This is a genomic window from Gemmatimonadota bacterium (genome assembly GCA_041390105.1).
GTDB lineage: Bacteria > Gemmatimonadota > Gemmatimonadetes > Longimicrobiales > Gaopeijiaceae > JAGQIF01.
The window spans coordinates 1,020,863-1,078,533 of record JAWKQO010000001.1 but is presented as its reverse complement, the minus strand read 5'-3'; the positions used below and the strand labels follow the sequence as shown (position 1 = coordinate 1,078,533).

The window sequence follows — 57,671 nt, the reverse complement described above, 5'->3', positions numbered from 1 at the left end:
ACCGACACCGCCCCAGGCGGCGTCGGCTGGCACGTCCAATCCTCCGGTCTGACGCCGGAGCTCACCGAACACGCAAGGAGAAGCACCCGTGATGCAACGGCCGGAGATCCGCCCCGCTCAGGGCAAGGTCGGCGTATTGCTCCCCGGGCTGGGAGCGGTGGCCACCACCGTCGTCGCCGGAGTGGAAGCCGCCAAGCGAGGACTGGCACGTCCGATCGGCAGTCTCAGCCAGATGAACACGATCCGGCTGGGCAAGCGCACGGAGAACCGCGCTCCGCTCATTCGCGAGTTCATCGGCCTGGCCGAGCTGGACCAGCTCGTCTTCGGCGCTTGGGACCCGATCCCGGACGACGCGTTCGACAGCGCCATCAACGCGGGCGTCCTCGAGCGCAGGCACCTGGATCCGATCGAAGAGCCGCTCCGGACGGTCAAGCCCATGCCGGCCGCGTTCGACCGCAGCTACGTCAAGCGACTCGACGGGACCAACGTCAAGAAAGCGTCCAGCAAGCGTGAGCTGGCCGAGCAGCTGCGCGAGGATATCCGCGCCTTCAAGCGGGACAACGGATGCGATCGCCTGGTGATGGTCTGGTGCGGTTCCACCGAGATCTTCCTCAAGCCCACCGAGGTCCACCAGAGCATCGAAGCCTTCGAGAAGGGGATGGAGGACAACGATCCCGGGATCGCGCCCTCCATGCTCTACGCGTATGCCGCCATCATGGAGGGCGTGCCTTACGCCAACGGCGCTCCCAACCTGTCCGCCGACTTCCCGGCGCTGGTGCGGCTGGCCGTCGATCGCAACGTGCCCATCGGGGGGAAGGACTTCAAGACCGGCCAAACGCTCATGAAGACCATCCTGGCGCCCGGCCTCAAGGCGCGCATGCTCGGTCTGAGCGGCTGGTTCAGCACGAACATCCTCGGGAACCGTGACGGCGCCGTCCTCGACGATCCCGAGTCGTTCAAGACCAAGGAGGAATCGAAGCTGGGGGTGCTCGAGCACATCCTGCAGCCCTCCATGTACCCCGAGCTGTACGGGGACATCTACCACAAGGTCCGGATCAACTACTATCCGCCGCGCGGCGACAACAAAGAAGGCTGGGACAACCTCGACATCTTCGGATGGATGGGCTATCCCATGCAGATCAAGGTGGACTTTCTCTGCCGCGATTCCATCCTGGCGGCGCCGATCGTCCTGGACCTCGCCATCTTCCTGGATCTCGCCTCGCGTGCGGGGATGCGAGGGGTCCAGGAGTGGCTCTCCTTCTACTTCAAGAGCCCCCAGGTACCGGCCACGGGCCTGAGCCCCGAACACGATCTGTTCATCCAGCACTGGAAGCTGAAGAACACGCTGCGTTGGCTCGGGGGCGAGGAGCAGATCACCCACCTCGGGATCGAGTACTACGAGTGATCCTGGCGACCTGCCGGCGGACGGCAGAACGATGACGGACGCCGTCCGCCGGCGGGGTGTGTTCGTAGTGCTCGAAGGCCCCGAAGGGGCGGGCAAGACCACCCAGGCCGCCCGTTTGGCCGAGTGGGCGCGTGCGGGCGGCCTCGAGGTCCGCACCGTGCGGGAGCCGGGGGGCACGGCCATCGGAGAGGCGATCCGCTCCCACCTCTGGGTGCGGACGGACCTCGAGATCGGACCGGTGCCCGAGTTGCTGCTGGTGTCGGCCGCCCGCGCAGCCCTGGTCACCGAAGTGATCGTCCCCGCGTTGGAGCGCGGGGAAGTGGTGCTGGCGGACCGCTTCGCGTTGTCCACGCTGGCCTACCAAGGGTACGGCCGGGGGCTCGACCTTCAGCACATCCGGCAGGTCACGGAGCTCGCCACGGGAGGAGTGGGGCCGGATGTGACGCTGCTGCTGGATCTCCCCGACGAGGCCGGGACCGCACGCCAGCGGGCCGCCGGGAAGCACCACGACCGGATGGAACGCCAGGGAGCGGAGTTCCTGGTCCGGGTACAGCGCGGCTACCGTGAACTGGCTGCCACGGAACCGGGTATGGTCAGGATCGACGGCACTGGCTCGGTCGAGGCGGTGGAGGCGAGGTTACGAGAGGCCCTGGTGGCTGAGCTTCCCGAGTTCTTCGGCAGCTTGCCGACCGGCTCCTGACGCACTGGAGGCAGATCGCAATGAGGCTGAACCGATCACTCCTGGGGCCCGCGCTGGTCCTCGGGATCGCCGTTCTGACGGGAGGCTGGTTCTTCCAGCAGGGCACCGAGCGGGGAGCACCCGGCTTTCTCCGCGGCCGCCTGTTCGATCAGGTGGCGGATCTGGTCAGCCAGAACTACGTGGAAGACGTCGACCAGGAGGAGCTCTACAACGCCGCCATCGAGGGCATGTTGGAGCGACTCGGGGACCCCAATACGGCGTTCCTGCAGCACGACGACTATCGCAACTTCGCCATTCGCACCGAGGGCAACTACGGTGGGGTGGGCCTGGAGGTGGTCGAGCGCGAGGGGTACGTGACCGTCGTGACAGCCATGCCCGGGACGCCCGCGCAGCGGGCCGGCATCCGGGCCGGCGACCTGATCGTGGCCGTGGATTCGGAGCGGGTGGTCGGGGAGGGGAGTTCCGACAAGGCCGTCGATCGCCTTCGCGGCCGGCCCGGCACCGAGGTGCAGATCGGCGTGCAGCGTCCCGGCGTCGAGAGCGAGCTCGAGTTCCTGGTCACGCGCGAGCGCATCGAAGTGAAATCGGTGCCGTTCCACGCGATGCTCGGGGAGGACATCGGCTACGTACCGCTGCAGATCTTCTCTGAGACGTCGACCGACGAGGTCGGCGCCGCGATCGACTCGTTGCGGGCGGAAGGCGCACGCGGAGTGGTGCTGGATCTGCGCGGGAACCCGGGTGGCGTCCTGGACGCGGGAATCGGGATCTCGGAGTTGTTTCTCGACGCGGGGGCGGACATCGTCGAGACGCGCGGACGCGCGGAGATGCAGTCGGAGACGTATCGTGCCACGCGTGCGCAGCGCTATCCCGGTTTCCCCCTGGTGGTGTTGGTGGACGAGCGGTCGGCGAGCGCTTCCGAGATCGTCGCGGGTGCGCTGCAGGACCATGACCGCGCCCTGCTGATCGGCCACCGCACCTTCGGCAAGGGATCGGTGCAGACGCTCTATCCGCTCGCGGGTGGAGACGTCCTCAAGCTTACGACGGCCCGCTGGTACACGCCGGTGGGACGGTCTATCCAGAAGGACCGGTCGGAACAGGTGGCCGAGCTCTCGTCCGGTGCGCTCTCCCCCTTCGGACAGCTGGTGCCGAGAGACGGAGAGGTCGATCTGCCGACCGTCCGTTCCGTGGGTGGGCGCACGCTGGTGGGTGGCGGCGGCATCACCCCCGACCTGACCGTGCTCCCTGACACCTTGCCGACCGAGGCGCAGCAGGCAGTCTTCGAACTCTACAAGAGCGGGGGTGCGCTGAACCGGTCCATCTTCGACTTCGTGATCAGCACACTCGCCGATCGGGGTGAGTCGGCCGGACCGCCCGTCCAGGTGACGGACGCCCTGATGGCGGACCTGCGGCGCGTCTTGGAGGCGGCTGGTGTCGAGGCGGACGACGCGGTGTGGCGGGCTGCAACCCCGTTCCTGCGCAACACGCTGCGCACCGAGCTGGCGCTGCAGGCCTCCGGCGAGAAGGCGCAGTTCCTGGTACAGGCCGAGGCGGATCGCGCGTTGATGCGCGCGGTGGAGGCCCTGCGCTCGGCGGGCACGGATGCGGGCGCCCTCGTCCGGGTCGCCCAGGGGGGCGAGGGGGCTCTGTGAGTGTCTCATCCTGGGCTAGCGACGCCCCCGCGCGGCTGCGAAGATCCCGGGCCTGGGAGGGGCTGCGTCCCGGTTCCACGTGAGTAACCGCGTCGCGGTTCTGCGTGGCTCGGTCGAGGAGTCGAGCCACGCAGTACATGTGGCGGTCGCCGATGCGGAGGGGCGTCATCTGTGGGGGGCGGGGGACCCCTCCCGCGTCACGTTCTTCCGGTCTTCCGCCAAACCGATCCAGGCGCTCCCACTCGTGGAGGACGGCGTTTGCGCCAGGTTCGGATTGGAGTCTTCCGACCTGGCGATCTGTTGCGCTTCCCATGGAGGGGAGCCGGTGCATGTCCGGCGCGTGGCTGGCCTCCTGGACCGGATCGACCTCACGGAGGACGCCTTGGAGTGCGGTCCACAGGTGCCGATGCACGCCGCGTCGGCCGAACGACTGATCGCGCAAGGAGCGACACCCGGACGCATTCACAACAACTGCTCCGGAAAGCATGCTGGGATGTTGGCGCTGGCGCGCTACCACGGATGGCCTACGGCCGGCTACAGCGAGGCCGCCCACCCGGTCCAGCAGCGGATGTGGGCCGAGGTCGCCCGCTGGACGGGCCGATCCCGTGAAGACATCGAGGTGGCGGTGGACGGATGCGGCGTGTCTTGCTTCGCTCTGCCCGTACTCGACATGGCGCGGGCCTACGCGCGGTTCGCGGATGCGGCGCGCCGGGGAGAGCCGGCCGCCTCCGTCGTGGAAGCCATGACTGCGCATCCGTACGAGGTGGCGGGGAGCGGTCGGCTGTGTACCGCGCTCATGGAGCGCACGGGGGCACGTCTGTTCGCGAAGGTGGGCGCAGAGGGGGTGTACGGAGCGGGGTTGCCGGAGTCGGGAGTGGGGATCGCCGTCAAGGTGGAGGACGGCGGCTGGCGCGCTGCCGGCGTAGCCCTGCTCGCGGTCCTGGAGACCCTGGGGGCGTTGTCGGAGGACGACCGTGCTGCGCTCGCGGAGCATGCGCGTCCTCTGGTGCGCAACACACGAGATTGGGTGGTGGGACGGATCGAGTCGAAGGTCGACCTGCGGCGCCTCCATGACTGAAGCCGAGACCACCGAGACCGCGGCACTGGTCGAGTTGTCGGCGGCGCTCGGAAGTTCCGAGGGGCGGGGCCTCGAGGAGGCGGTGGCGCAGGCGGCGCGCGTCGCCGGAGCCCGCGCCGTGGAGGAGACGCTCTTGCAGGCGATCCTCTTCGCGGGCTATCCGCGGGTGCTGGCTGCGTTCGGACTGTGGAGGGAGCATGTGCCGCACGCCGAGCCGCCGCTCGAAGAGGACGAGCGCTCTTGGGCATCTCGGGGGCCCGTCGTCTGCGCCCGGGTCTACGGTGAGCAGTTGGAGCGTCTGCGCGAGAACGTAAGGTCCCTGCATCCCGATCTGGAGCGTTGGATGGTGAATGACGGATATGGGAAGGTCCTGGGCAGGCCCGGCCTCGATCTGGAGCGCCGCGAGTTGTGCGTGGCGGCGCTGCTGGCGGCTCAGGGAGCCTATCCGCAGCTCCACTCACATCTTCGGGGTGCGCTGCGTGCCGGAGCACCCACCGCGGCAGTAGAGGCGGCACTCGATGCGGCGGCCCGGGTCTCGCCGGGAACGACCGCTGAGGCGCGCAGGGTGTGGGCGCGCGTGCGTACCCGGACGGAGCGTGCCTGACCGATGTTCGTCGATCGTGCGGTCATCACTGTCACGGCGGGTACCGGGGGAAGCGGGTCGGACGCCTTTCGGCGCGAGAGCGGCGTGCCTCGCGGTGGCCCCGCGGGAGGGGACGGCGGGCGTGGAGGAGATATCGTGCTGATCGCCGATCCCCAGCTGGGTACGCTCCTGGACCAGCGCTACCGCCAGCACTACCGGGCCGAGCGGGGAGGACACGGTGAAGGCAGCAACCGAACCGGCGCGTCGGGGAAGACGCTCGAGATTCTGGTCCCTCCCGGGACCATTGCGCGCGATGCCGATACCGGGGAGCTGCTGGGCGAGCTGCTCGAGCCCGGGGACCAGCTCGTCGTAGCGCGCGGTGGCCGCGGAGGTCGTGGCAATGCACGCTTCGCCACATCGACCAATCAGGCCCCGCGACGCTGGGAGCCCGGCGAGGAAGGAGAGGAGCGGCGGTTGGAGCTGGAGCTGAAGCTCATCGCCGACGTCGGGTTGGTGGGGCAGCCCAACGCCGGGAAGTCCACGTTGCTGGCGGCCATCTCGGCGGCGCGGCCCCGCGTCGCCGACTATCCGTTCACCACGCTCACACCGGCGCTCGGAGTCGTGTCCCTGCCCGGCTTCCGATCGTTCGTGGTCGCGGACATCCCGGGCATCATCGAGGGTGCGGCCGAGGGAAAAGGGCTGGGCCATCAGTTCCTCCGACACATCGAGCGCACCCATACGCTCGCGTTGTTGGTGCCCGTCGATGCCGAGGATCCCCAGGCCGAGTACGAGGGCCTGCGAGACGAGCTCAGGTCCTATTCACCGGAGCTGGCCGCACGACCCCATTGCCTCGTGCTGACCAAGTCCGACCTGTTGTCGTCGGAGCAGACCGTCCCGCCGATCCGCGCGCCCGAGGCGTGGGGACGCTTTCAGATCTCGGCCGTGACCGGCGCCGGTGTGCGGGAATTGCTGGAAGGGCTCTGGGAGCGGGGCGTGCAGCGCGCAGATCCGGAGCCTGACGAAGAGAGTGAATGGATGCCCTGAAGGACGAGCAATCTGCCGCGGTCACGCTGGCGCTGGCCTACCCCACGCGGGGCCGGACCCTGGGTGACAGTCTGCGGGCGAGCGGCTCGGCGGTCGCCGCACTGACGGAGGCTGCCCGGGGTGGGACCCGCCTGCCGGCCCTGCCGCCGGAGGAGTGGCGGGCGCTGCGCGCACGGGCCGCCGCGGTGGTCGCTGGATCCGATCGTGACGGCACGCACGTCGTTCCCTGGGGGTCGGCCGCCTACCCGGACCGACTGCGGGCACTGGCCGATCCACCGGCCGTGCTCTTCCTGCACGGCGAACCCAGGCTGCTCGCCCGCCCGGGCGTCGCCGTCGTGGGCGCGCGCAACGCATCGCCCTATGGCCTGCGTCATGCCGAGGGCCTGGCGCGGCAGCTCTCGCAGGCCGGTGCGGTGGTGTTCTCCGGCCTCGCCCTGGGAATCGACGCCGCGGCCCACCGAGGCGCCCTGGATGGGCCGGGCGGTACCGTAGGTGTCCTGGGGGCAGGGCTCGACGTTCCCTATCCGCACCGGCACCGTGATCTGCGACGGCGCATCGTGGAGCGGGGCCTGTTGGTGACCGAATTCGCTCCAGGTACACCGCCGCTTCCCCACCACTTCCCGCAGCGTAACCGGATCGTCGCAGCGCTGGCGGCGGCCGTCGTGGTGGTAGAGGCGGGAGAGAAGAGCGGTGCCCTGATCACGGTCGATCACGCGCTCGATCTGGGCAGGGCGGTCTTTGCGGTGCCGGGCCGCATCGACAGCGCCCGCTCACGGGGCTGCAACCAATTGCTCCGGGAGGGCGCGGGCGTGGTGGTGAGCGCCGCCTCCCTGTTGGATGATCTGGTCGGCGTGCTCCCCTGCGCGCTACAGGTGCAGCCGTCCAGCTGGACCCCCGACGATCCGAGCGCCGCCCACGTGTGGCGTCGTCTCGATGAGCCGTTGGGTCTGGACGATCTGCGACTGCGCACCGACCTGCCGCTCGCCGACCTCTTCGCCGCGCTGACCGCGCTCGAGCTGGAAGGCCGCGTCGTAAGGATCGAAGGAGATCTCTACGCGCGGGCGGACGTGTGAGCGCGCCCGTCCGATCCGTGTACGTGCACGCGCCGTTCTGCGCGCGGCGCTGCGCCTATTGCGACTTCGCGGTGCACGTGGACGCGCGTCCGGACGCGGCCGCCTGGGTGGACGCCATCGCGCGCGAATGGGCGTTGCTTCGGGATCTGGACGAGGCCCCTATGGGCCTGCTGCGCACCCTGTATGTGGGTGGGGGCACGCCCTCGCTGCTTGGCGTGGACGCCATGGAGGGACTGCGCGCGATCTTCAGCGCGGTGCTTCCCAGCAGCGGACTGGAGTGGACCGTCGAAGCCAATCCGGAGAGCTTCGACGCCCCGTTGGGGGACGCCTGGAGGCGGACAGGGGTCAACCGGCTCAGCTTCGGCGTGCAGAGCTTCGACCCTGCGGCCCTGCGTTGGATGGGCCGCCTGCACGGTCCCGACGGAGCCGAGCGGGCCGTGGGACTGGCACGCGCTGCCGGATTCGACAATCTGAGCCTGGACCTGATCTTCGCTCTGCCGCTCCGCTTGGAACGCAACTGGCGGGAGGATCTCGAGCGGGCCCTGGCCCTGGAACCGGAGCACATCAGCCTCTACGGGCTCGGTGTGGAGGCGCGTACGCCGCTCGGCCGGGCCGTCGCCGAAGGGCGGGAGGCCCCGGTCGATGAGGGACAGTACCGGGAGGAATTCCTGACCGCCGTCGAGGTGTTGGGCGCGGCCGGGTACCAGCACTACGAAGTATCGAACTTCGCGCTGCCCGGTCGGCAATCCGCGCACAATCAGGTGTACTGGAGTGGTGAGCCCTACCTGGGGCTGGGGAACGGTGCCCATAGCTACCGGCCTCCCCGCCGACGCTGGAACCTCCGGGATTGGGCGGAATACAGGGAGCGCGTCCACTCAGGCCACCTCCCCCGGGAGGAGGAGGAGGTCGTCGAGGGGGCGTCCCGGCGCCTCGAGCGGATCTGGCTCGGTCTTCGCATCGAAGCGGGGCTGGAGATGAGGGGATGGACGCCCCTGGCGATGGCGCTCGTCGAGCGATGGGTGGACAGCGGCTGGGCAGAGCGGACGTCGGGGCGGGTGCGGTTGACCTCGGAGGGCTGGCTGCTGCTGGACGAACTGGCCGTCGCGCTCGACGGCACGCTCGCCACTGCCGACCCGCTCTTCGCCGCAGACGGTTGACGAGCTTCACAGGGTACCGAAGAATCGGCTCGATGTCCGACGAACGACGTTCTACAGCGCAGACGCCCGACCCGCTCAACGAGCGCGAGAGAGGCGTGCTCGAAGCCGTGGTGCGCAGCTACGTCAGCACGGCCGAACCGGCGGGGAGCCGCACGCTGGCGCGCGGCTTCGAGCTGGGTGTCTCTCCGGCTACCATCCGCAACACGATGTCGGATCTGGAGGAGAAGGGGTACCTGTATCACCCCCATACCTCGGCGGGGCGCATCCCGACGGACCGCGCCTACCGGTACTTCGTCGATCAGATCATGCGTCCGGCCACGATCACGAGCGCCGAGCGGGAGCGCCTGCACACGGAGCTCGGCACCGGGTCCACCGGGATCGAGTCGCTGGTCCGGTTGGCCACGCGTGCCCTCAGCTTGATCACGCGCGAGCTGGGCGTCGCGATTGCTCCGGACATCGACGAAGCGGTCCTCGAGAAGCTCGACCTTGCGCAAGTCTCCTCCAGCAAGGTGCTGCTGGTCGCCACCATCCGGGGCGGGCTGGTCCGCACGGTCTACGTGGACCTGCGCATCGAAGTCCCCTCCGACACGCTGCTCACCCTGACGGTCATTCTCAACGAGAGACTGGCCGGGCTGACCTTGCGCCAGATCCGGGAGACGCTGCTCGATCGCCTGCGGGGGAGCTTGGACGACGATCCGGCCGCCGAGGAGTTCCTCAACGTCTTCATCCAGTCGAGCGCCGAGCTGTTCTCCCTGCCGACCTCTGCGGAAAGCAGCGTGCACATCGGTCACACCAGTGTCTTGGCCGAGCAGCCGGAGTTCACGAGTAGCGAGAGCCTGAAGAGCTTGATCGAGCTGACCGAGAAGCGGGACCTTTTGGCGGATGTGCTCACGGAGCGTGCGCTGGGGTCGGGGCTGACGGTCACCATCGGCCGGGAGCACGCTACCCTCGAGCTCAACGACCTGACCCTGGTCACGGCCGAATACCGGGCGGGCAACCTGAAGGGTGTGCTGGGCGTGATCGGACCGACACGCATGCCCTACGAGAAGGTGGTCGCGATCGTCGACTATACCTCGTCCCTGATCTCGCGCGTGCTCACCGTTTGATCGCGCCCGGCCTCATCCCATGTCGACGGATTCGATGACCGACTACTACGAGTTGCTCGGCGTGGCGCGCGACGCGTCCGCGGACGAGATCAAGAAAGCGTACCGGCGCCGTGCGCTCGAGTACCACCCGGATCGCAACGCCGGGTCGAAGGAGGCCGAGGAGCGCTTCAAGGAGGTGACGGAGGCCTACGAGGTCCTGCGTGATCCCGACAAGCGCGCGCGCTACGACCGCTATGGGAAGGAAGGGCTCAAGGGACGCCCGGGATTCTCGGGTGGCGGCTTCGACTTTGCGGATGCGGTCGAAGTGTTCATGCGCGATTTCGGCGGGTTCGGAGGCTTCGAGGATCTCTTCGGGCGGAGTGCGCGCCGGGGTCCGCGCAGCAGCACCGGCCAAACGCTGCGCATCAAGCTGCCGCTGACGCTGAGTGAAGTGGCGCACGGCGTGAAGAAGCGCCTACGCGTGTCGCTGCTCGACCCCTGCGGGCTGTGCAACGGAACGGGGTCGGCGGATGGCAAGGGCACGGTGCGATGCCCGACCTGTGGCGGCACCGGAGAAGAACGGATCGTGCAGCGCTCGGTATTCGGCCAGTTCGTAAGCGTGACGGTCTGCCGCTCCTGTCAGGGGGAGGGCACCATCGTCGAACAGCAGTGTTCGCGGTGCCATGGCGACGGTCGGGAGCGTGCCGAACGAGAGATCGAAGTCGAGGTTCCGGCGGGGGTGAGCTCGGAGCACTTCATCACGCTACGGGGTCAGGGCAACGCCGGCCCTCGCGGCGGGCCGCGCGGCGACATCGCCGTCATGCTGGACGTCGAGGACGATCCCCGCTTCGCGCGCGAAGGAGCCGACCTGCTTTACGAGCTGACCGTGACCTTCGCGCAAGCAGCGCTGGGCGCCGACGTGGACGTCCCCACGGTCGAGGAGCCGGTCAGCGTCAAGGTTCCCGCCGGGGTGCAGACCGGACAGGTGCTGCGGCTCCGCGGCATGGGCTTGCCGCACCTGCAGGCCCGCGGCCGAGGCGACCAACTCGTGCGCGTCACCGTCTGGACTCCCGAGCGCCTCACCGGCGAACAGGAGAGCCTGTTCCAGAAGCTGCGCGCCATCGAGTCGCCCCCTCCCTCGCGGACCGAGACCAAGGGCTTCTGGTCACGCGTGAAGGAGGCCTTTGGCTCGAGCTGAGGGGGACGGCATCCCGGACCGCTGGCTGCGGGTCGCCGTGTCCGACGTGGGTGAGGAGCAGTCGGGTCTGGTCGCCGACGCGTTGGTGGCTGCGGGCGGGCGGGCCGTGGTGGAGGAGGCGGGCGCGTGGGTGACGTATGTGGCTCCCCCGGACGACCCCGAGGCCTGGGTGGGCCGTCTCGTCGAGGCGCTGGCCGAAGCGACAGGGAGCACCCACTCGGTCCAGTGGGGCTGGCAGGCCCACGAGGATTGGGAGCGGCTGTGGCGTCAGGGGCTGGGACCTCGTCGTGTGGGGGAGCGCCTGGTGGTGGCGCCGTCCTGGAGTGAGGTGACGCTGGAACCCCAGGACGTGCACCTGTCCATCGATCCGGGCATGGCCTTCGGCACCGCGGAGCACGCCACCACGCGCGTGGCGCTCGCGTTGGTGGAACGCGCCGTTCGGGCTGGCGATCGCGTGCTGGACGTGGGGACTGGATCGGGGATACTGGCCATTGCGGCCGTCCGCTTGGGAGCCGCCCAGGCGCTGGGGATCGAGTTGGATTCCTACGCGTGTGCCGAGGCCGAAGAGAACGTGCTTCGCAACGGTTGCGAGGGGCGAGTGCAGATCGCCTGTCGCGCCTTCGAGCCGGACGACGACTGGGGCCGCTTCGAGGGAGTGGTGTCCAACATGGTGAGCCGCCGGCTACAAACCGCCTGGCCCGGATTGCTGCGAGCGGTGCGCCCGCGGGGCTGGTTGGTGTTGAGCGGGTGCGAGCTCCATGAGCGCGAGGGCATGGAGTCGCTCGCGCGGCGCCACGGCCTCGACCTGGTGCAAAGCCAGATGGACGAGGGATGGTGGGGCGGGCTCTTCCGGGCGCCCTGAGGCTTGCCGTCCCTCGGTGCTAGGCTCCCTCCGGATGGCCGGCCGCCACCAGCCAGCGCTCGGCCTCGCAGGCCAGACGGACCAGCCGCGTGAGCGCGCCGGTGGACGTGTCATCGACTGCAGCGCCCAAACCCAGCAGAGTCGCGTGCAGGCAGCGCAGAGCCGGCCGCTGGCTCGGGCACCGGGAGTCACGAACCACCACCCAGGGTTCGAGACGAAGGCCACCTGCGTTCTGTGCGGCCGGTGGAGCGTGGCGGCCTCTGGCCTGGCGCCAGGGCCCCTTCCAGGGGTCGAGCATCCGAAACGCCTCCGGAGGCGTGGGGTCGAAGCCGTTCGCAGTCCCCGAGGGACGCGCCCGCCGCTGGCGGACCGACAGAACGCGCGACAGCGGTGCGACCGGGGTGGCGGAAACGGCAGCGTCGAGGTCGTTGGGCATGACGGTCTCCTCGGGTGGGCGCGGATGGAGGGATGCGACGATAGACCCCGGCGGCGGGCACGACCATGGCGCGGCGAGCCGGGGCTGCCGCCCGGTCCTTGATTGACCCTCCTGGGGTGCCGCGCCAGCTTTGGAACCCACGCGTCCCAGAAAACAGGGCACAGAACCGGTGACCACGGAAACCCTCAAAGACCGCTTGCAGCGCGATCTGATCACGGCGCGCAAGGCCCGCGACGCAGAACGTACGTCGCTCCTGTCGATGACCCTCAGCGAAGTGAAGAACGCCGAGATCGACAAGGGGTCGGCGCTGGGGGACGATGAGCTGCTCCAGGTGGTCTCCCGCGCCATCAAGCGGCGCAAGGAGGCGGCGGACCAGATGCGGGCCGCGCGACCGGAGCTCGCCGCCAAAGAGGAGCGCGAAGCCGAGTGGCTGCAGGCCTACATGCCCGCACCCCTCGACGAGGCCGCCGTCCGTGCCCTGGTCCGGGAGGCCGTCGCCGGTGGGGCTGCCGATCTGGGGGCGGTGATGGGCAGGGTCATGCCTCTCCTGCGAGGGCGCTTCGACGGCAAGGAGGCCAACCGGATCGTGCGGGAGGAGTTGGGTTCGTGACCCCTTCGGCGGGCATGGGATCCTCCGCGGGCGTCGGCCGACCGGGCCGACGCCCGCGCTCGCGTGGAGACCCGCCCTGGGGTGCGCGTACGCTGCGTGCCTTGGAATGGGACGACACGTTGGCTCTGGTGGCGGCGCACGCTGCCAGCGAGCCGGCCCGCGAACTGCTGCGCGGCCTCACGCCCTCGGCGGACCGCGACTGGATCGAGGCGGAGCTCGATCGTGTGGTCGCCATGGGGCAGATCCTGGAGAAGGTACCCTCGTTCGCGATGCCTGCGTTGGCCGACACGCGTGCCATCACCGCGCGGCTCGCTCGCGACGGTGCCGTGCTGGACGGACCCGAGCTGATCTCGATCAGGGCCCTGCTGGGAGGGTCCCGGGCCCTCCGCGACCTGCTGTCCGGTGCCGAGCCACCCCTGCAGGCACTGCGAGCCCGTTTGCTGTCCGACGAGGGTCTCGAGCGCCTGATCGACCAGACGGTCGATGGGGACGGCGAGGTCCTTGACCGCGCCAGTCCCGAGCTTGCTCGCGTGCGTCGGGAGCTCCGGGGCGCGCGCGCACGCCTCGTCAAACAGCTCGAGGAGACGATGTCTCGTTTGCCGGACCGCGTGCGCGTCGCCGACGCGTCCGTCACGGTCCGCCAGGGACGGTTCGTCATCCCGGTGCGGCGCGAGGGGAGGGGAACGCTGCCTGGCATCGTGCACGACGAGTCGTCCTCGGGGCAGACGCTCTTCGTCGAACCGACGGCCGCGGTGGAGGGCATGAACCGCTTCCGGGAAGCGGAATTGGAGGAGGCGCGCGAGATCCACCGCATCCTCGCGGACCGCAGCGCGCGCTTGCGTCCCCACGCAGCGGATCTGCTCGATTCCTTTCGCGCGGGTGTAGAGCTCGACGCGCTGCATGCCCGGGCCCGCTACGCGGCTGTGACCGAGTCGGTGCGACCCGAGTTGGGCGCATCGGACGGTCCGCTGCGCATCCAGCGTGGCAGGCATCCGCTGCTGCTCGCGCGTGGTACGGTCGTTCCCTTCGACCTCGAGCTGGCAGCGGACGAGCGAGGCGTCGTGGTCTCCGGCCCCAACGCCGGAGGCAAGACGGTCCTGCTCAAGTCGGTGGGACTGGCCGTTGCGCTCCTGCACTCCGGCGTGCTGCCGCCCCTGGGGCGGGGCAGCGTGCTGCCGCTCGTTTCGAGAGTCTTCGCTGACATCGGGGATCGTCAATCGATCGCCGAGAGCTTGTCGACGTTCTCGGCGCATCTGTCTGTACTCAAGGACATCCTCGACCAGGCGGACTCGAGTGCCCTGGTCCTGATCGACGAAATGGGAACCGGCACCGACCCGGCGGAGGGTGCCGCCCTGGCGGAGGCCGTGGTGGAGGAGCTGGTGTCGCGAGGTGCGCGTATCCTGGCCACTTCCCATCTCGGCGCGCTCAAGCGTCTGGCCGACGATGACCCACGGGTGGTCAACGCCTCCCTGCGCTTCGACGGGGACCGCATGGAGCCCACGTTCGAGTTCATCAAGGGTCGCCCGGGGCGGTCGTATGGCTTGGCCATGGCCCGGCGGACCGGACTGCCCGACGAGGTGCTGGCCCGGGCCGAGCGTCGGGTGGACGACACCGAGCTGCGCATGGAGCAGCTGCTCGCGCGCATCGAAGCTGAAGAGCGCCGCGCCGCTGCCGATGCCGAGGCGGCCCGACGGCACCGCCTGGAATTGGAGTCGCGCCTGGCGGAGGTGGCCGCCCGCGAGGCGGAGTTGCGCGAGCGCGAGCGCACGGCGGTGCGCGATGCCAAGACCGAGGCGCGCAAGATCCTGCTCGATGCCCGAGCTCAAGTGGAGGAAGCCATCGAGGAGGTGCGCACGGCCACCGACCTCGAGCGCTCAGCCCGGGAGGCTCGCCGAGCGGTAGAAGCGGCCGCCGAGCAGATCCGCGTCTCGGAGCGGTCCAGCCCGGCGGACCGGGACCTGGCCGTTCAGCCCGGTGACCGCGTGCGGGTGGGAGAGAGCGGCGGCATCGGCACCGTCGTCGAGGTCGAGGAGGGTCGCGTCCTTGTCGAGCTCGACAACGGCCTGAAGGTCCGCGTGGCTGATGTGCGGCGCCTGGACGCGGCGCCTCCGCGCCGCGAGCGCCGACGTGCCGCGATCTGGACTCCGCCCGAACACCTCGCATCCCACGAAGTGGACCTCCGGGGACTTCGGGTCGATGAGGTCGAGTCCGCGCTCCTGCGTGCTCTGGATCATGCCGTGTTGGCCGATCTCCCATCGGTCCGGGTGATCCACGGAAAAGGGACGGGCGCCCTGCGGGCGCGCGTGACGGAGCTGCTGGCGGAGGAACCCCGGGTGGCGGCGCTGCGACCGGGAGGGGAGGGTGAGGGAGGCACTGGGGTGACGGTGGTGACGCTGCGATGATCCCGGACGACGTGGTCGAAGAGGTACGCTCGCGCGCCGACATCGTGGAGGTGGTCGGCGAGGTGGTGGACCTCAAGCGTTCGGGGAAGGACTACAAGGGTCGCTGCCCCTTCCACGACGACAACAGCCCCAGCTTCTACGTGGTGCCGTCCAAGGGCATCTACCACTGCTTCGGATGCCAGGAAAGCGGAGACGTATTCACATTCCTCATGAAGCGTCAGGGGCTCGAGTTCGTCGATGCGGTACGGCAGGTGGGCAACCGATTCGGCATCGAGGTCCGGGAGATCCGGGGCCAGCGACCGGAGGACGACCCCAACCGTCCCTTCTTCGAAGCCAACGCGTTCGCCCGCGACTTCTTCAAGGAGCGCCTGGGCGCAGCGGACGGGGAGCGGGCGCGGCGCTACCTGGAACAGCGGGGGGTCTCCGAGGCCGTCGCGGAGCGCTTTCAGCTCGGGTTCGCGCCGGACGCCTGGCATGAGCTGCGGGACGCGGCTGCCCGTCACGGCATCGATGAGTCCCTGCTCCTGTCGCTGGGACTGCTCAGCCAGAGCGAGAAGCGTGACCAGCCCTACGACCGGTTCCGTGACCGGCTGATCTTCCCGATCGAGGGGTCCACCGGCCGGGTCATCGGCTTCGGGGGACGGGTACTGGGCAGCGTTCCAGGCCGGCCCAAGTACGTCAATTCGCCCGAATCGCGGATCTACCACAAAGGCAAGGAGCTGTATGGGCTCTCCTGGGCCCGCCACGAGATCCGGCGCCAGGACTTCGCGCTGCTGGTGGAGGGCTACATGGACGTGGTCTCGCTGGCCGCCGCCGGCGTTCCCAACGTGGTGGCCAGCCTGGGGACGGCCACCACGCGGGAGCAGGCCGAGCTGCTCCACCGCTACACCCAGCACGTGTACCTGCTGTTCGATTCCGATGCCGCCGGTCTCAAGGCCACGTTCCGGGCCGGGGACGTCCTGCTGGAGGCGGGCGTCCGCCCCTCCGTCGTGACCCTCCCGCCGGGAGAGGACCCGGACTCCCTCGTCCGGGCCGGGGGTGGGGCGGCGTTACGTCCCTATCTGGATCAGGCGGTGGACGTACTGGATCGAAAGATCCAGATTCTGGATGAACGTGGATACTTCTCCTCGATCGACAAGAAGCGGAGGGCCCTGGATCGCCTCCTTCCGACCGTACGTGCCGCCAAGGACGCTGCGCTCCGTGATCTCTACGTGGAGCGTGTCGCGGGTCGCACCGGAGTACGACGCGAAACGGTCGAGGCCGAGTTGCAGCGTGCGCCTACTCCATCCCCGCTTCCCACCGTCCGCCGGGAACCGCCCTCCCGCCCCCCCTCGGCTCCGGTCGCGCGCCAACGTATGGGCGCCGAGCGCCAGCTCCTGTTGGTGCTCCTGCGGAATCGTGCCTGGATCCCGCGGGCGGCCGAACTGGTGGGGCCGTACGCCTTCTCGGATCGCGCCTACCGCAAGATCTACGAGCTCTTGCTGGACGAACCGGGCCTCGATCACGTTCCCGCCCATCTCGACCCCGCGGTGGAGCAGCGGCTCGAGGCCCTTTTCGCCGACCCCGAGGTGCTCGAGCACGGGGGAATGGTCTTCGAGGATGCGGTGGCTGGCATCCGCATCGCCGAGTTGGATCGTCGGATCGATGCGCTCGACCAACAGATCCGGAGCGCGCCCGACGACCAGGCCGGGGAATTGCTCAGGCAGAAGCAGGCGTTGTTGCAGGAACGACGAACTCTCGGTGAGAACTGGCGCCGCAGCGCCGACAAGATCAACCGGGGCCAACTGAACCAGGACGACGGGCGACACGGATGACCAACGGAAGTGAGAAGACGCTGCTGGACCTGCAGCGGATCGACGCGGAGATCCAGAAGGCCGACCACCGCCGGCTCGAGTTCGAGCCGCAGCTGGAGGCAGTGGGCGAGACCGCTGCCCGCCTGGAAACCGAGGTCGAGCAGGCCCGGGGACGGTTGAACGAGCTGAAGCTCGACGAGCGCCGCCTGGAGAATGCAGCCCGCGACAAGAAAGCCCGCCTGGACAAGCTGCAGGACCGGCTGAACAGCGTTCGGAACCTGAGGGAGGAGGCCGCGGTTCACGCGGAAGCCGACCTGGTGCGGCGCGCCATGGAAGCGGACGAGCACGAGGCGCTCAGCCTCCTCGATCTCATCCGCCGGGCGGAGGAGCGCATCGAGGACCTCGAGGCCGAGCTCGATACAGCGCGCACCGAGTTGGCTCCGCGGCGGGAGGAACTGTTGGCCGGTCAGCAAGCCGTACAGACCGAGATCGACGCGCTGGCCGAGCGCCGCGAGGCCATCGCCGCCCAGGTCCCCCCCGCTGAGCGCGCCTACTACGAGCGTGTGCAGGACAAGGGGCGCCGGGTCGTGGTGGCGGCGCTCACCGAAGACGGAGCCTGCGGGCACTGCTACGCGGTCATTCCCCTGCAGCTACAAAACGAGATCCGCCGGGGTGGCGTCCTGATCCGTTGCGAGTCGTGCGGTGTGGTGTTGGCGGTGGCGGCAGAGGTCGCGCCCGAGGACAGCGTGCCCTCGGAGGCCTGACGGCGCCCGTGGCGTCCCCATCCACCGGCCTCGAGCCGGAGTTGGAGTGGCCGCGACCTCGCTGGGTCGAACCCGGCTCCCCGGACCCGGAGGCCGTCGCAGCCCTACACCGAGCGCTTGGCCTCCCGCGGGCACTGTGTGCCTTGTTGGTGGCGAGGGGCCACGCGGACGCGGATGCGGCCAAGCGCTTCCTCCGGCCGCTGGTCGATCACTTTCATGACCCCGCGCTCCTTCCGGACGGAGCGGTAGCTGCGCAGCGGATCCTGTCCGCCCTCGCCGTGGGCGAGCGCATCCTGGTGCACGGGGACTACGACGTCGACGGGATCTCCGGCGCCGCCCTGCTGACTACGTTCCTGCGCGCCCTCGGTGGCGATGTCGTGGCCTTCGTCCCCCACCGTCTGCGCGACGGCTACGACTTCAGGTCGGCCGGCGTGACGCAGGCCCGCGAGGCGGGAGCCCGGTTGATCGTGACCGTCGATTGCGGCGTCCGCGCCCACGCGGCCGTCGCCGACGCCGCGGCGCTGGGGATCGACGTGATCGTGACCGATCACCACACCCCAGCGCCGGACCTGCCGCCCGCTGTGGCCGTGGTGAATCCCAATCGGGAGGATTCCGAATACCCCAACCGGGGGCTGTCCGGCGCAGGCGTGGCCTACAAGCTCTGCGCCCTGCTGGCGCGTGAGCGCGGACTCCCTGCCGACGCGCTGCTCCCGCACCTGGATCTGGTGGCCTTGGCCTCGATTGCCGATCTCGTACCACTCACGGACGAGAACCGGGCGCTGACCCGCATCGGGCTGCGCGCCCTCGAGCGGACCGAGCGCGTGGGTCTGGGCGCGTTGCTGGACGCCACCGGCCTGGCCGGCGGCACGATGGAGGCGGGCAAGGTGGGATTCGTTCTGGCGCCGCCCATCAACGCGGCCGGGCGCATCGACGAAGCGCGTCGCGCGCTCGATCTGCTGCTCACAGACGACACGGGCGAAGCCGCCGCGCTGGCCCAGCAGCTGGTGCAGCTGAACCGGACCCGCCAGGAGGAGGACAAGCGAACGCTGGAGCAGGCGCTGGCCACGTTGCGTCGGAGCGCCCGGGAGGGCTTGCGCCACGGCCTCGTGATCTCGGGGGAGGGATGGCATCCGGGCGTCATCGGGATCGTGGCCTCGCGCATCGTGGAGCGCGTGCACCGTCCGGTGGTCGTGGTCTCGCTGAATGGGGAGCGGGGGCGGGGGAGCGCCCGTTCCGTCCCGGGCTTCCATCTCTACGATGCCATCGACGCCTGTGGGGATCTGCTGGATCGCTATGGCGGCCATCGCATGGCCGCAGGACTCGACATCCAGCGCGACCGCCTCTCCGCCTTCGAAGACGCGTTCGACCGCATCGCCCGGGCGAACCTGGACGGCGATGCCCTCCGCCCCGCGCTCCGGCCGGACGTGGAGCTCGACCTCGCGGATCTCGACGATACGTTCTACGACCTGCTTCGCCATGTGGGCCCCTTCGGCGTCGGCAACCCCCGGCCCACCTTTTTGGCGCGGCGCGTGCCCCTCACGCGCCCCCCGCGCGTCGTGGGCAACGGACACCTGAGCCTCGAGATGGGCGCCGGGCGCGCGCGCTTCGCGGCCATCGGCTTCAGCCTGGCCGCCCGTGTGTCTCCGGAAGCGCTCGGGACCGGGCCGGTCGACGCGATCTTCCAGGTACGGCGCGAGACCTGGCAGGGACGGACCTCCCTCCGCTTGCGACTGAGCGACGTGCGGTCCAGCGCCCCGTGAGGATCATCGCGGGGCGGTGGCGCGGCCACACGATCCGGGCCCCGCGGGGCCGAGACGTGCGCCCGACCACCGACCGTGTGCGCGAAGCCTGGATGGCATCGCTGGGGCCGCGATTGCCCGGCGCGCGCGTACTGGATCTCTTCGCGGGATCGGGAGCACTCGGTCTGGAGGCGTTGTCGCGGGGGGCGCAGTCCGTTGTGTTCGTGGAACGCGCGCGGGGGGCGCTCGAGTCGCTCGACTCCAATGTGGCGGCCCTGGGCGCAGCCTCGGAGGTGCAGGTGGTGCGGGGCGATGCGCTCCGCTACTTGAGCCGGCTGACCGGAGTCGACTTCGATATCGCGCTCGCCGATCCCCCGTACGGGCAGGGGATCGAGGAGGCCCTGCTGGAGCGCTTCCTGGAACGCCCATTTGCAAAGGAGCTCTGGGTGGAGCATCGTACGCGCGACCCGGTTCCAGACGATCCCCGGCTGGAGCAGCGGCGGTACGGGGACACCACGCTCACCCATGTGTTCGCATGACCGACCGTCCACGCATCGCGCTCTACCCAGGCTCGTTCGATCCCGTGACCCGCGGGCACGAGGACATCGCCCGTCGGGGATTGCAGCTCGCCGATCGGGTCATCGTGGCCGTGGCCGAGGTGGCCACGCAGGTAAAGCGTCCGCGGTTCACGATCGATCAGCGCCTGGACATGCTCGCGCAGTCGTTCGCGGGCGAACCGGCGATTCAACCGGCGCGCTTCTCGGGCTTGTTGGTGGACTACGCTCGCGAGGTGGGCGCCACGCTGGTCATCCGTGGTCTGCGCGCTGTCTCCGATTTCGAGTACGAGTTCCAGATGGCGCAGATGAACCGAGCGCTCTCCTCGGAGTTGGAGACCGTCTTCCTGGTCCCCAATCACGATTTCGACTACCTGTCGGCGTCGTTGGTGCGGGAGATCGCTTCCCTGGGGGGAGACGTGTCGCGCTTCGTGGCGCCGCACGTAGCGGCTGCGCTCAAAGGGCCTTGAGCGGAACCTCCACGTTCCTGGAGCGGCTCCGCGAGCGGGCTGGAGCCGCCCGTTGTCGCATTCTGCTCCCGGAGGGTGAAGACCCGCGCGTGCAGGAGGCGGCGGTGCGTCTGCAGCGGGAGAAGCTCGCGCGCCCCGTGCTCATGGGTGCGCCCGCCGGTCTGCAGGTCGAGCTGCGAGAGAGGTTCGGGGAAGGGGACCTTCCCGAGGTCATGGGTGACCCGCCGGGCGAGCTGTTGGGGCGCCTACGAGACGAGTCGGTGGCGCGGCGGGGCGGCAAGCTCTCTCCGGCGGAAGCCAGCGAGCGCCTGCGGGACCCGTTGCAGCAGGCGTGCGCGTTGGTCGGAGCGGGCCACGCCGACGGCGCGCTGGCCGGGGCCGTCCGGTCCACGCCCGAGGTGATCCGCGCCGCTCTGCTCGGCGTGGGTCTCGCACCCGGACTCGCGACCGTCTCCTCGTCGTTCTACATGGACGTGGCCTCCTTCCGCGGGCTGGGCCCCGAGGTGCTCACCTTCACGGACGCGGGCGTCGTCCCCAGCCCCACACCGGAACAGCTGGCGGACATTGCCCTGGCCGCCTGCCAGGCCCGCCCGCGGGTGGTCGGGGACAGCCCGCGAGTGGCCTTCCTCTCGTATTCGACGCTGGGGTCCGCGGCGGGCCCGGCCGTCGAGCACGTGCGGCAGGCGGTCGAGTGCTTTCGGACCCTGGCGCCGGCCATTCCCGCCGAAGGCGAGTTGCAGGCCGATGCGGCGCTGATGCCTGCCGTGGCTGCCCGCAAGGCCCCGGGATCGACCGTAGCGGGTGCCGCCAATGTGCTGGTCTTTCCGGATCTGGACGCCGGAAATATCGCCTACAAGCTCGTGCAGCGGCTCGCCGGGGCCACGGCCCTGGGCCCCATCCTCCAGGGGCTGGCCCGACCCGTGAACGACTTGTCGCGTGGCGCCTCCGTGGAGGACATCGTGTGGGGTGCCTGCATCACGGCCTTGCTGGCGGTGGAACCTGCCTGAGCCGAGCGGGTTGCCCTGTCCGGACGGCTTCGTTTATCGTTTGATCGCTCGGCCGCCCGTGCGATCCGCGTCCACGAAAGTGGCCGCGCGCTCCCGATCCCGAAGGCAGACCCCGGAGGCAGGATGGGCTTCACCGTGTCTCGCGAAGGAGACATCACCGTGGTGGACGTCGAAGGTCAGCTCATCGTCGGGAACCGCCAAGAACTGAAGCAGCGCGTTCTCGAAGAGCTCGACAAGGGCGAGAAGACGTTCGTCATCGACTTCTCCAACACGGGGTACATCGACTCCTCGGGACTCGGCGTTCTGGTGAGTCTCTCGAAGAAGATCCGGGAGCAAGGAGGGGAGCTCAGGCTCGCGGGGCTCAACGAGGATCTCCGCACGCTCTTCGAGCTCACGAAGCTGGACACTCTGTTCGTCATCGCGGATTCAAGGGCCGAGGCGCTCCAGGGCCTGTGACCCAGGATTTCCTGTCCCTCATGGGGTTCGGCGACCCACGGCTGGACGATCTCGTACTCGAGCTCCCCAACGACCTGGCGGCGATCGAGTCGGCGGTCGAGTACGTCGTCTCCGCCCTCAACGGACATGCCGATCCCCGCAAGCTCAGCCTGAACCTGCGCGTGGGTCTCACCGAGGCCCTGAGCAACGCGATGCTGTACGGGAACCGGCAGGACCCGGCCAAGCGGGTGCGCGTGGAGATCATGCGGGCCGTCAGCAGCATCACGGTGCGGGTCACGGACGAGGGGCCGGGATTCGATCCCGCCTGCGTGCCCGATCCCACGTTGCCGCGGAACCGGCGGCGCCCCTGCGGTCGCGGGGTGTTCCTGATGCGCCAGCTCATGGACGAAGTCCACTACAATGAGCAGGGCAATTCGGTGACCCTGATTCTCCGCTCGGGCTCGGGCGGTTTGGGGGGAGCCCCGGCATGACCGCGGACGGCCCGGCGGGGCCGCCGCTCCCCGAAACCGCGATCCGCACCCTCGAGGACTTCAAGCGGGGCCTCGGGATCGACATCGGTCTGTTCCTTCGGCGTGATGGCGAGTGCGTGGCACTCGAGCCCGGGACCACCGGACGGCTGGACGACTTCCCCTATCGCGCGCTCATCGAAAGTCGCGTGCCTGGACACCTCGAGGTTGGGGTTTCGGGACCGCTCGCCAGCCAACCCGTGGCCGAGCTGGTCGCGCGTCAGGTCGAGCGTGCGCTCGACCACGATCACGAGGTCCATTTCTTCACCTACGAGCTGTCGGAGCGCTACGAGGAGATCAACCTGCTGTATTCGATCTCCGAGACGCTGGGCTCGATCCTGCGCTTGGAGGACGCGGCCCACGCCATCCTCAACGAGGTGTGCGACGTCCTGGCCGCGGAGCGGGGGTCGCTGTGGGTGTATGATGCCCAGGCCGACCTGCTCAACCTGGTCGCCTCGGTCGGTCGGGCTGGCCGCGAAGAGCCCATCACGGTGGACGATGCCGATGCGGTGACTGCCCGTGTCTTCCGCGAGGGGCACCCACTGATGTTCGGCCCCGAGGGAAGTGGAGGGGCCGCGGACCGCCGTCTGCCCGAGCGCCGCACGGACGTGCGCGATTCGGAGACGGTGCTCTCGGTGCCGATCCGCTACACGCCTCCCTCCGGGGTGCCTCGCACGGTGGGCGTCATCAACCTGGTCGGCCGGCGCAACGGGGAACGCTTCAATGCCAGCGACCAGAAGCTGCTGGCCGCGATCGCCAGCCAGGTGGGTGCGGCGCTCGAGAACAACCGACTGATCGCCAAGACCCTGGCCCAGGAACGCATGGGGCGGGAGATGCAGCTCGCGCACGACCTGCAGATGAAGCTGCTCCCCGCCGCCGATCGCTTTCCGCACGCGGAGGTGGCGGCCCGGGTACGCCCGGCCGAGCAAGTGGGCGGAGACTTCTACCAGCTGTTCCCTTTGGGCGGCGGCCGTGTGGGCGTGATGATCGGGGACGTCTCCACCCATGGGTTCCCCGCCGCGCTGATCATGACGCTGGTCATGAGTGCCGCTGCCATCTACGCAGCGGAGGGCGGCTCACCCGCCGGCGTGCTGGCCCGCGTGGACGGGGCCGTACGCGACGAGCTGGAGACCACCGAGATGTACCTGACGCTGTTCTACGGTGTCATCGATCCGGCGGCCCATCGGCTCGTCTACGCGAACGCAGGGCACCCGCATGCCTTCCGCATCTCGCCGGACGGAGCGGCCGTGCGGCTGGTCGCCACCGACCCCCCGATGGGCATCGCGCCCGAGGGGCGCTACGGCGAGAAGAGCTCCCCCTGGGAGAGCGAAGACCTCCTGTTGCTGTTCACCGATGGTCTCTCGGACGTCCTCGCGCGCGACCGCCGCGGAAACGGCGAGGACCGCGTGATCGCGACCGTCGTGGCCGATCGCACACGTCCCGTGGCGGAGATCGTGGCCCACCTGTTCGACCTGGCAGAGGAGAGCAACGGCAACATGCCGGCGGACGACCGCACGGCCATGTTGGTCCGCGTGTGACCCCCCGGCCATCCATCGACGCCCGGCATCCGAAGCGCTCACTCGGCCAGAACTTCCTGGTCGATCCGCGCATCGCCGATCGCATCGTGGCCGCCGTCCCCATCGAGCCCGACGATGTGACGGTGGAGATCGGACCCGGCCGCGGGGCGCTGACCGGACGGCTGCTCGAGCGGGCCTCTCGCCTGGTGGTGATCGAACTGGACGACGCTCTGGCCGCCCACTGGGAGGAGCGCGCCGCACAGGATCCCCGGCTGGACGTGGTGCACGCGGACGCGCTCACCGTACCGCTCGCTGGCATCGCGGATCCCGACCGGCTCATCGTAGTCGGCAACATCCCGTACAACATCACCACCCCTCTGCTCTTCCACGTCCTCTCCCGTCCGCGGCCCCGAGCCGTGGTGGTCATGGTGCAGAGGGAGGTCGCCGACCGCATTCGCGCAGCTTCCGGGAGCAAGACGTACGGAGCGCTGAGCGTGGGAGTGCAGGCCGTGGCTGACGTGGAACGCGTCCTGGACGTGCCCGCCGGTGCGTTCCGCCCGCGGCCCAACGTGGAGTCGACGGTGCTGCGCATCACGCCGCATCGGCCCCCTCGTTTGAGCGCGCGCGAGGAGGTCGGACTTCGCGTCCTGGTGCGGGCGGCCTTTCAGTGGCGCCGCAAACAGATGGTCAAAGTGCTCAGGGAGCATCCCGACCTGGCGCTCGGAGCCGCCGCTTCCCACGTTCTGGACGCGGTCGGGTTGCCTCCCGAGGCCAGACCCGATCAGGTCGAACCGGGGCGCTGGGTAGCACTGGTTCGAGCGCTGCTCGAGCAGGATGAACCTTGGGGCGTGACCTTCCGTCGAGCCCTGGACCGCGACCTCCAAAGCCCGGCATCGTCTACGTGAGTGAATCCCCCCGATCGCTCCTGGCCCGTCTCGGCCTGGACCGGCGTGAGCTACGCGCCTGGGCGATGTACGACTGGGCGAACTCGGCCTTCGCCACGACCGTCATGGCTGCGGTCCTGCCGGTATACTATCAACAGGTCGCGGGCTCCGGCCTTCCGCCCGGGCAGGCGCTGACGTACTGGGGCTACACCACCAGCCTCGCACTGCTGTTGATCGCCGTCGCCTCCCCGGTCCTGGGCGCCGCTGCCGACTTCCTGGGAGCCAAGAAGCGGTTCCTGGCGGGGTTCGTCGGACTCGGCGTCACGTTCACAGCGGCCCTCTGGTGGGTGCGGGAAGGCGACTGGCTGTACGCGTCGGCCGTCTTCATCCTCGGCAACATCGGGTTCGCTGGGGCCAACGTCTTCTACGAGTCGCTCCTGCCCCACATCGCCGACCACGATGAGATCGATCGGGTGTCCACGGCGGGCTACGCGATCGGCTACGTCGGGGGGGGCCTGCTGCTGGCTCTCAACCTGGCCTGGATCCTATCGCCGGGAACGTTCGGCATACCCGACACCGCGACGGCATCCCGGTTGTCGCTGCTCAGCGTCTCGGTATGGTGGCTCGTGTTTTCGGTGCCGGTGTTCCGGCGCGTACCGGAGCCGCCTGCGCATGCCTGGCGGGCGGAGGCCGGCCAGAACCCCATCCGGGTCGGCTTTCAGCGCGTGGTGGGTACGTTGGCCGAGGTCCGGCGCTTCCGGCAGGTGTTCGTGTTCTTGATCGCGTTCTGGTGCTACAACGACGGCATCGGGACCATCATCAAGATGGCGACCATCTATGGCGCCGACATCGGGATCGGACAGACGCACCTGATCGGTGCGCTCCTTCTGGTCCAATTCCTGGGGATCCCCTTCACGTTCGCCTACGGAATGCTCGCCGGGCGGATCGGCACCAAACGCGGAATCTACCTCGCCCTGGTGGCGTACACCGGGATCTGCGTGCTCGGCTTCTTCATGCGCTCGGCGTGGCATTTCTGGGCACTCGCCATCCTGGTCTCCATGGTGCAGGGTGGGTCGCAGGCGCTGTCCCGCTCGCTCTTCGCGTCCATGATTCCCAGGGACCGCTCTTCGGAGTTCTTCGGGTTCTTCAGCGTGGGCGAGAAGTTTGCGGGGATCATGGGGCCGCTGCTCTTCGCCTTGATCAACCAGGTGTCGGGCCAGAGCCGCTACTCCATCGCCTCGTTGATCGTCTTCTTCGTGATCGGAATGATCCTGCTGGGTCGTGTCGACGTCGACGAAGGGCGCCGCGCCGCCCGCGCCGAGGACGAGCGCCTCGCCCGGGGCCTGCTGGTGACGCACTGACGCGTCACGTTGACCCGGTCCGGTGGGGGACTATCTTGTGAAGGATTTCACAAGTTTGGCCCCCGTGTCCCGCAAGATCTCCGACTCGACCGTACGCCGGCTCTCGCTCTACCTCCGCTTCCTGGAGGAGTTCGAGCACGAGGGGGTCGCCACCGTCTCCAGCCGTCAGCTGGCCAGCCAGGGGGCGACCACCGCGGCACAGGTGCGCAAGGACCTCTCGCTGTTCGGCTCGTTCGGGAAGCGCGGGCGGGGCTATGAGGTTGCCGACCTGGCGCGGAAGCTGAAGGCCATTCTCGGCCTGGGACGGCGGTGGCGGGTGGCGTTGATCGGTGCGGGGCGGATCGGGTCGGCCCTGGCCGAATACGGGGACTTCCGGGAGCGAGGCTTCGATATCGTCGCCGTCTTCGACAGCGATCCGGCCAAGGTCGGGCGACGGCTCGCCCGCCTCACCGTGGTGGCCGAGCGCGACATGGAGCGCGTCCTGGCCGACACGCCTGTAGATATCGCCATCGTGGCCGTGCCCGTGGGAGCGGCGCAGGCCGTGGTGGACCGGGCAGCGGCGGCCGGGGTGCACGGGTTCCTCAACTTCGCGCCCACGCAGCTGCACGCTCCGGAAGGCATCGCCCTCCGGGACGTGAACATGTCCATGGAGCTGGAGGCGCTCGCCTACTCGCTGAGTCAGGACGCGGACGCGTGAGCGCGAGCCGGCCTCGCTCCCTGGTCGACCGCGCCTATCGCCTCCTCGAATCGGGACCCCACACCACGCTCCACGTCGCGGCCGAGGTGTTGGGGCTGTCCGGGCATCCGGGGGCCGCGTCCAAGGCCGTCTTCTCGCTCCTGGGCGGAGACAGCCGTTTCGCAGTCGATGGGGAGGGCGTGTGGTCGCTGGCGCCCGGTGCCGTGCCGGTGGGACAGCCGCTGCGAGAGCTCGCCTTCGCCGTCGTGGATGTCGAGACGACAGGGGGCCCCTTCGCGCGGGGCCATCGCATCACGGAGGTAGCGGTCGTCGAGGTGCGGGGCGGTCGTGTGGAAGAGAGCTGGCACACGCTGGTGCACCCGGGACGCCCGGTCCCCCCTTCCGTCTTCCGCTTGACCGGAATCTCGGACGCCCTGTTGGCGGGTGCGCCCTACTTCGACGAGGTCGCCACCGAGGTGGTGCGGCGCATCGAAGGGCGCGTCTTCGTGGCCCACAACGTCGGGTTCGACTGGGGCTTCCTGTCGCGCCAGATCGGAGAGACCTCCGGCACCGTGCCGCCCGTGCCGCGGCTATGCACGGTTCGCTTGGCCAAGCGGCTGCTGCCCGAGTTGCGCAACCGCAGCCTCGACGGGTTGGCCGACCACTTCGACGTGCCCATCTACGAACGCCACCGCGCGCATGGGGATGCCATGGCCACCGCGCGAGTGCTGGTGCGGCTGTTGGATCTCGCCGAGCGCATGGGCCTCTCCGACCTGTTCGCCCTGCAGCGCTATCTTCGATACGTACCCGAGCGGCGCGCACGTCGCTCGCGCGCGCAACGAGACCTCTTCGGACGGACTCCAGAATGAGCACACCTGCGACTCCGGGAGGCGTGACCAGCTTCAACGTGGGCACGCTGCGTGTCCACGCGCTGGAGGCAGGACTGCAGCGCCTCGACGGCGGTGCCATGTTCGGCGTGGTGCCCAAGCCGCTCTGGGAGAAGCGAATCCCTGCCGACGCGCGCAACCGCATCCCGCTGGCCATGCGCTGCCTCCTGGTGGAGGCGCCCTCCGCGCTGGTGCTCGTCGATACCGGAGCAGGCGACAAGGAGTCCGAGAAGTTCAAGGACATCTACGGCCTGGAGAACGCCGGCACCCCCACCGCTCTGGAAGACGCCATCCGGGCGACGGGTCACCAACCCGAGGACGTGGACATCGTCGTAAACACGCATCTGCACTTCGACCATGCGGGCGGGAACACGCGACGAGGACCGGGCGGGGAAGGCGCCCCCGTGCCGTCGTTTCCGCGAGCGCGCTACGTGGTGCAGCGCCGGGAGATCGAGTTCGCCCGCTGGGACAACCCTCGCATCCGAGCCAGCTATCTGCCCCCCAACTACGAACCGGTGGCCGCCGCCGGCCTCTTCGACTTGCTCGAGGGCGAAGCCGGGGTCACTGAGGGAGTCCGGGTGCTGCCGACCCCCGGACACATTCCGCATCACCAGTCGGTGTTGGTGGAAAGCGCCGGCGAGACCGTGATCTTTCTGGGTGACGTGTGCCCGACCAGTGCCCACGTGCCCCTCCCCTGGATCATGGGCTACGACGTGGAGCCGCTCGTCACCCTCGACACCAAGACGTGGCTGTGGAAGCGGGCGGTCAACGAAGGCTGGACCCTGGTCTTCGAGCACGACCCGATCGTGGTGAGCGCGAGGCTCCAGGGTGACCCTGGTCGGCCGGAGTTGGTGCAGGTGGTGGAGGCACGGTGAAGCGCATCCCCGGCCCCCCGCTCCCGCTGTATCTTTCGGCGGCCACCTTGCCCAGGTGGTCGCGTGTTTCCAGAACCCGTCCCGCCGGATTTCCGGAGAAGGTCACGCTATGAACAAGGCCACTACTCCCGTCCTCCTCAGAGGCTCGGCTCGCACCCCCATCGGGCGCTTCCTGGGGGGTCTGTCTTCGCTTACCGCTCCCGACCTCGGGGCCATCGCGCTGCGCGCGGCCGTGCAACGGTCGGGGATCGACCTCGCGGATGTGGACGAGGTGATCATGGGCAACGTCGTGACCGGCGGTGAAGGCCAGGCGCCCGCACGCCAGGCCGCCGTCCGCGGGGGTGTCCCAGCCACCGTGCCCGCGCTCACCGTCAACAAGGTGTGCGGCTCCGGTCTCAAGGCCGTGATGCTCGCCGCCCAGGCGATCAAGGCCGGAGACGCCCGACTGATCCTGGCCGGCGGCATGGAGTCGATGTCGAACGTACCCTTCTACCTGCGTGGGTTGCGCGAGGGCGTGAAGTTCGGCGACCAGACCGTGCAGGACGGGCTGATCTACGACGGCCTCTGGTGCTCCTTCGGCCACTGCCACATGGGCGGTCACGCCGAGTACACGGCGGCCAAGGCAGGCGTGAGCCGCGAGGACGCCGACCAGTTCAGCCTGCGCTCCCACCAGAAGGCCATCGACGCCATCGAAGCCGGCCGCTTCCAGGACGAGATCGTCCCGGTCGAGGTGAAGACGCGGAAGGGCGTGACGGTCGTCGACACCGACGAGTCGCCTCGCAAGGACACCTCCCTCGAAGCCCTGGGCAAGCTGCGTCCGGCGTTCCCGAACGACGCTCCCAAGGACATCGAGACCCTGGTGGTCACCGCCGGAAATGCCCCGGGGCTGAACGACGGTGCGGCCGCGATCGCCGTGTGCTCCTTGGAGTATGCCGAAGCGCACGGCCTGGCCGTGGAGGCCATCATCACCGGCTACGCGTCGGGCGCCACCGAACCCAAGGACCTCTTCTTCGCACCGGTGCAGGCGGTCCAGAAGCTGATGGCCAAGGACGGCAAATCCATCGGGGACTACGACTTGTTCGAGGTCAACGAGGCCTTCGCCGTCCAGGCCATCGCCGACATGCGTCAGCTGCAGATGGACGAGGCCAAGGTGAACATCAACGGCGGGGCGGTGGCGCTGGGGCACCCCATCGGCGCCTCGGGCACCCGCATCCTGGTGACCCTGCTGGGGGCGCTCGCAGACACCGGCGGCTCGTCCGGCATCGCCACACTTTGCCTGGGCGGGGGCAATGCGGTGGCGCTCTCCGTGGAGAAGGTGTAGATCACGCCGGAGCCCGGCCTCCCATCCCCTCCGACGAGGAACCTCTGTGCGACCCGACACCAGGCATTGGATCCATTCCCCGGTTGCGACCCAGGCCCTGACGCAACTCGCGGCCGTCGCCCTGCTGGCGGCTGCGGCGCGCGTGGCCATCCCGCTCCCGGGCACGCCCGTCCCGGTGACCCTGCAGCCGGTGGCGGTGCTGCTGGTTGCCGGGCTGCTCGGGGCTGTCCCAGGCGCCCTGGCGGTCGGCACCTACGTGCTGGCGGGGGCACTCGGTCTTCCCCTGTTCGCCGGCGGCGGTGCAGGTCTGCCCTGGCTGATGGGGCCGACCGGAGGCTATCTGGCCGCTTTCCCGGTCGCCGCCTTCGTGACCGGTCGGGTCCTGGCTGGGCGGACGGGCCTGCTGCGGACGGCGCTGGGGACCGGCGCCGGTCTGGCCATCATCTTCCTGGGCGGAGTGTCCCAGCTCGCGCTGGTGTCGGGACAGGGTCTGGGCGGCGCCTTCCGACTCGGCGTGCTGCCGTTCCTTCCCGGGGCCGTGATCCAGGCCGCGTTGGCAGCCGCGCTGCTGGCGGCGATCCGCGGAGGACGTGGCGTCCGGGGCTGAACCCCGGGAGGTTCGGTCGGTGGCGGAGGACCCTCTTGGCGCCGGCTGGTGGGGGCTCGTGGGGCGTCTCGCCCTCTTTTTCGGAGTTGGCACCGCGCTCGTCCTGGTGGCCGACGCTTCGGGAGCGACTGCGTGGCTGGGAGGGGCGCTCACGTTGCTCTGGGCGTCCGTGCTGGCGGGCTTCGCGGTCCTGCGGCTGGACGGCCTGCCGCCAGGGGCGCTGGGCTTCCCCCTGCACGCCGGGATCCCCCGGGAGTTGGGGCTGGGTCTCGGCCTGGGGCTGGCGCTGGGGCTCTGTGCGACGGCCCTGGTCGGACTCGGTGGGGGCCTGGCCCTGACGAGGGAGGCCGGCACGCCCCTGGGCTGGTTGGCGGCAGGTTGGCATTCCCTGGCGTTCTTCGCGCTCCCGGCCGCCGCTGAGGAGGCGTTGGCTCGCGGCTACCCCTTCCAGGTTCTGGCCGCCCGGTTCGGGGGCCTCCCGGCGTTGGGGCTCACCAGTGTGGCCTTCGCCGCTCTCCACCTCAGCAATCCGGACGTGACTCCGTTGGCGCTGGCCTCCCTGGCCGCGGCCGGCGCCCTTCTCGGCATGGTGTACCTTCGCACGCTGAGCCTCTGGTGGGCCTCGGCCGTCCACCTCGGCTGGAACTGGGGGCTCGGGTTCTGGGCGGACCTGCCCGTCAGCGGCCTCGATCTGGTGGATGCCCCTTACCTGGTGGCCGCGCCGCGCGGTCCCACGTGGTGGGGCGGGGGTGCCTTCGGCCCGGAGGGAGGCCTGGCGGCCCTGATCGTGCTCTGTGCAGCGACGGTTTGGCTGGCTCGCACGGGGCGGCTTTCACCAGCCCCGGCGACACTGATGCGCGGTCCTCTACCGCGGCTGCGGATGCGGCACTCGTCGGAGGGGTCGGAGTACTAGGCAGGCTGTTCCCGGACGGCTCTCACGGACGGAAGAGGAATGAAGCTCGAACGCGTTACGGTGGTCGGCGCTGGCACCATGGGGAACGGGATTGCCCATGTGGCCGCCCTCTCGGGCCGGCAGGTGCGCCTGGTGGACGTGAATGAGAAGGCGCTGGCCAGCGGCCTGGCCACCATCGAACGAAACCTCGACCGACAGGTGAAGAAGGACCTGCTCAGCGCTGACGACCGATCCGCCGTGCTGGCCCGCATCGGAACGGACACCGATCTGGCGGCGGCGGCGGGCGCGGCCGACATCGTCATCGAGGCGGCACCGGAACGCGCCGATCTGAAGAACCAGATCTTCGCCGTGATCGACGAGGCCGCTCCGGCGGGGGCGATCCTCGCCAGCAACACGTCCTCCATCTCCATCACGCAGATCGCCGCCCGCACCCGACGCCCCGAAGCAGTGATCGGGATGCACTTCATGAACCCGGTGCCGGTCATGAAGCTGGTCGAGGTCATCCGCGGGCTGGCCACCTCGGACGAGACCACCGCAGCGGTCTTCGAGCTCTCGCGCGAGATGGGGAAGGAGCCGGTGGAGGTCAACGATTACCCGGGCTTCGTCTCCAATCGCGTCCTTATGCCCATGATCAACGAGGCGATCTTCTGTCTGATGGAAGGGGTGGGGGAGGCCGAGGCCATCGACACGGTCATGAAGCTGGGAATGAACCACCCGATGGGTCCGCTCGCGCTCGCGGACCTCATCGGACTCGACACCTGCCTCAACATCCTCGAGGTCCTGCACAGCGGCCTCGGGGATGATCGCTATCGCCCCTGCCCGCTGCTCAGGAAGTACGTGGCGGCCGGATGGTTGGGGCGCAAGGCGGGGCGCGGCTTCTACCGGTACGACGCGTAGATGATGCTCTCGACGGAGCAGTTGGAGCTACGCGCCCTGGCCCGGGAATTCGCCGCCGGTGAGTTGAGACCCCACTCCGCGCGCTGGGACGCCGAGCGCGCCTATGATGCGGACCTGCACGGCAAGCTGGCCGAGCTGGGCTTCCTGGGACTGAGAGTGCCCGACGCCTTCGGGGGGTTGGGGCTGGATGCGCGCACCTACGTCACGGTGCTGGAACAGATCGCCTGGGGCGATGCCTCCGTGGCGCTGGATCTTTCCATCCACAACGGACCGGTGGTGGAGCTGTTGCTCGCTTTCGGAAGCGACGCGCAACGCACACGGTGGTTGACACCGATGGCCTCGGGCGACGTGCTCGGGGCCTTCGCATTGACGGAGCCAGGGGCCGGAAGCGACGCGGCCGCAATCCAGACCACGGCCACGCGCACCTCCGGGGGGTGGCGACTGAACGGCCGCAAGCGCTGGGTCACCAACGGTGCCTGCGCCGGAGTGGTGGCGGTGTTCGCTCGCACGGGCGCGGGACCTCACGACCTCGGGGTCTTCCTGGTCGAGCCCGGCTCCGACGGGTACCGCGTCACGGACCGGGAGAGCACGCTGGGGCTGCGGGCCTCCGAGACGGTGGGCGTCGACCTCGATCTCGAAGTGTCCGAGGAAGCTCTGGTGGGCGAGGCCGGCGGCGGCTTCGGATACGCGATGCGCGCATTGACCCTCGGCCGCCTCGGAGTGGCGGCCCAGGCCGTGGGCATCGCTCAGGCGGCCGGGGAGCACGCGACCCGCTATGCCCGGGAGCGTCAGCAATTCGGGCGCCCCCTCGGCGAGTTCGGGGCCATGCAGGAGAAGCTGGCCGCGGTGGCGATCCGCGTGGCAGCGGCCCGCTCGTTGCTGTGGTCCACCGCGGAGCGTCTGGATCTGGCCGGGACCGAGGTCACCTCCAGCGACCTGACGCTGCCGGCGTCGTGCGCGGCGGTCAAAGTGCTGGCCAGCGAGACCGCCATGTTCGCCGCTGACGAAGCCGTCCAGATCTTCGGCGGCTATGGCTACATGCGCGACTATCCCGTGGAGAAGCTGATGCGGGACGCCAAAGGAACCGAGATCTACGAGGGAACGAACGAGATCCTGCGCTGGGTGGTCGCACGTGACCTCTTGCGCAGGGACGACTGACCGTCGGGCGACCGAGTCCCGACCACGATAGGACGACCCAAGAATGAAGATCTTCGAGGCTCTCGAGACCCGCGGACACGAGCAGTTGGTGCTCTGGAGCGAGCCCGAGCTGGGATACAAGGGCATCATCGCGATTCATGACACGACGCTCGGGCCGGCGTTGGGCGGCACGCGTTTCTGGAACTACGAATCGGACGACGCGGCCATCGTCGATGCACTGCGACTGTCCCGCGGCATGACCTACAAGGCCGCCATCACCGGACTGAATCTGGGTGGAGGCAAGTCCGTCATCATCGGAGACAACAAGGCGCGCGATCGCGAGATGATCTTTCGCGCCCACGGACGGGCCGTGGAGTCCCTGGGGGGGCGTTACATCACGGCCGAAGACGTCGGGACCTCTGTGGACGACATGGAGTTCGTGCGCATGGAGACCGATTCGGTCGTGGGCCTGCTGGGTCGCTCGGGGGACCCCTCTCCGGTGACCGCGTACGGCGTGTACCGTGGCATCAAGGCGTGCGCGCACGAGCGCTACGGCACCGACGATCTGGACGGCAAGCACGTGGTGGTGCAGGGGCTTGGACACGTGGGCTACTACCTGTGCTCCTACCTGCACGAGGACGGTGCTCGGCTCACCGTCACCGACATCGACGCCCAACGGGTGCAACGGATCGTCGAGGAGTTCGGGGCAACGGCCGTAGGGACGCAAGAAGTCTACGGCGTCGACGCCGATGTGTTCGCACCCTGCGCGCTGGGGGCGATCGTCAACGACGATACGTTGAAAGTGTTCAAGTTCGACATCATCGCGGGTGCGGCCAACAACCAGTTGGCCGAGGCGCGGCACGGCCAGGCCGTGCAGAGCCAGGGCATCCTGTACGCACCCGACTACGTGATCAACGCGGGTGGGCTCATCAACGTCTACGGCGAGCTCAACGATTGGGCGCCCGAGCGCGCCCAGCGCAAAGCCGGTGACATCTACAACACCCTGCTGCGCATCTTCGCCCATGCCTCCGAAGAAGGCGTGCCCACCAGCGAGGCGGCCGATCGTCTGGCGGAGCAGCGCCTCCAGGAAGCCCGCATCCTGCAGCGAAGCTGGGTCTGAGAGGTCCTACGGAGAGGAGTTGCGAGTGGAGCACCTGAAGGCTGTCGACCCCGAGGTCCACGCGGCCATCCGCTTGGAGGAGCGCCGGCAGGCCGGCCAGCTCGAGATGATTGCCAGCGAGAACTTCGTCTCCCCGGCGGTGCTGGAGGCGATGGGAACGGTGCTCACGAACAAGTACGCGGAGGGACTGCCCGGCAAGCGCTATTACGGCGGTTGTGAGCACGTGGACGTGGTGGAGGAGCTGGCCCGCGAGCGGGCCAAGCGCCTCTTCGCTGCCGCCCACGCCAACGTCCAGCCCCATTCCGGAGCACAGGCCAACATGGCCGTGTTCCTGGCGCTGCTGCAGCCGGGCGCCACCGTGCTCGGCATGAGCCTGAGCCACGGTGGACACCTCACGCACGGCTCGCCGGTCAACTTCTCCGGTCAGCTGTACGACATCCGTGCGTACGGCGTTCGCGAAGACACGGGACGCATCGACTACGACGCGTTGCGTGCCCAGGCCCGTGCCGAACGGCCTCGCATGATCATCGCGGGGGCCAGCGCCTACCCACGGATCATCGACTTCGCGGCGTTTGCGGACATCGCTCGCGAGGTGGGCGCGCTCCTCATGGTGGACATGGCACACATTGCGGGACTGGTCGCCGGCGGCGTGCACCCCACACCCGTGGGTCATGCCGATGTGGTGACCACCACCACGCACAAGACGTTGCGAGGTCCGCGCGGCGGCCTGATCCTCTGCGAGGACGCCCACGCCAAGGCCGTGGACAAAGCCGTGTTCCCAGGCACGCAGGGCGGACCGTTGATGCACGTGATCGCCGCCAAGGCCGTTGCCTTGAAGGAGGCGCTGGCGCCCGAGTTCGCGGGCTATGCGTCGCGCGTGGTCGAGAATGCCCAGGGGCTGGCCGACACCCTCATGGAACGAGGGCTGTCGCTGGTGAGCGGCGGGACGGACAATCATCTGGTGCTGGTGGACCTGTCCGGGCACTCGCTGACCGGGAAGGATGCCGAGGCGCGGCTGGAGCACGCCGGGATCACCGTCAACAAGAACACGGTCCCCGGCGAGCAGCGTTCCCCCTTTGTCACCTCCGGCCTTCGCATCGGCACCGCTGCGCTCACGACACGCGGGATGGGACCAAGCGAGCTCAGGCAGATCGCGCACTGGATCGCCGACCTGCTGGACGCGCCCGCCGACGAGCGGGTAGGGCAGGAGGTTGCGAGCCAGGTGCGCGAGTTGTGCGCCCGCTACCCACTGCATGCGGAGCCCGTCCCGGCCTGAGCCGGGAGCGGCCCGCAGGGCTTCCCGGCGGCCGGTCCCGGGGGGCTGGCGCCGCCAGGGCCCTCCGCCGACATTTGCGCCCATGACCGAACTGCAGTTCGCCGAAGAGATCCTGGAGCAACTCCAGGAGCGGAACCCACGGTTCCACGGGAAGGCGTATCTTCTCGTGCTCTCCGCGTTGCATCGGGTCATCGCTACGCTGCCCGAGCCCCGGCACATCTCCGGGAGGGAGCTCTCGGAAGGAGTGCGGGGGCTCGCCATGGAGCAGTACGGGCCCATGGCCCGGACGGTCCTGGAGCATTGGGGCATCCATACGACCGAGGACCTCGGCGAGATCGTGTTCGCCCTGGTGGACTGTGGCGTGCTGATCAAGCAGGAGCACGACCGCGTGGAAGACTTCAGCGACGTCTTCGATTTCGAGGAGGCCTTCGAGCGGGATTACCCGTGGGAGGCGAGGCTCTAAGCGTTCCGGGCCGGGCGGCCCGGGATCGTGCAAGACGACCGCGCCGAGAGGTGGAGAGTCAATGGCGGATGATCGGGGATACCCCGGCTGCATGAAGTGCTCAACGGGGACACTGCTCCCTTTGTCGGACTACGGGCGTGACGGTGCGCCCATCCGCTTCAAGGCGTGGGTGTGCTCGAACCCCGAGTGCGGATTCAACATCCGCATCGACAACGGCGAGATCACGCTGGGTCGGGCCATCGGCCCCAGCTACAAGTAGGGGCTGCGTGCCCGGGGCACGCGCTGCGTCGCAGGGGGGCGGATGACGTCGCCACCCGCGGGCTTCCTCCATTCTCTCACCGGTGTTCCCGATCTCGCTGCACCCACGGGCCCCGAGGCGTCGGCCTTCGACCGCTGGGCCATCGAACAGCGGGGTGTGCCTCAGCCGGTCCTCATGGAGAATGCGGGTCGTAGCGCCGCGCAGGTGCTGTCTCGACTCTTCCCCGCCGGCCCCGTGGTGGTTGTGGCTGGCACCGGCAACAACGGCGGCGACGGCTGGGTGCTGGCGCGGACGCTGTGTGCCTGGGGCCGATCGGTTCAGGTGCTGACGGTCGGGTCGGACCCTGGGCATGCCGCTCTCGGGCACGGCTGGTCCATCCCGTCCGCCTCCAGCGAAGCTGGGGGACTGGGCGAGGCGCTGGCCGGCTCCGAGGTCGTCGTCGATGCGGTGTTGGGCACCGGGCTGCGCGGGGCTCCACGGGAGGCGCAGGCCAGGGCCATCGAGGCCATCACCCGCTCAGGCCGGCCCGTCCTGGCCCTGGACGTTCCCTCCGGCGTCTCGGCCACCAGCGGCGCGGCCGAGGGAGCCGTGGTGTCGGCCACGGCCACGGTGGCTTTCGGCGCCCCCAAGCTCGGAACCCTCCTCCATCCCGGTCGCGCTCGGTCGGGACGCCTGATCGCCGTGGAGATCGGCTTTCCCCCAGCGGACGCGCGCTTGGGGAATGCACGGGTTCTCACTCCCGGGTGGGCAGCAGCCCGGCGGCCGCGCCGAGAGCCGGTCACGCACAAGAAGGCGGTGGGCTCCTTGCTCGTGGTGGCCGGTCGCGAGGGCATGGCCGGAGCGGCTCTGCTCTGTGTGCGCGCCGCGTTGCGTGCCGGGATCGGCCTGGTTCGGGTCGCGTCGCCTGCCTCCAATCGAGAGGTGCTGCAGCGCTGCGTGCCCGAAGCCCTCTACGTGGATCGCGAGGATCCGCGGGAGTTGGCCGAGGCGGTGCGGACGTCCGACGCCGTGGTGGTGGGCCCCGGGATGGGGCTCGACGACCTGGCCGTCCACGCCCTGGAACGCGTGCTGGCCGCGGCCTCCGCGAGTCCGGTGGTGATGGACGCCGACGCCCTCACGCTGAGCGCGGCGGGGCGGGCGCCGGGGCTGGGTGCCTGGGCCGGACAAGGACCTGCGGCGGCGACGCCCCACCTGGGCGAGTTGGGTCGGCTCACCGGGAGCGCGCTGGCAGAGCCGGAGCGCCTGGACCGGGCGCGGGGCCTGGCCGCGGAGACCGGTGTGGTGGTCCTGGCCAAGGGGGCCCCCTCCGTCGTCTGTGAGCCGAAGGGAGCCCTCTCCATCGACGTGCAGGGCAGTTCCGATCTGGCGACGGCCGGCATGGGAGACGTCCTGGCAGGGGTCGCGGGTGCCTACGCGGCCCAGGGGGTCGACCTGTTCACTGCGTGCGGCCTGGCGTTGCACGACAGCGGCGCGGCCCATCGCCGAGCCGCGCTGGGTGACTCCCTGACTCCGAGCGACCTCGTGGAACGGCTTCCGGAAGTGCGTTCTGCGCCGCCGGGCGCGAGCGATCTCGCCTTGCCCTTCGTCCTCATGGACCTCCCCGCACCGTGGTAGCCCTCCAGCCATCCTCCCTCGGTCTGGGGGCGGGCACCGAGTTCCGTTTGATCGAGCGGGCGCTCGCCGGTGCCGCCCGTGCCGGCCGGGGCGTCGCGGTGGGACCCGGGGACGATGCGGCCGTGCTCGATGCCGGTCCCCTGGCGATCAGCGTGGATCTCTCCATCGAGGGGGTACACTTCCGCCGCGAGTGGATGACGGTGGAAGAGATCGGCGAGCGGGCCACCCGCGCCGCGCTGTCCGACCTCGCGGCCATGGCGGCGGAGCCGGTCGCGGTGCTGCTGGCTCTGGGCGTGGACGGCGAGAGCGCAGCGGACGTGGTGCCGCGCCTGGTCGCGGGGGGCCGCCACGCCGCCGAGGCCTGCGGCGCCCTGGTCGTGGGAGGGGACCTCGCCCGCGTGCCTGCCGGCGCACCCTGGGTGGTCGACGTGGTCTGCCTGGGTGCCGCGCGCCGGCCCGTGCTCCGCTCGGGAGGGGAGGTGGGGGATGCCCTGTGGGTGACGGGTCGCCTCGGCGGGGCGGCTCAGGCTGTCCGGACCTGGGAGCAAGGGGGCCGGCCCGACGCCGAGGCCCTCGAGGCCTTCCTGAGGCCGACGCCGCGCGTGCGCGAGGCGCGCTGGCTGGCGGACGCCGGCGTGCTGCACGCGTTGATCGATCTGTCCGACGGCCTGGTGGGCGACGCCGGGCACCTGGCCGCGGCCTCGGGCCTCGACCTGCTGGTGGACGCCGGCGCGCTTCCGATCCACCCTGGCGTGCTTCGGAGGACGGCCGACCGTCGAGAGGCCGAGCGACTGGCTCTGGCGGGAGGAGAGGACTACGAGCTGGCGCTGTTGGCCCCGGCGGGTGCGGTGGAAGCCCTGGTGGACGATTTCCAGGGGCGGTTCGGCATCCCGCTCACGCGGGTGGGAACGGCGGTCGCCGGGCCGGGTGAGGTGCGGGTGCGGGGGCACGACGCGACTCCGCACGCCTTCGACCACTTCGCGGAGCCGGCCTGAGATGTTGCGAACGGCCTGGGTGTTGACCTATGGGGCGCTGCTCACGGCCGCCTACGCCAGCTGGGCGCTGCTCACGGGGTTGTTCCGTCCCGCCAAGGCACTGTGCCGGTGCGACCAACTGGCCCGGCGCTGGGGTCAGAAGATCGTGCGGGCCTCGGGCAGCACGGTCGAGGTGGAGGGCGCCGAGCACATCGATCCCGACCAGCCCCACATCCTGGTCGGCAATCACGAATCCTGGTTCGATGTCTTCGCGGTGCTCGGACATCTTCCCGGGCGTTTCCGCTTCGTGGCCAAGAAGGAGTTGGCCCGCATCCCGATCTTCGGACAAGCGTGGCGGATGTGCGGGCACATCTCGGTGGACCGGTCCGACCGGGGCTCGGCCGTGCACTCGTTGCAGGAGGCGGCGGGGCGCATCCGCTCCGATCGGCTGACCATCGTGCTTTTCCCGGAAGGCACGCGCTCGCCCACCGGCGCGTTGCAGCCCTTCAAGAAGGGCGCCTTCGTGCTGGGCATCCAGGCGCAGGTCCCGATCGTGCCCATCGCCATCAGCGGAACGCGACCGGTCATGCCCAAGGGCAGCTTCTTCATCCGACCGGGACGCATTCGCATCAAGGTGGGCGAGTCCATCCCCACCAAGGGCTTGACACACGAGGACCGTGAAGCGTTGCTCCAGCGGTCGTACAGGGCGGTGGCGGAGCTCAAGGAGTCCATCGGCGGGGGCAGCTCGCCGGTCGGTGAGTTCGCAGCCCCGGAGTAGGCGGAGTCTCGAGGCTCGCGCGTCGCGGGCCCCAAGCGTGCACACAGAGAAACACCAGGGAGTAGTCCGTTGCCGAAGATCATCGAAGTCCGTGCCCGCGAGATCCTGGATTCCAGGGGCAACCCCACGGTCGAGGCCGACGTGGTCCTGGAGGGAGGCACCCAGGGTCGGGCGGCCGTACCCAGCGGAGCGTCCACGGGCGAGCACGAGGCCGTCGAGCTACGGGACGGGGACAAGGGCCGCTATGTGGGGAAGGGAGTGCGCTCCGCGGTGGCCAACGTTAGTGGAGAGCTGCGCGCGGCGGTCCTGGGCATGGAGGCGTCCGACCAGTCCGCGCTCGATCGACGGATGATCGAAGTGGACGGCACCCCCAACAAGGGCCGCCTGGGCGCCAACGCGCTGCTCGCCGTCTCGATGGCCACGGCGCGTGCCGCAGCCGCTGCCGCGGGACAGCCCTTGTACCGCTATCTGGGGGGCCCCGAGGCAACCCTGCTTCCCGTGCCGATGATGAACATCCTCAACGGCGGGGCGCATGCTCCCAACAACGTCGACCTGCAGGAGTTCATGGTCATGCCCATCGGGGCCAGCTCCTTCTCGGAGGGGCTGCGCATGGGCACCGAAGTGTTCCATTCGTTGAAGAAGGTCCTCTCCTCCCAAGGAAAGAACACCGCGGTCGGTGACGAGGGTGGGTTCGCTCCGGACCTGGGGAGCAACGAAGAAGCGGTGGAGGTGGTGCTGGAAGCGATCGCCAAGGCCGGCTACCGCGTGGGCGACGACATCGTGCTGGCCATCGACGCGGCCGCGAGCGAGTTGTTCCGGAACGGCGGCTACGAGTTTCCCTGGTCGGGCGGGGAGCGGCGCGACGCCGCCGGGATGGTCGAGTTCTGGAGCGACTGGGTCGAGCGCTATCCGATCCGGTCGATCGAGGACGCGCTGGACGAGAACGACTGGGCGGGTTGGAAGGCGCTCACCGATGCTGTGGGGAGCCGCTGCCAACTGGTGGGCGACGACCTCTTCGTGACGAACTCGGAACGCTTGCAGAGAGGCATCGACCAGGGAGTGGCCAATGCCATCCTGATCAAGGTGAATCAGATCGGCACGCTGACCGAGACGCTGGAGGCCATCGGCCTCGCCACCCGGGCAGGCTACCGCTCGGTGATCTCCCACCGCTCGGGTGAGACGGAAGACACGTTCATCGCCGACCTGGCCGTGGCGACCGGTGCCGGACAGATCAAGACCGGAAGTGCGAGCCGCACGGATCGAGTAGCCAAGTACAACCAGCTTCTGCGCATCGAGGAGGAGTTGGGAAGCCGGGCGCGCTATCCCGGGAGGAGCCTCTGGGGATGAGTCGCCCGAGCGAGCCTCGGCCTCCCCGTCGCTGGGGACGCTATCTGCTTCCGGCGGTCTTCGGCATCGCGCTCTACTTCGTGGTGTTCGGAGGGGAGTACACGATCTTCGACGTGCGGCGAGCGCGCGCAGAGATCGAGGAAACCGAAGCCGAGCTGGCGCGCCTGCGCCACGTGAACGACTCGCTGAGGGCGTGGGCGGACTCGCTGAACAACGATCCGGCCGTGCTCGAGCGCATTGCGCGCGAGCGCTTCGGGTTCATTCGCGACGGGGAAGTGCTCTATCAGGTCGCGCCCGATTCGGGCGGGCCCCCCGACGAAGACCGAGAGCCGCGCACGGACAGCGAGAGCTGAGCGCAGCCCGCCGGGCTCACTCCTCTGAGTTGTCGTCGTCGCTCGCCGGGAGGCGGGCGCGCCGACGCGCGTCGCCGGGTTCGAGACCCAACGCCTTCTTGGCAGCCGAGGCCAGGGCCGCGCGCTCGGCGCCATCGGGGAGCGCTCGCACAGAGCCTTCCTCCGCGTCTTCACCTTCCCCCGCCTCCTCGTCTTCGTCCAAGGGAATGCCGCCGCCCTTCACACCGGTGGCCTTCTCGATCAGAGGACGGAACAGGTCGATGGGAATGGGGAACAGGGTGGTGGAGTTGTTCTCGGCAGCGACCTCTACCGCGGTCTGCAGGAAGCGCAGTTGCAGCGCGGCCGGGTGTTTCGAGATCACGTCGGCGGCCAGGGCCAGCTTCTTGGAGGCCTGGTACTCCCCTTCCGCGGCGATGACCTTGCCGCGCCGCTCGCGCTCGGCCTCGGCTTGTTTGGCCATGGCGCGCTTCATCTCCTGGGGCAGGTCGATGTCCTTGATCTCGACGCCCGTGACCTCGATCCCCCACGGGTCGGTGCCCTGGTCGATGATGCCGCGCACGATCTCGTTGATCTGTTCGCGTTCGGCGAGCAGCTCGTCGAGCTCGGACTGACCGATCACGCTGCGCAGCGTGGTCTGGGCCAACTGACTGGTGGCGAAGTAGTAGTCTTCGATCTCGACGACCGCCTTGGCCGGGTCGGAAACCCGAAAATAGACGACGGCGTTGACCTTCACGCTGACGTTGTCCTTGGTGATCGTATCCTGGGGCGCGATGTCCAGCGCGACGATGCGCAGGTCCATCTTCCGGAGCCGTTCGATCCCGAACGGCACCAGGAACACCAGGCCCGGCCCTTTGGCGCGCTTGAGCTTGCCCAAGCGGAACACGACGCCGCGCTCGTACTCCCACAGGATGCGGAAGCCGGTCAGGACGCCGACACCGGCCACGGCCACCACCGGCCAGAGGAAGGGGAGCAGGTCCATCGGGGTCCTCCTGGATCGCGCGCGGGGAACGGAACGGCCCCGGTTCCGAACGGAAAGGCCCGGGTTCCAGGGTTGGCAACCCCAGAGGGCGGGATTAGGTTTCCTGCCCTTCGCCGGAGTAGCTCAGTCGGTTAGAGCAGCGGAATCATAATCCGCGTGTCGGGGGTTCGAGTCCCTCCTCCGGCATCCGCCCAAGGGGTCCGCTCCGGACCCCTTTTTCGTTCTCCCGTCGTGGAGGGGCCCGTGGGCGTGGCGTTGATCACCGGGGCGTCTTCCGGACTCGGGAGCGGACTCGCTCGCGCGTTGGCCCGTGAGGGCTTCGACCTCGCGCTGGTGGCCCGACGCTCCGACCTGCTGGAGCAGGTGGCCGATGCCGTGACCGGCCACGGCTGTCGGTCCCTGGCCATCCCCTGTGACGTCGCCGACGCCGCTGCCGCCCTGGACGCGGTGCGTCGCTGCGAAGCGGAGCTGGGGCCCGTGGATCTGTTGGTGGCCAACGCGGGTGTGCAGCAGGAGCGCACCCAACGGCCGGTGGACGCGGCTGCCGTGCGGCGCGTCTACGACGTGAACGTGCTGGGCGCCGTGCACTTTGTGGATCCGGTGTTGCCCCGCATGCTGGAGGAGGGCAGGGGGCACCTGGTGTGCGTGAGCAGCGTGGCTGGATACGGCGGACTGCCCTTCCGAGCGGCCTACGCGTCCTCCAAAGCGGCCATGACTTCTTATTTCGAATCGTTGCGCATCGAGCTGCGGGGTACCGGCGTGGATGTCACCGTGATCAACCCGGGCTGGGTGCGCACGCCCATGACCGAGCACAGCTTCGCCAAGCGGCCCTTCGGGTTGGAGCTGGACGACGCCGTGGAGCGCATGACCCGCGCGATCCTGGCGCGCAGGAAGTCGTTCTCGTTCCCGTTTCCGGTGGCGATGGCGGCGCGGCTGGGGAGGCTGTTGCCGCGGGGGTTGTATGATCGGCTGCTGGAAGGGCAGCGCTGAGCCGCCTGAGGGTCCACCCGTCGAACGAGATCTCCCGCACTTCGGTCCCATTCTGCTGTTGACCGCCTGGCGGGGCCTTCCGCCACTCCTGTCCCATTCTGCCATGGACGGATCGGGCTGCTCGTGGTCGGGGTGATCCGAGACGCCCTTCATTCGCGTCTCTGGGCAAGGGTGCCCGCCGTCGTGCGCTACTTCACCGCACACCCTACCCTCCTACATCCTCCTGCCGCGCGTTTCTGCGTCCTGCAGCCGCCTGAGAGGCCGCGCAACCCACTCGTATCTTTGACGATCGCCGGTCCCGCGCGGCGTCTCGTCTCCCCCGGCTTCACAGGTGTTTCATCATGGGTTTCGCTCCTGCGTCCGCTTCGTCGGTCGGCTCTACCGTCACGTCCGCCCTTGCGTCGGGGCCGGCGCTGGCGCTCGCGCCGGGTTCCACCTCCGTCACGAGCCTCGACTCTGTCGGATCCCCGAACCAGGATCGGGAGGGCCTTCACGCCTCGCCCTTCGTTCTCTCCACCTCCGAGCTGGACGCCCTCGAAGACCTGAGCGACGAGATTGCCTCGCTCGCCGCGCAGATCAGCTCGGCCACCCATCGTCAGCTCACACTGATCGCCGAGTTCGACCGACGCCGCGGCTGGGAGCTGTCCGGCCACATCACCTGCGCGCACTGGCTGGCCTGGCGCACGGGCATCGATCTGGGATCGGCCCGCGAGAAGGTGCGCGCGGCTCGCGCGCTCACGAGCTTGCCCCAGATCAGCTCCGCCCTGCAACAGGGCGATCTATCGTTCTCCAAGGTGCGGGCGCTCACCCGCGTGGCGGACGCCGACAACGAGACCGAGCTGCTGGAGATCGCGCTCACCTCCACGGCCCACCAGCTCGAACGAGTGGTGCGCGGCTGGAAGCGACACAGCCGGTTGGACGAAGCGGAGCGTGAACGGCTGCGCCATCAGAGCCGGTCGCTCTCGGTCTTTCCGGACGAGGACGGCATGTACCTAGTGAGGGGCCGGCTGGACCCGGAGGTGGGCGCACTGCTGCAGCGCGCGCTGGAGGCCGCGAGCGAAGCATTGTTCTGGAAGGGGCCGGAGGTCGAGGGCTCCGACAAGCTCAGGCCGGAACAGAAGCGTGCGGACGCGATCGGGCTGGTTGCCGAGCGAGCTCTGGCCGCTGGGCTGGATCAGGAGGGAGGGGGCCCAGACGCCCCGGTGAGCGCCGCACGAGCGGAGCGTTACCAGGTGGTGCTACACGTGGAGGCGGACACGCTCGCGGCGAATGCAGAACCTGGGATGTCGGAGTTGGAGGACGGCACTCGCGTTGCCGCGGCAACGTCACGGCGTCTGTCCTGCGACGCCAGCTTGGTACGGATCGCGAGGAACCCGAACGGACGCGTGCTCGACGTGGGCCGCAAGACCCGCACGATCCCGCCGGCGATCCGGCGCGCGCTGGAGGCCCGCGACCGCGGCTGTCGGTTCCCCGGCTGCGGCCGGCGGTTCACGGACGCACATCACATCCAGCACTGGGCCGATGGGGGTCACACGGCGCTCCACAACCTGATCCTGACCTGCCGTCAGCACCACCGCATGCTCCACGAGGACGGGTACCGTGTCGAGCTAACCTCGGACGGTCGAGCGACGTTCTACGATCCTACCGGACGGGTCCTCCCCAACGTGCCACCCCTGAAGCGACGCACACGAGGGGAAGTGGCGATGATGGAGGAGAGACTCGGGATCCGGACGGTGGGCTCACCAGGAATCACCGGGGCGTAGGAAGGGCCCGCGGCCCCCTGAGGGAACGGTCCAGCCCTTGCACCGATACTGAATGGAGGGCGCCCAAGCTGCGGGGTACCCGGAATCTGTCCCATCCAGACATTGCCAAAGGGGGGGGGGTATGCGGCTAACCTACCCAATCCTCATCTCCCTGGTGTGGGCGCACATGGCCGAACCGGCCATGGCGGCGCCCCCGCCGTTGGTTCTGGAGGGCACAGCCATGTCCGGAGTCGCCAGGAGCGCCCCCCTCTCCCTCGGACTGCTCGCCTGCCTCCTGGGCTGCGGGGATCAAGATCCAGTCCGGGTCGAGTCGCCCCGCCTGCTGCAGGCGTCCGACACCATCGTCACGCAGCTCACGCCGATCGCGGATACCCATATCCGCTCCACGATCCCTGACACCAATCGAGGCACGCAGGACCGCCTTTGGGTGCGGGGCAAGAACGGCCGGGACCGAAGCCTCGTGCAATTCGACTCGGCCGCCATCCGCGCCGAAGTCGGGGCCGGCACCCTCACGTCCGCCCACCTGGAGCTGACCGTCGACACGGCCTTTGGGTGGGGTGGGTCAGGTCGATGGGTGGGGGCCTACCGGATGCTGCGGAGCTGGACCGAACTGGGAGCGACCTTCAACTGCGCCGACGACCCCGACCCAGGGAACGGCACGTTCGACTGTGCACCGGCCGATCAGTGGGACATGGCTGCGGCGCCCGGCACCGAGTTCGCGGGTGAGCCCACCGATACGCTGCTGTTCGTCAACGACCAGACGGGGTCGGTCCAGTTCGACGTGACCGCGGACGTCCAGGCGTTTCTGAACGGGTCGGCGCCGCACTTCGGATGGATCCTGGCCAGAACCGATGAGGACAGTGGCGGGAAGGTCGAGTTCGACTCCAAGGAGGGTGTGAATGCGCCGGTGCTGCGGGTGGAGGTGGAGACGGCTGGCGTGGATACTCTCGCTCCGGCAGTCCCAGACTCCACGCCATGGGATCTGCCAGACACCCTCTACTCATCACCGCCAGGCGACACCATCACACTGATGTACCGGACCGTCGTTGACGTGGGCTTCGACAAAGACACGCCCGGCGCGACAATCAACGCGTTCTTGGTCGCCTTTCAAGCGCAAGTCATCGGAGGGGCGCCTTACCTCAACGAGTATACGATCCGTATTCCAGACCCGGGCCCAACGTGGACAGCTGTGCGAGCCGTATTCCAACAGATGTTGGAGTCACCCCATGTGCGGTGGTTCAGTCCTCGGTACAAGCGCGTCCGACCCGACCCCGCACAACAAAACCTACGTCTGCCGGATGACGCACCACTCCTGCAACGCAACGACTGGCTCGCTGAAGACGAGTACTCCTGGGCCTTCCGAGCAGTATCTGCACCTGAGGCATGGGGTTGTGTAACCGGGATGTACGGCGAAATCGTCCCCCGGATCGCGGTCATCGATTTTGAGTTCGACAGTCTGTCCACGGTCGGCTTGGACATTCAGGCCTCAGTCGATCGAGTCTCGGGCCCGGCTGGTCCCACGGCCGTCGAGAATCACGGGCTGTGGGTTGCGTCTCTAGCCACGGCACCGGGTGACAACGGGATTGGGATAGCCGGGATGGTCTGGCGCTCGAGGCTCTCGTTGAATTCCCTTGGAGTAGTTGAAGCGTCCGATCGGTTCGTGCGGGAGGTGGTTCCTGAGTTGAAGGAATTCATGCCCGATATCGTCTTGGCCTCGATCGATCCAACTCGGTTCCCCGAGGATTCCACAGAGGCAGCTCGCGTGGCTGAAGCGATGCGGAGCCTCTTCACCAAGGTCCCCGGAATGCTGTGGGTCAACTCGGCGGATAACGATGGCAATGACGCCCCCCGACCGAACGGACTATTCGTCTCCGTTCTGGCGGATAGCGTGTGGACCGAGGTCGGGTCTCGCATCCTCATCGTTAGTGGGTCTGCGCCCGGGGACTCCCTCTGGAACGAAGGGCCGTTCGACCACTCGGGGTACTATGAAGGACGGACCGAAATCGCAGCCCCGGCCTACCGGGTTCCAGTTGCCCACCGCACAGGCGTGTGGCACGTCCCTGGGACCCAGATCCCCGAGTCAGCGGTGTCGTTCGCCGCGCCTCTGGTCGCGGGTGCAGCAGCGCAGTTGAAGGCCATGGATCCGTCAATCTCGCCGGCGGAAATCAAACAGAAGATCCTCGCGGGTCCTGAAGTCCCAAGGTTCCGAAACGGATCCCCGTTGCCGATTCCGAAGCCTCTTTTGGCGGGCACCAGCATCCGCGAACTCGACGCCTACGGCTCCCTGCAACTCCTCGCCAAAGAGAAGCCCGGTCAGGTCCCCATCTGCGGGTATCCCGTGGCCCTCGGCGGTGGCGGCGCGAGCCCGGAGCTGCAGTTCCTCACCGATCCGAACGGAGCCGTGGGCCACACAATCTCTCTGGCCGGGCGAGATGTCGGAGTGACCGAGCGGGTCTCGGTCGCTCAAGGAGGCCGGCTGATCTCGTTTTCGGAGGTTCCGCCCGGTGGTCTGAAGCCTCGGGCCGTCGTCATGGACTATACCGGCGCGGTGGTCAGCACGCTCGACTCGATCGCCGAGCGCCGCTTCCTGGAGACCGACACTCTGGACGTCACGTGGCGCGGCGTCACAGTTGTGGACAGCCGCGGCAATGAGTCGTTCGAGCTCCAAGGGATGGACCTGTATGTGACCCGTGGGGCCGACGGTTCCGTCGACCACGTCGATTTCTTCGCGACCACCCTGGCGACCGACGTGTACAGCTGGTACTACGAGGTTGACCCGACCGGAACCTGGGGTCTGATCGGTTGGACCTTCCAACCTGGATGTTCGGTCAACTACTACGCCGTCCCCATGAGCGGGGCGGCTCGAACGTTGATCCACCAGGAGCCGGAGTGTGACGTGTTCCCGAGCGGCGCTGCGTGGCGACAACGAGGGGGACTACGGTCTGATCTTCGCTCGATTCGGAGGGAGTTCTCCCAGTACCCGAGTGCTGCGCTTCGACCCGACCACGGGGCTGGCCACCGCGCAGGCCGTGCTGAGCGGTGTGGACGTCCCCCACACGGGGGCCGTCTTCCGCGGCGATGATCGGACGGTGCTGGTCAGGGAGGCCAACCCGTGCTCGGTGCGAGAGCGCCTGCCGAGCGCGCCCTTCACCGTCGTTGCCTCGCCCAGCTATCCCTGCACGCTCGGGCTCACCCAATCCAACCAGAGGATCGCCAGTAGGCCCAACTGACCACTAGGTCCAACTGCCAGCCCAGGTGGTCCCGATCTAGCGCTGCTCCCCGTCGTTGCCTCTGCGCAGCGGCGGGGAGCGGCGCCGGGCGATTGAACAAGGGAACCGGGCGCCGAGGCGCGTTCCCGTTCGGCCGCCCGCGGCTCCGCTCCCGCTCCCTATCGCTCTCGCACCACCACTCCCCCCTTCATCACCCAACGCACCCTGCGCAGCGCGCGGATATCCGCAGTGGGGTCGCCTTCCACCGCGATCAGGTCTGCCAGCAGACCCTCCGCCACCCGGCCGCGATCGTCCAGCCCGAACATGCGGGCATTCCCTTCCGTGGCGGCGTGTGCAGCCGCGGCGGGGGCCATCCCGTAGTCGACCATCAGCTCCACCTCGCGTACGTTGTCCCCGTGCGGGTAGACGCCCACGTCGCCGCCGAAGCAGAGCTCCACGCCCGAGTCGATCGCTCTACGCATGCTCTCGCGCTTGAAGCGGATGCGAACGGGCTCGGGGTCGGAGCCTTTCTTCCACCCCCCGTACTGGCTGATGGCGTCGCCGGCGGCGATGGTGGGGCAGTAGCCGACGCCGTTGTCACGCATGAGCGCGAAGACCTCCGGCGTGCCGTCGTCCCCGTGTTCGATGGTGCGCACCCCGGCTGCGGCCGCGCGTCGCATGCCTTCGGTCGTAGACGCGTGCGCGACCACGTAGCGCCCGGAGCTGGCGGCCACCTCGACAAGCGTTCGCAGCTCGTCCTCGGTGAAGGTGGGGCGAGCCTGTCCGTTCGGTCCCCACCGGTAGTCTGCATACACCTTCACCCAGTCCACGCCGCGGCCGATCTGGTCGCGCGCCACCCGGATGAGGCCGTCCACGCCATCGGCTTCCTCCGCTCCCTTGGGGAGGTGCCACTCCGGAGCGCCTTTGGGACCGTAGCTGCCGGTGGCCACGATGGCCGGGCCGGCCACCAGCATGCGCGGTCCCGGCACCACGCCTTTGTTGATGGCGTCGCGGAGGCCCACGTCCATGTAGCCCGCGCCCTCGCTGCCGAGATCGCGCGTGGTGGTGACGCCGGCCCGCAGTGTGTTCTCGGCATGCACCACGGCGCGGGCCACCCGTTCGGCCCAGGACTCGAAGAGCACCTGGTCGTTCCAGGGCGTCTCGTTGTAGGGGTGCAGGAGCAGATGGGAATGCCCCTCGATCAAACCCGGCATCAGGGTGAGCCCCTGCAGGTCGATGGCCGAGGCACCCCGTGCAGGGACGGAGGCGGCCGGCCCCGCCGCCGCGATACGGCTCCCCTCGACCAGCACCACCCAACCCGGCTGCAGGCGCTCCCCGTCGAATACGGCCTGGGGACGGAGCAGCACGCGCTGGGCGAGCGTCGGCGCGGCATGGAGCAGCAGGAGCAGGAGGGCCAGCGGCAGGGAACGGTTCACGACGGGCTCGAGGGTCCGGATGGTGAGATCGGAACGGAGGCCGAGCGCGAGGGGGGCCCGCGACGCCGCCCCCACAGTGGAGCAGTCCCCGGCAGAGTAGCGCCCGGGCGCGCCTCCCGCGAGGCGGCCGAGCACCTTGCCGGGGCGATGCGCGCGGCTCAAGTTGCGCCCATACACGGATTGTCCACTCTCTGGTACGAATGCCGAACCCGTGACCTCGACGCATATCACCCCGGACGCTCGCCGGCTCGTGGAGGAGCGCCGCGCTCGTCTGGAGAGCGCGATTGGAAAGAAGCTGCCCGAAACCGTAGCCGGGGACGGTGCCGCCGAGTCGAAAGAACGGCAGTATCTGCGGGAAGAGGCGCTCGACCTCTACTGGAACGAGTTGGAGTGGGAGAACCTCACCGAGGAGGAGCACCTCGAGGGAGGTCCTCTGCCTCAACTCACGTTCCCGGGGTTCCTCGCGTTCGTGCGCGGGCTGCTCCTCAAGAAGGCGCTTCCCACCGCCAAGGCGGAGGCCCAGCCTCGTCCCGAGGTCGTGGAGGACCTGGTGGCCTTCCTGGCCGGTCGCGTGTTGGAGCTCGATGCCGAGTTGAAGAGCGGCGAGGCGGACGACGCGGAGCGGACCCGGGCCGAGCGTGCCATGACCAGCCAGCTCCTCGACGTGGTGCTGCAGACCCTGCACGAGATCGATCCCGGCGATCTGTAGCGCGTTCCCGTGCGCCCCGGCCACTCGTTCTTCGCCGGCGCCCCACTGCTGATGGCCCATCGGGGTGGCGCGGCGCTGGCCCCGGAAAACACCATGGCCGCCTTCCAGCAGGCCGTCGAGTCGTGGCAGGCCGACGTGCTGGAGATGGACGTGCGGGCCACCCGCGATGGCGTGATCGTGGTGCACCACGACGCCACGGTGGAGCGCACCACCGACGGGCAGGGCGCTGTGGCCGATGCCGACTGGTCCGAACTTTCCGGCCTGGACGCCGGCCATCACTTCCTCGACCTCGAGGGTCACCCGTCTTTCCGGGGACGGAACGTGCGTATCCCGCGCTTCGAGGAGGTCCTGGAGGCCTTCCCCAACACGCGTATCAACGTGGAGAGCAAATCCGCGGACGCGGCTGCGGGGCTGGTGCGGCTCATCCGACAGCACCGTGCCGAGGCGCGGGTGCTGTTGGCCGCGCAGTACGAGCGCAATCGCGTGGGCGCGCGCGGCTACCGGGGACCGTGGGGGGCCTCCGAGGCGCAGATCCGGCGCTTCTGGGTGCTGCGCCGGCTGCCGTCCTCCTTCTATACGCCGGACGCCGATGCGCTCCAGATCCCCGACCGGTGGGGTGGCCGCACCGTCGCGACCCACTCGTTCATCCGGGCCGCGCAGTCGCGCAACCTGCCGGTGCACGTCTGGGTGGTCGACGAGGCTCGCCGCATCGCCGAGTTGCTGGACTGGGGTGCCGATGGCATCCAGAGTGACCGCCTCGATGTCCTGGCCCGCGTGCTCGTCGAGAGGGCGGGGCGTCCGGCTCCGCCGGGCTTGACGATGGGCGTATGAACGCCGAGCCCGGATCCCTGCCCGAGCGGGTGGCCGAGCGCCTTGCCGCACTGGGGGTCCAGCCGCGCGAGACCCTCCTGGTCGCATGTTCCGGCGGAGTGGACTCCCTTTCGCTGCTGCACCTTCTGCGGTTCGGCGTCGGGAACGCGTGGAGCCTCGCCGTGGCCCACTACGACCACGCGATGCGCGAGGCCAGCGGCGCGGATGCCGACTGGCTGCGGGGGGTGTGTCGGGCCTGGTCGGTGCCGTTCCACGGCGGTCGTGCCCACATCGCGCTCCGCAACGAGGACCAGGCGCGCCGGCATCGCTACGACTTCCTGGAACGAGTGCGCTCGCAAACGAGGGCCGAGCGGGTGCTGACCGCGCACCACGCGGACGATCAGGCCGAGACGGTGCTCTTCCGCATCCTCCGTGGCACCGGCCCCGCCGGCCTGGCGGGCATCCCCGCGCGCCGAGGGGCGCATATCCTGCGACCGCTGCTGCCCTTCTGGCGGGCGGAGATCGAGGCGTATGCCGAGCGCGTCGGTCTGAACCCCCGGCTCGACCCCAGCAACCTCGATCCCGCGCAGCCGCGCGCCCGGCTGCGCCACCACATCCTCCCGGAGCTGGAGCGGGCGGTCGCTCCCGGGGCCCGCCGTTCGCTGGTGCGACTGGCGGCGCTGGCTCGCGAGTCGGAGGAGGCGTGGGAGGCTCGGACCCGGCGAGCCGAGGCGCGGGCCCGGGTCGGGCAGGGCACGGGGTGGGCGGAATGGTCGGTTCCCCGGCTGCGGCGCCTGCAGCCGCACCTCGCGCTCCGGGTGCTGCGCCACGGGGCACGGGCACTCGGTGTGCATCCGGACCAGGAATCATCGCGGCGATTGTTCGAGGCGTTGGCCTCCACGCAGGGGCGCTTCCACATCCGCGGCGGGCTGGACGTGGAGCGCTACGGCGACCGCCTACGCTTCGCGCTCCTGAAGCCACCCGCCGGCGTGGACACCACGGGACCGCCGGAGGATCTCCGCGAGTCGCGAGCACCCGCCGCGGAACGCCCAGGGGGGGCCTCGGAGTAGAGGCGGGCGGGACGGACGAGTTGGCGGGTCGCCGCGCTCTGGTGGGGGCGTGTCGGCTCCGGTACTGTGGCGCGGCCCGAGAGCCGCACCGGGCTCCAGCATCCGTGGAGAGGGACGAGGATCGTGTCGATCGACGCCGAGCAGATCGTGACGGCCGCCGGGCAGCGGCTGGCGCGGGTGGTCTATTCCGAGGGGGAGATCGCGGACCGCGTTCGTGAGATGGGGCGCGAGATTACCGCCCACTACCCGGCGGACGAGGACCTCCTGGTGCTGGGCCTCCTCAAGGGGTCGTTCATCTTCGTTGCAGACCTGGTGCGACAGATCGATCGCCCCCTGCACATCGATTTCCTGGTGGCGGCCAGCTACGGCGCGGCCAAGGTCTCCAGCGGGCAGTTGGACCTGCTCTACGATCCCCGGGCCACCTTCCGCGACCGCCATGTGATCGTGGTCGAGGACATCATCGACTCGGGGAATACGCTGCGGAGGCTGGTGCCCGCGCTGCAGGCCCGGGGGCCCCGGAGCCTGGAGGTCTGCGCCCTGCTGCACAAACGGCTGGTGGAAATGCCCGTCGCGCCTCGTTGGGTCGGGTTCGATGCACCTTCTGACTTCCTCGTGGGGTACGGACTGGATTACAGCGAGGATTTTCGGCACCTTCCTTTCATCGGCAGCCTGGAGGAAAGGCCCTAGCGGCCGCGCTCCGAGCGTCCCCTGGAGTTCATGGCGGAACGAGATCAGAAGCCCGAGGACCCGCGCGGCAGGTTGGTGCGGCTCTCTCGCGTCACGTCATTCATCGCGCTCATCGTCCTCTTCAGCCTCGCGGTCCTGACTGCGCGGCGCGGGGGGGAGGAGGGCGGAGCCCTGCTCAACTATACCGAGTTCAGGGCGCAGCTTCGCGCGGGGAACATCCACGACGTCACCATCCGCACCGAGCCTCGGGTCACGAAGGCTTCGGGTGAGTTCCGGCGCCCCATCACGCGGGACGACCGGGAGGTCACGCGCTTCCAGGTGATCCTGGCAGGAGAGGTCACAGACGACCTCCTGTCCGAACTCGAAGCGCAAAACGTGGTGGTCAGTGCCGAGGCGCCCCAGGAGGGGTGGTGGGCGCTCCTGATCGGAGTGCTCCCCTGGTTGCTTTTCATCGCCTTCTGGCTGTGGATGTTCCGCACCATCCAGAGCGGAGGGAACCGGGCGTTCCAGTTCGGGCGCTCCAAGGCCAAGATGATCTCGCCGGATACGCCCAAGGTGACGTTTGCCGACGTGGCCGGCGCCAACGAGGCCAAGGACGAGCTCGAGGAGATCATCGAGTTCCTGAAGGACCCGCAGCGGTTCAGTCGGCTGGGTGGCCGCCTACCCAAGGGGGTGCTGCTGGTCGGGCCTCCCGGAACCGGGAAGACGCTGCTGGCGCGGGCAGTGGCCGGTGAAGCGGGCCGCCCGTTCTTCCAGATGTCCGGGTCGGATTTCGTGGAGATGTTCGTGGGTGTGGGGGCGTCGCGCGTCCGCGACCTCTTCGAACAGGGCAAGGCCCATGCACCCTGCATCATCTTCATCGACGAGATCGACGCCGTGGGCCGACACCGCGGTGCCGGCCTGGGCGGCGGGCACGACGAGCGCGAACAGACCCTCAACCAGCTCCTTGTCGAGATGGATGGGTTCGAGGCCAACGAGGGCGTGATCCTGTTGGCCGCGACCAACCGGCCCGACGTGCTCGACCCGGCGCTGCTCCGTCCGGGTCGCTTCGACCGACAGGTGGTGGTGGATCTGCCGGATGTGCGGGGCCGCGAGGGGATCCTCAGCGTACACGCGAAGAAGCTGCCCCTGGCTGCCGACGTGGACCTGGAGATCATCGCCAAGGGCACGCCCGGAATGGCCGGCGCCGACCTGGCCAACGTCTGCAACGAGGCCGCTCTTCTCGCCGCCCGCCGCGGCGCCGAGAAGGTCAATATGGACGACTTCGAGCGGGCCAAGGACAAGGTCATGCTGGGCACCGAGCGCAAAAGCCTGGTGCTGAACGAATCCGAGCGTCGCCTGACCGCCTACCACGAGGCCGGCCACGCCGTCATCGGTGTCCGTCTGCCGGGCATGGATCCCGTGCACAAGGTCACCATCGTGCCCCGCGGCCGTGCCCTGGGCATCACGGCCTCCCTACCCGAGGAAGACCGGCACTCCTATACCAAGGAGTGGTTGGAGGGCCAGCTCGTCATGCTGTTCGGCGGGCGCGTGGCCGAGGAGCTCGAGTTCGGGCAGGAGAAGGTCACCACCGGTGCCGGGAATGACATCGAGCGGGCCACCTCGCTGGCTCGGCGTATGGTCACCCGCTTCGGGATGTCGGACGCCGTGGGCCTCATGGCGGTGGGCGACTCGGAGCAGGAGGTCTTCCTGGGCCGCGAGTTGGTGCAGCGGAGGGAGATCTCGGAGTCGACGGCCCAGCTCGTGGACGTGGAGGTCAAGCGCATCCTGGACGAGGCCCACGAGCGCGCGAGGGGGATGATCAACCGCGAGCGCGAGCTCCTGGAAGCGATCGCCCAAGCGCTGCTCGAGCGGGAGACGCTGGACCGCGACGAGATCCAGCTGCTCGCCGACGGCCGCGAGCTTCCACCCCCACGCCCCGCCGAGCCGGTCCTGGTGGCGTCCTCCGGGAACGGAGGTCAGAAGGGGTTGAGCGAGAGCGAGGTGGCCGCACCGGTGGCGCGCGTGCGCCCACCCGTGGGGAGAGAGCGTCCTTCGCACGAATGAGCTCGCCGATGCTCCACGGGGTGGACGATCCGTCCCGCCGGAGCGGTCGGGATCGTGCCGGCGGCGTCCCGGTCTGGAAGCTGCGCACGCGCGACCTCGTTCTGGACCGCCCAGCCGTCATGGGCATCCTCAATCTCACCCCCGACTCGTTCAGTGATGGGGGCCGGCTGCCGGATGTCGCTGCCCAGCTGGAGCGCGCGCATGCGTTCGTCGAGGCCGGGGCCGACCTGCTCGACATCGGAGGTGAGTCCACCCGACCGGGGGCCAGGCCCGTCGCCCCCGCTGAGGAGCTCCGCCGACTCGCGCCTCTGTTCGAGCGTCTGACCGAGATCCCGGCTCCCGTCTCCATCGATACGCGGCGAGCCCGCGTCGCCGAGGAGGCGCTTCAGGCGGGTGCGGAGGTGGTCAACGATGTCTCGGGACTGGCCCACGATCCCGAGATGGCCGGACGGGTGGCCGAGTGGGGTGCCGGGCTGGTGCTGATGCACATGCGGGGGGATCCGCCCACCATGGTCGAGTTTGCCCACTACGCCAACGTCGTGGAGGAGGTCGTCGAGGAGTTGGGCGTGGCGCTGGAACGGGCTCGCCGAGCGGGGATCGAGGAGTCCCGGGTGGTCCTGGACCCGGGGATCGGCTTCGCCAAGGACGCGGAGCAGTCCTACGCACTGCTGGCGCAGCTCGCCCGCCTGGGCGCGCTGGGGCGGCCTGTGCTGGTGGGCCCCAGCCGCAAGCGCTTCCTGGCGGGCGAGGCGGGGCTACCTCCCGATCAACGGGTGGAAGGCACCTTGGCGGCGTGCGTGGCGGCGTTCGAGCGCGGGGCCCGCGTCTTCCGCGTGCACGATGTGCGCTCGGCCCGCAGAGCCCTGGACGTGGCGCACCGCATCCGCCGGGCGGGGAGGGAGGACGCGTGAGGACGCTGTTTGATCAAGTGCTCTTCCTGCGGCCGGGTCTGCTGGATCTCGTGCAGATCGTGCTGGTCGCCGCCCTCTTCTACTGGCTTCTCCTCCTGTTGCGACGCACGCGGGCCATGCAGATGCTCCTCGGCGTCCTGCTTCTGGCCGGCGTGTACTTCGTCGCGCGGCTGCTTGGCCTCTCCCTCATTCGCCAGATCCTCGAGACGGTCTTCCGCTACGGAGCCATCGCGCTGCTCGTGGTGTTCCAGCCGGAGTTGCGTCAGACCCTGGCCCGCCTGGGACAGACCCGCATGCTGCGGCGCTTCAGTCGCATGGAGTCCAGCCAGGTCGCCGACGAGATCGTGGCGGCGGTGGAGCAGCTGCAGCGGCAGAAGGTGGGAGCGATCCTGGCCATCGAGCGGGAGGTGGCCCTGGATCCCTACGGAGACACCGGCCGGCCGGTCGAGGCCCGGGTTTCCTCGGACATCCTGGCCACCATCTTCACCCCCTACTCGCCTCTGCACGATGGCGCCGTGCTGATCTCCGGCGACCAGATCAAGGCGGCGGGGGCCATTCTGCCGCTGACCCAGAGTCCCGTGAGCGACCGGTCGCTGGGGACCCGGCACAGGGCTGCCATCGGCCTCAGCGAGGAGACGGACGCGCTGGTCATCGTGGTGAGCGAAGAGACCAGCCGCATCGCCGTAGCCCAGAGAGGACGACTCGAGGTGGGCGTCGACGGCGCGCGCCTGAAGGAGCTGATCGAGACTCCGGCGCCCCCGGTTTCCCTGGGGGCCGCGGGGGCCTGAGGTCGGGGCCCCCGACCGGTTTCCGGCCCCGATTCAGGGGCCGGCCGGGGCGTTTGACATGCTCGTCGGGCACTTCCTACATTGCCGCCGCTTGTGCCCCCCGGGCGCGGGCCTGTGTGGAGGCCCCGGCTTCTGCCAGAGGCACAACCCTGGAATCCAAGGAGTGGCGGTTGGAATCGTCCGGCGCGCAATACCAACTGATGTCGCTGTTCGCCGACGGCGGCTTCATGATGTACCCGCTCGTCCTGTGCTCGCTGATCGCGCTGGGCGTGATCATCGCCAAGGCCTATACGCTGTTCATCGCGCACAAGGATGCGAAGACGCTGATGGGCCGGGTGGAAGATGCCGCCCGTGGGGGCCGGCTGGACGAGGCCATCCAGACGGCTGCGTCGACGCGGGGCCCGACCGCCGCCATCCTCTACGCGGGCCTCACGCGCCTCAAG

At 69.2% G+C, this 57,671-nt stretch carries 56 protein-coding genes and 1 tRNA gene (2 of these 57 running past the window's edge); 54 read left to right on the top strand and 3 right to left on the bottom strand.

Going from position 1 to position 57,671, the window contains the following annotated elements; all coding sequences use genetic code 11:
• The 12 genes from R3E10_04865 to R3E10_04810 all read left to right on the top strand — a co-directional run.
• A protein-coding gene (locus R3E10_04865; protein MEZ4415064.1) for a CDP-alcohol phosphatidyltransferase family protein crosses the window boundary here: on the top strand, positions 1-52 show its end. The gene continues 641 nt to the left of window position 1, outside the view; only the last 52 of its 693 coding nucleotides appear in the window; its start codon lies off the left edge, out of view; it ends in the stop codon at positions 50-52.
• Positions 53-91: 39 nt separating this feature from the next.
• Positions 92-1,405, top strand: coding sequence for an inositol-3-phosphate synthase (locus tag R3E10_04860; GenBank protein ID MEZ4415063.1), 1,314 nt, complete (start codon positions 92-94; stop codon positions 1,403-1,405).
• Positions 1,406-1,436: 31 nt separating this feature from the next.
• Positions 1,437-2,105 carry a dTMP kinase gene (gene tmk, locus R3E10_04855; protein ID MEZ4415062.1) on the top strand — a complete coding sequence of 223 codons (669 nt, stop codon included), beginning with the start codon at positions 1,437-1,439 and terminating at the stop codon, positions 2,103-2,105.
• Between the two features lie 20 nt (positions 2,106-2,125).
• Positions 2,126-3,754 (top strand): S41 family peptidase, encoded by a 1,629-nt coding sequence (locus R3E10_04850; protein MEZ4415061.1) that lies wholly within the window; start codon positions 2,126-2,128, stop codon positions 3,752-3,754.
• 79 nt (positions 3,755-3,833) lie between these two features.
• Positions 3,834-4,832 (top strand): asparaginase, encoded by a 999-nt coding sequence (locus tag R3E10_04845; protein MEZ4415060.1) that lies wholly within the window; start codon positions 3,834-3,836, stop codon positions 4,830-4,832.
• Complete coding sequence (locus tag R3E10_04840; protein MEZ4415059.1) at positions 4,825-5,436, top strand: carboxymuconolactone decarboxylase family protein; 612 nt, start codon at positions 4,825-4,827, stop codon at positions 5,434-5,436. The genes R3E10_04845 and R3E10_04840 overlap by 8 nt, the downstream gene beginning before the upstream one ends.
• A gap of 3 nt (positions 5,437-5,439) precedes the next feature.
• Positions 5,440-6,459: a GTPase ObgE gene (obgE, locus tag R3E10_04835; protein MEZ4415058.1), complete on the top strand. Its 1,020-nt coding sequence runs from the start codon at positions 5,440-5,442 to the stop codon at positions 6,457-6,459.
• The gene (dprA, locus tag R3E10_04830) at positions 6,447-7,532 is read left to right on the top strand and encodes a DNA-processing protein DprA (protein ID MEZ4415057.1); all 1,086 of its coding nucleotides are present in this window, start codon (positions 6,447-6,449) and stop codon (positions 7,530-7,532) included. The genes obgE and dprA overlap by 13 nt, the downstream gene beginning before the upstream one ends.
• A complete protein-coding gene (hemW, locus tag R3E10_04825; protein ID MEZ4415056.1) occupies positions 7,529-8,689 on the top strand; it encodes a radical SAM family heme chaperone HemW in 1,161 nt (386 codons plus the stop codon). The genes dprA and hemW overlap by 4 nt, the downstream gene beginning before the upstream one ends.
• A 32-nt stretch (positions 8,690-8,721) precedes the next feature.
• Entirely contained in the window at positions 8,722-9,795 is a 1,074-nt protein-coding gene (hrcA, locus tag R3E10_04820; protein MEZ4415055.1) for a heat-inducible transcriptional repressor HrcA, read from the top strand.
• Between the two features lie 19 nt (positions 9,796-9,814).
• Positions 9,815-10,972 (top strand): molecular chaperone DnaJ, encoded by a 1,158-nt coding sequence (gene dnaJ / locus R3E10_04815; protein ID MEZ4415054.1) that lies wholly within the window; start codon positions 9,815-9,817, stop codon positions 10,970-10,972.
• Positions 10,959-11,834, top strand: coding sequence for a 50S ribosomal protein L11 methyltransferase (locus tag R3E10_04810; protein MEZ4415053.1), 876 nt, complete (start codon positions 10,959-10,961; stop codon positions 11,832-11,834). The genes dnaJ and R3E10_04810 overlap by 14 nt, the downstream gene beginning before the upstream one ends.
• 19 nt (positions 11,835-11,853) lie before the next feature.
• Here the strand turns inward: R3E10_04810 and R3E10_04805 are convergent, their stop codons facing one another.
• Positions 11,854-12,270, bottom strand: a complete 417-nt coding sequence (locus R3E10_04805; GenBank protein ID MEZ4415052.1) for a hypothetical protein — start codon at positions 12,268-12,270, stop codon at positions 11,854-11,856.
• A 169-nt stretch (positions 12,271-12,439) separates the two neighbouring features.
• Here R3E10_04805 and R3E10_04800 point away from each other — a divergent pair, with 169 nt between their 5' ends.
• The 30 genes from R3E10_04800 to R3E10_04655 all read left to right on the top strand — a co-directional run bounded on the left by R3E10_04800 (position 12,440) and on the right by R3E10_04655 (position 41,830).
• The gene (locus R3E10_04800; GenBank protein MEZ4415051.1) at positions 12,440-12,880 is read left to right on the top strand and encodes a GatB/YqeY domain-containing protein; all 441 of its coding nucleotides are present in this window, start codon (positions 12,440-12,442) and stop codon (positions 12,878-12,880) included.
• Positions 12,877-15,282 carry an endonuclease MutS2 gene (locus tag R3E10_04795; GenBank protein MEZ4415050.1) on the top strand — a complete coding sequence of 802 codons (2,406 nt, stop codon included), beginning with the start codon at positions 12,877-12,879 and terminating at the stop codon, positions 15,280-15,282. Before R3E10_04800 ends, R3E10_04795 begins: the two co-directional genes overlap by 4 nt.
• A complete protein-coding gene (dnaG, locus tag R3E10_04790; protein ID MEZ4415049.1) occupies positions 15,279-17,096 on the top strand; it encodes a DNA primase in 1,818 nt (605 codons plus the stop codon). Before R3E10_04795 ends, dnaG begins: the two co-directional genes overlap by 4 nt.
• Complete coding sequence (locus R3E10_04785) at positions 17,093-17,839, top strand: hypothetical protein (protein ID MEZ4415048.1); 747 nt, start codon at positions 17,093-17,095, stop codon at positions 17,837-17,839. Before dnaG ends, R3E10_04785 begins: the two co-directional genes overlap by 4 nt.
• 8 nt (positions 17,840-17,847) lie before the next feature.
• Entirely contained in the window at positions 17,848-19,599 is a 1,752-nt protein-coding gene (gene recJ, locus R3E10_04780) for a single-stranded-DNA-specific exonuclease RecJ (protein MEZ4415047.1), read from the top strand.
• A complete protein-coding gene (rsmD, locus tag R3E10_04775) occupies positions 19,596-20,117 on the top strand; it encodes a 16S rRNA (guanine(966)-N(2))-methyltransferase RsmD (GenBank protein MEZ4415046.1) in 522 nt (173 codons plus the stop codon). The genes recJ and rsmD overlap by 4 nt, the downstream gene beginning before the upstream one ends.
• Positions 20,114-20,602, top strand: coding sequence for a pantetheine-phosphate adenylyltransferase (coaD, locus tag R3E10_04770; GenBank protein ID MEZ4415045.1), 489 nt, complete (start codon positions 20,114-20,116; stop codon positions 20,600-20,602). The genes rsmD and coaD overlap by 4 nt, the downstream gene beginning before the upstream one ends.
• Positions 20,599-21,609: a phosphate acyltransferase gene (locus R3E10_04765; protein MEZ4415044.1), complete on the top strand. Its 1,011-nt coding sequence runs from the start codon at positions 20,599-20,601 to the stop codon at positions 21,607-21,609. The genes coaD and R3E10_04765 overlap by 4 nt, the downstream gene beginning before the upstream one ends.
• A gap of 123 nt (positions 21,610-21,732) precedes the next feature.
• Positions 21,733-22,065: an STAS domain-containing protein gene (locus R3E10_04760; protein ID MEZ4415043.1), complete on the top strand. Its 333-nt coding sequence runs from the start codon at positions 21,733-21,735 to the stop codon at positions 22,063-22,065.
• A complete protein-coding gene (locus R3E10_04755; GenBank protein ID MEZ4415042.1) occupies positions 22,062-22,535 on the top strand; it encodes an ATP-binding protein in 474 nt (157 codons plus the stop codon). Before R3E10_04760 ends, R3E10_04755 begins: the two co-directional genes overlap by 4 nt.
• The gene (locus tag R3E10_04750; GenBank protein ID MEZ4415041.1) at positions 22,532-24,109 is read left to right on the top strand and encodes a GAF domain-containing SpoIIE family protein phosphatase; all 1,578 of its coding nucleotides are present in this window, start codon (positions 22,532-22,534) and stop codon (positions 24,107-24,109) included. Before R3E10_04755 ends, R3E10_04750 begins: the two co-directional genes overlap by 4 nt.
• Positions 24,106-24,993, top strand: a complete 888-nt coding sequence (gene rsmA, locus R3E10_04745; GenBank protein ID MEZ4415040.1) for a 16S rRNA (adenine(1518)-N(6)/adenine(1519)-N(6))-dimethyltransferase RsmA — start codon at positions 24,106-24,108, stop codon at positions 24,991-24,993. Before R3E10_04750 ends, rsmA begins: the two co-directional genes overlap by 4 nt.
• The gene (locus R3E10_04740; protein MEZ4415039.1) at positions 24,990-26,333 is read left to right on the top strand and encodes an MFS transporter; all 1,344 of its coding nucleotides are present in this window, start codon (positions 24,990-24,992) and stop codon (positions 26,331-26,333) included. The genes rsmA and R3E10_04740 overlap by 4 nt, the downstream gene beginning before the upstream one ends.
• Positions 26,334-26,397: 64 nt before the next feature.
• On the top strand, positions 26,398-27,030 hold the full coding sequence (locus tag R3E10_04735) for a redox-sensing transcriptional repressor Rex (GenBank protein MEZ4415038.1): 633 nt from the start codon (positions 26,398-26,400) through the stop codon (positions 27,028-27,030).
• Positions 27,027-27,878 (top strand): 3'-5' exonuclease, encoded by an 852-nt coding sequence (locus R3E10_04730; protein ID MEZ4415037.1) that lies wholly within the window; start codon positions 27,027-27,029, stop codon positions 27,876-27,878. Before R3E10_04735 ends, R3E10_04730 begins: the two co-directional genes overlap by 4 nt.
• On the top strand, positions 27,875-28,771 hold the full coding sequence (locus tag R3E10_04725) for an MBL fold metallo-hydrolase (protein ID MEZ4415036.1): 897 nt from the start codon (positions 27,875-27,877) through the stop codon (positions 28,769-28,771). Before R3E10_04730 ends, R3E10_04725 begins: the two co-directional genes overlap by 4 nt.
• A 109-nt stretch (positions 28,772-28,880) precedes the next feature.
• Complete coding sequence (locus R3E10_04720; GenBank protein ID MEZ4415035.1) at positions 28,881-30,092, top strand: acetyl-CoA C-acyltransferase; 1,212 nt, start codon at positions 28,881-28,883, stop codon at positions 30,090-30,092.
• A gap of 46 nt (positions 30,093-30,138) precedes the next feature.
• Entirely contained in the window at positions 30,139-30,699 is a 561-nt protein-coding gene (locus R3E10_04715; protein ID MEZ4415034.1) for a biotin transporter BioY, read from the top strand.
• Positions 30,700-30,718: 19 nt separating this feature from the next.
• Positions 30,719-31,612 (top strand): CPBP family intramembrane glutamic endopeptidase, encoded by an 894-nt coding sequence (locus R3E10_04710; GenBank protein ID MEZ4415033.1) that lies wholly within the window; start codon positions 30,719-30,721, stop codon positions 31,610-31,612.
• Between the two features lie 39 nt (positions 31,613-31,651).
• Positions 31,652-32,509 (top strand): 3-hydroxybutyryl-CoA dehydrogenase, encoded by an 858-nt coding sequence (locus R3E10_04705; protein MEZ4415032.1) that lies wholly within the window; start codon positions 31,652-31,654, stop codon positions 32,507-32,509.
• Entirely contained in the window at positions 32,510-33,667 is a 1,158-nt protein-coding gene (locus tag R3E10_04700) for an acyl-CoA dehydrogenase family protein (GenBank protein ID MEZ4415031.1), read from the top strand.
• A 43-nt stretch (positions 33,668-33,710) separates the two neighbouring features.
• On the top strand, positions 33,711-34,766 hold the full coding sequence (locus tag R3E10_04695; GenBank protein ID MEZ4415030.1) for an amino acid dehydrogenase: 1,056 nt from the start codon (positions 33,711-33,713) through the stop codon (positions 34,764-34,766).
• A 25-nt stretch (positions 34,767-34,791) separates the two neighbouring features.
• Positions 34,792-36,042, top strand: a complete 1,251-nt coding sequence (gene glyA / locus R3E10_04690) for a serine hydroxymethyltransferase (GenBank protein ID MEZ4415029.1) — start codon at positions 34,792-34,794, stop codon at positions 36,040-36,042.
• 82 nt (positions 36,043-36,124) lie between these two features.
• Positions 36,125-36,505: a hypothetical protein gene (locus R3E10_04685; GenBank protein ID MEZ4415028.1), complete on the top strand. Its 381-nt coding sequence runs from the start codon at positions 36,125-36,127 to the stop codon at positions 36,503-36,505.
• Between the two features lie 91 nt (positions 36,506-36,596).
• On the top strand, positions 36,597-36,764 hold the full coding sequence (locus tag R3E10_04680; GenBank protein ID MEZ4415027.1) for a hypothetical protein: 168 nt from the start codon (positions 36,597-36,599) through the stop codon (positions 36,762-36,764).
• Positions 36,765-36,806: 42 nt separating this feature from the next.
• Positions 36,807-38,378 (top strand): NAD(P)H-hydrate dehydratase, encoded by a 1,572-nt coding sequence (locus R3E10_04675; protein MEZ4415026.1) that lies wholly within the window; start codon positions 36,807-36,809, stop codon positions 38,376-38,378.
• On the top strand, positions 38,372-39,373 hold the full coding sequence (thiL, locus tag R3E10_04670) for a thiamine-phosphate kinase (protein ID MEZ4415025.1): 1,002 nt from the start codon (positions 38,372-38,374) through the stop codon (positions 39,371-39,373). The genes R3E10_04675 and thiL overlap by 7 nt, the downstream gene beginning before the upstream one ends.
• Before the next feature lies 1 nt (position 39,374).
• Positions 39,375-40,130, top strand: a complete 756-nt coding sequence (locus tag R3E10_04665; GenBank protein MEZ4415024.1) for a lysophospholipid acyltransferase family protein — start codon at positions 39,375-39,377, stop codon at positions 40,128-40,130.
• 69 nt (positions 40,131-40,199) lie between these two features.
• On the top strand, positions 40,200-41,477 hold the full coding sequence (eno, locus tag R3E10_04660; protein MEZ4415023.1) for a phosphopyruvate hydratase: 1,278 nt from the start codon (positions 40,200-40,202) through the stop codon (positions 41,475-41,477).
• The gene (locus R3E10_04655) at positions 41,474-41,830 is read left to right on the top strand and encodes a septum formation initiator family protein (protein MEZ4415022.1); all 357 of its coding nucleotides are present in this window, start codon (positions 41,474-41,476) and stop codon (positions 41,828-41,830) included. Before eno ends, R3E10_04655 begins: the two co-directional genes overlap by 4 nt.
• A 16-nt stretch (positions 41,831-41,846) precedes the next feature.
• Here R3E10_04655 and R3E10_04650 read toward each other — a convergent pair whose 3' ends face one another.
• Positions 41,847-42,809 carry a slipin family protein gene (locus R3E10_04650; GenBank protein ID MEZ4415021.1) on the bottom strand — a complete coding sequence of 321 codons (963 nt, stop codon included), beginning with the start codon at positions 42,807-42,809 and terminating at the stop codon, positions 41,847-41,849.
• A 112-nt stretch (positions 42,810-42,921) separates the two neighbouring features.
• Between R3E10_04650 and R3E10_04645 the strand changes: the two genes are divergently transcribed.
• The 4 genes from R3E10_04645 to R3E10_04630 all read left to right on the top strand — a co-directional run bounded on the left by R3E10_04645 (position 42,922) and on the right by R3E10_04630 (position 48,644).
• Positions 42,922-42,995 (top strand) — tRNA-Met (locus tag R3E10_04645).
• Positions 42,996-43,052: 57 nt separating this feature from the next.
• Positions 43,053-43,799, top strand: a complete 747-nt coding sequence (locus tag R3E10_04640; GenBank protein MEZ4415020.1) for an SDR family NAD(P)-dependent oxidoreductase — start codon at positions 43,053-43,055, stop codon at positions 43,797-43,799.
• 341 nt (positions 43,800-44,140) lie between these two features.
• Positions 44,141-45,562 carry a DUF222 domain-containing protein gene (locus R3E10_04635; GenBank protein ID MEZ4415019.1) on the top strand — a complete coding sequence of 474 codons (1,422 nt, stop codon included), beginning with the start codon at positions 44,141-44,143 and terminating at the stop codon, positions 45,560-45,562.
• 121 nt (positions 45,563-45,683) lie between these two features.
• Complete coding sequence (locus R3E10_04630; GenBank protein ID MEZ4415018.1) at positions 45,684-48,644, top strand: DNRLRE domain-containing protein; 2,961 nt, start codon at positions 45,684-45,686, stop codon at positions 48,642-48,644.
• A gap of 306 nt (positions 48,645-48,950) precedes the next feature.
• Here R3E10_04630 and R3E10_04625 read toward each other — a convergent pair whose 3' ends face one another.
• A complete protein-coding gene (locus R3E10_04625) occupies positions 48,951-50,195 on the bottom strand; it encodes an amidohydrolase family protein (protein ID MEZ4415017.1) in 1,245 nt (414 codons plus the stop codon).
• Between the two features lie 223 nt (positions 50,196-50,418).
• Between R3E10_04625 and R3E10_04620 the strand changes: the two genes are divergently transcribed.
• The 8 genes from R3E10_04620 to R3E10_04585 form a co-directional block, all read left to right on the top strand.
• Complete coding sequence (locus R3E10_04620; protein MEZ4415016.1) at positions 50,419-50,916, top strand: hypothetical protein; 498 nt, start codon at positions 50,419-50,421, stop codon at positions 50,914-50,916.
• Positions 50,917-50,925: 9 nt separating this feature from the next.
• Entirely contained in the window at positions 50,926-51,747 is an 822-nt protein-coding gene (locus R3E10_04615; protein ID MEZ4415015.1) for a glycerophosphodiester phosphodiesterase, read from the top strand.
• On the top strand, positions 51,744-52,796 hold the full coding sequence (tilS, locus tag R3E10_04610; GenBank protein ID MEZ4415014.1) for a tRNA lysidine(34) synthetase TilS: 1,053 nt from the start codon (positions 51,744-51,746) through the stop codon (positions 52,794-52,796). Before R3E10_04615 ends, tilS begins: the two co-directional genes overlap by 4 nt.
• 123 nt (positions 52,797-52,919) lie before the next feature.
• Entirely contained in the window at positions 52,920-53,483 is a 564-nt protein-coding gene (gene hpt, locus R3E10_04605) for a hypoxanthine phosphoribosyltransferase (GenBank protein ID MEZ4415013.1), read from the top strand.
• 30 nt (positions 53,484-53,513) lie between these two features.
• Entirely contained in the window at positions 53,514-55,529 is a 2,016-nt protein-coding gene (gene ftsH, locus R3E10_04600; GenBank protein ID MEZ4415012.1) for an ATP-dependent zinc metalloprotease FtsH, read from the top strand.
• A gap of 8 nt (positions 55,530-55,537) precedes the next feature.
• The gene (gene folP / locus R3E10_04595; protein MEZ4415011.1) at positions 55,538-56,440 is read left to right on the top strand and encodes a dihydropteroate synthase; all 903 of its coding nucleotides are present in this window, start codon (positions 55,538-55,540) and stop codon (positions 56,438-56,440) included.
• Positions 56,437-57,228 (top strand): diadenylate cyclase CdaA, encoded by a 792-nt coding sequence (cdaA, locus tag R3E10_04590; protein ID MEZ4415010.1) that lies wholly within the window; start codon positions 56,437-56,439, stop codon positions 57,226-57,228. The genes folP and cdaA overlap by 4 nt, the downstream gene beginning before the upstream one ends.
• Positions 57,229-57,398: 170 nt before the next feature.
• Positions 57,399-57,671: the start of a MotA/TolQ/ExbB proton channel family protein gene (locus tag R3E10_04585; protein MEZ4415009.1), read on the top strand. It continues 426 nt past the right edge of the window; 273 of the gene's 699 nt are visible here — the first part of the coding sequence; the start codon lies at positions 57,399-57,401; its stop codon lies off the right edge, out of view.

Bases quoted from the DNA above. Each gene is read 5' to 3' on its own strand.
- R3E10_04860 (MEZ4415063.1), top strand. From the start codon at position 92: ATGCAACGGCCGGAGATCCGCCCCGCTCAGGGCAAGGTCGGCGTATTG.
- tmk (MEZ4415062.1), top strand. From the start codon at position 1,437: ATGACGGACGCCGTCCGCCGGCGGGGTGTGTTCGTAGTGCTCGAAGGC.
- R3E10_04850 (MEZ4415061.1), top strand. From the start codon at position 2,126: ATGAGGCTGAACCGATCACTCCTGGGGCCCGCGCTGGTCCTCGGGATC.
- R3E10_04840 (MEZ4415059.1), top strand. From the start codon at position 4,825: ATGACTGAAGCCGAGACCACCGAGACCGCGGCACTGGTCGAGTTGTCG.
- obgE (MEZ4415058.1), top strand. From the start codon at position 5,440: ATGTTCGTCGATCGTGCGGTCATCACTGTCACGGCGGGTACCGGGGGA.
- dprA (MEZ4415057.1), top strand. From the start codon at position 6,447: ATGGATGCCCTGAAGGACGAGCAATCTGCCGCGGTCACGCTGGCGCTG.
- hrcA (MEZ4415055.1), top strand. From the start codon at position 8,722: ATGTCCGACGAACGACGTTCTACAGCGCAGACGCCCGACCCGCTCAAC.
- dnaJ (MEZ4415054.1), top strand. From the start codon at position 9,815: ATGTCGACGGATTCGATGACCGACTACTACGAGTTGCTCGGCGTGGCG.
- R3E10_04805 (MEZ4415052.1), bottom strand. From the start codon at position 12,270: ATGCCCAACGACCTCGACGCTGCCGTTTCCGCCACCCCGGTCGCACCG.
- dnaG (MEZ4415049.1), top strand. From the start codon at position 15,279: ATGATCCCGGACGACGTGGTCGAAGAGGTACGCTCGCGCGCCGACATC.
- R3E10_04785 (MEZ4415048.1), top strand. From the start codon at position 17,093: ATGACCAACGGAAGTGAGAAGACGCTGCTGGACCTGCAGCGGATCGAC.
- coaD (MEZ4415045.1), top strand. From the start codon at position 20,114: ATGACCGACCGTCCACGCATCGCGCTCTACCCAGGCTCGTTCGATCCC.
- R3E10_04760 (MEZ4415043.1), top strand. From the start codon at position 21,733: ATGGGCTTCACCGTGTCTCGCGAAGGAGACATCACCGTGGTGGACGTC.
- R3E10_04750 (MEZ4415041.1), top strand. From the start codon at position 22,532: ATGACCGCGGACGGCCCGGCGGGGCCGCCGCTCCCCGAAACCGCGATC.
- R3E10_04725 (MEZ4415036.1), top strand. From the start codon at position 27,875: ATGAGCACACCTGCGACTCCGGGAGGCGTGACCAGCTTCAACGTGGGC.
- R3E10_04720 (MEZ4415035.1), top strand. From the start codon at position 28,881: ATGAACAAGGCCACTACTCCCGTCCTCCTCAGAGGCTCGGCTCGCACC.
- R3E10_04705 (MEZ4415032.1), top strand. From the start codon at position 31,652: ATGAAGCTCGAACGCGTTACGGTGGTCGGCGCTGGCACCATGGGGAAC.
- R3E10_04700 (MEZ4415031.1), top strand. From the start codon at position 32,510: ATGATGCTCTCGACGGAGCAGTTGGAGCTACGCGCCCTGGCCCGGGAA.
- R3E10_04695 (MEZ4415030.1), top strand. From the start codon at position 33,711: ATGAAGATCTTCGAGGCTCTCGAGACCCGCGGACACGAGCAGTTGGTG.
- R3E10_04685 (MEZ4415028.1), top strand. From the start codon at position 36,125: ATGACCGAACTGCAGTTCGCCGAAGAGATCCTGGAGCAACTCCAGGAG.
- R3E10_04680 (MEZ4415027.1), top strand. From the start codon at position 36,597: ATGAAGTGCTCAACGGGGACACTGCTCCCTTTGTCGGACTACGGGCGT.
- R3E10_04675 (MEZ4415026.1), top strand. From the start codon at position 36,807: ATGACGTCGCCACCCGCGGGCTTCCTCCATTCTCTCACCGGTGTTCCC.
- R3E10_04665 (MEZ4415024.1), top strand. From the start codon at position 39,375: ATGTTGCGAACGGCCTGGGTGTTGACCTATGGGGCGCTGCTCACGGCC.
- R3E10_04655 (MEZ4415022.1), top strand. From the start codon at position 41,474: ATGAGTCGCCCGAGCGAGCCTCGGCCTCCCCGTCGCTGGGGACGCTAT.
- R3E10_04650 (MEZ4415021.1), bottom strand. From the start codon at position 42,809: ATGGACCTGCTCCCCTTCCTCTGGCCGGTGGTGGCCGTGGCCGGTGTC.
- R3E10_04635 (MEZ4415019.1), top strand. From the start codon at position 44,141: ATGGGTTTCGCTCCTGCGTCCGCTTCGTCGGTCGGCTCTACCGTCACG.
- R3E10_04630 (MEZ4415018.1), top strand. From the start codon at position 45,684: ATGCGGCTAACCTACCCAATCCTCATCTCCCTGGTGTGGGCGCACATG.
- tilS (MEZ4415014.1), top strand. From the start codon at position 51,744: ATGAACGCCGAGCCCGGATCCCTGCCCGAGCGGGTGGCCGAGCGCCTT.
- ftsH (MEZ4415012.1), top strand. From the start codon at position 53,514: ATGGCGGAACGAGATCAGAAGCCCGAGGACCCGCGCGGCAGGTTGGTG.
- folP (MEZ4415011.1), top strand. From the start codon at position 55,538: ATGCTCCACGGGGTGGACGATCCGTCCCGCCGGAGCGGTCGGGATCGT.